This window comes from Streptacidiphilus pinicola, from assembly GCF_003258295.1.
Classification (GTDB): domain Bacteria; phylum Actinomycetota; class Actinomycetes; order Streptomycetales; family Streptomycetaceae; genus Streptacidiphilus; species Streptacidiphilus pinicola.
The window spans coordinates 1-56,988 of record NZ_QKYN01000072.1 but is presented as its reverse complement, the minus strand read 5'-3'; the positions used below and the strand labels follow the sequence as shown (position 1 = coordinate 56,988).

The 56,988-nt window shown below is 73.0% G+C and carries 49 protein-coding genes, 1 tRNA gene and 1 riboswitch (1 of these 51 only partly in view); of the genes, 28 read left to right on the top strand and 22 right to left on the bottom strand.

What is annotated here, in order from left to right; all coding sequences use genetic code 11:
* Positions 1-18: transfer RNA gene (locus tag DN069_RS18820), tRNA-Pro, on the bottom strand (it extends 56 nt beyond the left edge of the window).
* Between the two features lie 230 nt (positions 19-248).
* Between DN069_RS18820 and DN069_RS18815 the strand changes: the two genes are divergently transcribed.
* Entirely contained in the window at positions 249-2,333 is a 2,085-nt protein-coding gene (locus DN069_RS18815; RefSeq protein ID WP_243639417.1) for a transglycosylase domain-containing protein, read from the top strand.
* Between the two features lie 36 nt (positions 2,334-2,369).
* Here the strand turns inward: DN069_RS18815 and DN069_RS18810 are convergent, their stop codons facing one another.
* The 3 genes from DN069_RS18810 to DN069_RS18800 form a co-directional block, all read right to left on the bottom strand.
* Positions 2,370-3,647, bottom strand: coding sequence for a polysaccharide deacetylase family protein (locus tag DN069_RS18810; protein ID WP_243639415.1), 1,278 nt, complete (start codon positions 3,645-3,647; stop codon positions 2,370-2,372).
* A gap of 92 nt (positions 3,648-3,739) precedes the next feature.
* On the bottom strand, positions 3,740-4,501 hold the full coding sequence (locus DN069_RS18805) for a TIGR03943 family putative permease subunit (RefSeq protein WP_243639413.1): 762 nt from the start codon (positions 4,499-4,501) through the stop codon (positions 3,740-3,742).
* Positions 4,489-5,856 (bottom strand): permease, encoded by a 1,368-nt coding sequence (locus DN069_RS18800; protein WP_424556302.1) that lies wholly within the window; start codon positions 5,854-5,856, stop codon positions 4,489-4,491. Before DN069_RS18800 ends, DN069_RS18805 begins: the two co-directional genes overlap by 13 nt.
* A 156-nt stretch (positions 5,857-6,012) precedes the next feature.
* Here DN069_RS18800 and DN069_RS18795 point away from each other — a divergent pair, with 156 nt between their 5' ends.
* Positions 6,013-7,026, top strand: coding sequence for a LysR family transcriptional regulator (locus DN069_RS18795; protein WP_111502251.1), 1,014 nt, complete (start codon positions 6,013-6,015; stop codon positions 7,024-7,026).
* A gap of 78 nt (positions 7,027-7,104) precedes the next feature.
* Here the strand turns inward: DN069_RS18795 and DN069_RS18790 are convergent, their stop codons facing one another.
* Complete coding sequence (locus DN069_RS18790) at positions 7,105-8,064, bottom strand: metallophosphoesterase (RefSeq protein WP_111502249.1); 960 nt, start codon at positions 8,062-8,064, stop codon at positions 7,105-7,107.
* Between the two features lie 93 nt (positions 8,065-8,157).
* On the opposite strand from DN069_RS18790, the gene DN069_RS18785 reads away from it, so the two are divergent.
* Positions 8,158-8,625: a GatB/YqeY domain-containing protein gene (locus DN069_RS18785; RefSeq protein ID WP_111502247.1), complete on the top strand. Its 468-nt coding sequence runs from the start codon at positions 8,158-8,160 to the stop codon at positions 8,623-8,625.
* A gap of 138 nt (positions 8,626-8,763) precedes the next feature.
* On the opposite strand, the gene DN069_RS18780 is transcribed toward DN069_RS18785, so the two are convergent.
* Positions 8,764-11,040 (bottom strand): transglycosylase domain-containing protein, encoded by a 2,277-nt coding sequence (locus DN069_RS18780; protein ID WP_111502245.1) that lies wholly within the window; start codon positions 11,038-11,040, stop codon positions 8,764-8,766.
* Between the two features lie 387 nt (positions 11,041-11,427).
* Here DN069_RS18780 and DN069_RS18770 point away from each other — a divergent pair, with 387 nt between their 5' ends.
* A complete protein-coding gene (locus DN069_RS18770; protein ID WP_111502243.1) occupies positions 11,428-11,757 on the top strand; it encodes a WhiB family transcriptional regulator in 330 nt (109 codons plus the stop codon).
* A 70-nt stretch (positions 11,758-11,827) separates the two neighbouring features.
* On the opposite strand, the gene bagB is transcribed toward DN069_RS18770, so the two are convergent.
* Positions 11,828-12,991, bottom strand: a complete 1,164-nt coding sequence (bagB, locus tag DN069_RS18765) for an ATPase BagB (protein WP_111502241.1) — start codon at positions 12,989-12,991, stop codon at positions 11,828-11,830.
* Positions 12,988-14,031, bottom strand: a complete 1,044-nt coding sequence (bagA, locus tag DN069_RS18760) for an ATPase BagA (RefSeq protein WP_111502239.1) — start codon at positions 14,029-14,031, stop codon at positions 12,988-12,990. Before bagA ends, bagB begins: the two co-directional genes overlap by 4 nt.
* 97 nt (positions 14,032-14,128) lie before the next feature.
* Between bagA and sp36 the strand changes: the two genes are divergently transcribed.
* From sp36 to DN069_RS18740, 4 genes are all read left to right on the top strand, one after another.
* Complete coding sequence (gene sp36, locus DN069_RS18755) at positions 14,129-14,287, top strand: Sp36 family protein (protein ID WP_003991873.1); 159 nt, start codon at positions 14,129-14,131, stop codon at positions 14,285-14,287.
* A gap of 2 nt (positions 14,288-14,289) precedes the next feature.
* Positions 14,290-14,754, top strand: coding sequence for a RidA family protein (locus DN069_RS18750; protein ID WP_111502237.1), 465 nt, complete (start codon positions 14,290-14,292; stop codon positions 14,752-14,754).
* Positions 14,755-14,826: 72 nt separating this feature from the next.
* Entirely contained in the window at positions 14,827-15,678 is an 852-nt protein-coding gene (locus DN069_RS18745; RefSeq protein ID WP_111502235.1) for an NUDIX hydrolase, read from the top strand.
* Positions 15,675-16,454 (top strand): MBL fold metallo-hydrolase, encoded by a 780-nt coding sequence (locus tag DN069_RS18740; protein ID WP_424556301.1) that lies wholly within the window; start codon positions 15,675-15,677, stop codon positions 16,452-16,454. Before DN069_RS18745 ends, DN069_RS18740 begins: the two co-directional genes overlap by 4 nt.
* Before the next feature lie 34 nt (positions 16,455-16,488).
* Here DN069_RS18740 and DN069_RS18735 read toward each other — a convergent pair whose 3' ends face one another.
* The 6 genes from DN069_RS18735 to pdxR all read right to left on the bottom strand — a co-directional run bounded on the left by DN069_RS18735 (position 16,489) and on the right by pdxR (position 23,324).
* Positions 16,489-17,163 carry a Crp/Fnr family transcriptional regulator gene (locus DN069_RS18735; RefSeq protein WP_111502233.1) on the bottom strand — a complete coding sequence of 225 codons (675 nt, stop codon included), beginning with the start codon at positions 17,161-17,163 and terminating at the stop codon, positions 16,489-16,491.
* Positions 17,164-17,328: 165 nt separating this feature from the next.
* Complete coding sequence (locus DN069_RS18730; RefSeq protein ID WP_111502231.1) at positions 17,329-18,960, bottom strand: LCP family protein; 1,632 nt, start codon at positions 18,958-18,960, stop codon at positions 17,329-17,331.
* Positions 18,953-19,546 carry a DUF6542 domain-containing protein gene (locus DN069_RS18725; RefSeq protein ID WP_111502229.1) on the bottom strand — a complete coding sequence of 198 codons (594 nt, stop codon included), beginning with the start codon at positions 19,544-19,546 and terminating at the stop codon, positions 18,953-18,955. Before DN069_RS18725 ends, DN069_RS18730 begins: the two co-directional genes overlap by 8 nt.
* Positions 19,547-19,750: 204 nt before the next feature.
* Positions 19,751-20,389 (bottom strand): NUDIX domain-containing protein, encoded by a 639-nt coding sequence (locus DN069_RS18720; protein ID WP_111502227.1) that lies wholly within the window; start codon positions 20,387-20,389, stop codon positions 19,751-19,753.
* Positions 20,390-20,507: 118 nt separating this feature from the next.
* Complete coding sequence (locus tag DN069_RS18715; protein WP_207892193.1) at positions 20,508-21,803, bottom strand: hypothetical protein; 1,296 nt, start codon at positions 21,801-21,803, stop codon at positions 20,508-20,510.
* Between the two features lie 111 nt (positions 21,804-21,914).
* Complete coding sequence (gene pdxR / locus DN069_RS18710) at positions 21,915-23,324, bottom strand: MocR-like pyridoxine biosynthesis transcription factor PdxR (RefSeq protein ID WP_111502225.1); 1,410 nt, start codon at positions 23,322-23,324, stop codon at positions 21,915-21,917.
* Between the two features lie 47 nt (positions 23,325-23,371).
* On the opposite strand from pdxR, the gene DN069_RS18705 reads away from it, so the two are divergent.
* A complete protein-coding gene (locus tag DN069_RS18705) occupies positions 23,372-23,869 on the top strand; it encodes a carboxymuconolactone decarboxylase family protein (protein ID WP_111502223.1) in 498 nt (165 codons plus the stop codon).
* A gap of 60 nt (positions 23,870-23,929) precedes the next feature.
* Here DN069_RS18705 and DN069_RS18700 read toward each other — a convergent pair whose 3' ends face one another.
* Complete coding sequence (locus DN069_RS18700; RefSeq protein WP_111502221.1) at positions 23,930-25,606, bottom strand: NRAMP family divalent metal transporter; 1,677 nt, start codon at positions 25,604-25,606, stop codon at positions 23,930-23,932.
* A 230-nt stretch (positions 25,607-25,836) separates the two neighbouring features.
* Positions 25,837-26,005, bottom strand: a riboswitch (M-box (ykoK) riboswitch).
* Positions 26,006-26,157: 152 nt separating this feature from the next.
* On the bottom strand, positions 26,158-26,745 hold the full coding sequence (locus DN069_RS18695; RefSeq protein WP_111502219.1) for an HhH-GPD-type base excision DNA repair protein: 588 nt from the start codon (positions 26,743-26,745) through the stop codon (positions 26,158-26,160).
* 225 nt (positions 26,746-26,970) lie between these two features.
* Between DN069_RS18695 and DN069_RS18690 the strand changes: the two genes are divergently transcribed.
* From DN069_RS18690 to DN069_RS18675, 4 genes are read left to right on the top strand one after another with little or no spacing between them, the layout of a single operon-like run.
* Complete coding sequence (locus tag DN069_RS18690) at positions 26,971-27,957, top strand: metal ABC transporter solute-binding protein, Zn/Mn family (protein WP_111502217.1); 987 nt, start codon at positions 26,971-26,973, stop codon at positions 27,955-27,957.
* A gap of 8 nt (positions 27,958-27,965) precedes the next feature.
* On the top strand, positions 27,966-28,850 hold the full coding sequence (locus tag DN069_RS18685; protein WP_111502215.1) for a metal ABC transporter ATP-binding protein: 885 nt from the start codon (positions 27,966-27,968) through the stop codon (positions 28,848-28,850).
* Positions 28,851-28,856: 6 nt separating this feature from the next.
* Positions 28,857-29,786: a metal ABC transporter permease gene (locus DN069_RS18680; RefSeq protein WP_243639412.1), complete on the top strand. Its 930-nt coding sequence runs from the start codon at positions 28,857-28,859 to the stop codon at positions 29,784-29,786.
* On the top strand, positions 29,783-30,670 hold the full coding sequence (locus tag DN069_RS18675; RefSeq protein ID WP_111502213.1) for a metal ABC transporter permease: 888 nt from the start codon (positions 29,783-29,785) through the stop codon (positions 30,668-30,670). The genes DN069_RS18680 and DN069_RS18675 overlap by 4 nt, the downstream gene beginning before the upstream one ends.
* A 37-nt stretch (positions 30,671-30,707) precedes the next feature.
* Here the strand turns inward: DN069_RS18675 and DN069_RS18670 are convergent, their stop codons facing one another.
* The 4 genes from DN069_RS18670 to DN069_RS18655 form a co-directional block, all read right to left on the bottom strand.
* Complete coding sequence (locus DN069_RS18670) at positions 30,708-31,919, bottom strand: ATP-grasp domain-containing protein (protein WP_111502211.1); 1,212 nt, start codon at positions 31,917-31,919, stop codon at positions 30,708-30,710.
* Positions 31,920-31,985: 66 nt separating this feature from the next.
* Positions 31,986-33,353, bottom strand: coding sequence for an ATP-grasp domain-containing protein (locus DN069_RS18665; RefSeq protein ID WP_111502209.1), 1,368 nt, complete (start codon positions 33,351-33,353; stop codon positions 31,986-31,988).
* Entirely contained in the window at positions 33,337-35,220 is a 1,884-nt protein-coding gene (locus DN069_RS18660) for a hypothetical protein (protein WP_111502207.1), read from the bottom strand. The genes DN069_RS18665 and DN069_RS18660 overlap by 17 nt, the downstream gene beginning before the upstream one ends.
* Entirely contained in the window at positions 35,217-38,609 is a 3,393-nt protein-coding gene (locus DN069_RS18655) for an AMP-binding protein (protein ID WP_111502205.1), read from the bottom strand. The genes DN069_RS18660 and DN069_RS18655 overlap by 4 nt, the downstream gene beginning before the upstream one ends.
* 218 nt (positions 38,610-38,827) lie before the next feature.
* Between DN069_RS18655 and DN069_RS18650 the strand changes: the two genes are divergently transcribed.
* The 15 genes from DN069_RS18650 to DN069_RS18585 all read left to right on the top strand — a co-directional run bounded on the left by DN069_RS18650 (position 38,828) and on the right by DN069_RS18585 (position 55,319).
* Positions 38,828-39,100: an MbtH family protein gene (locus DN069_RS18650; RefSeq protein ID WP_111502203.1), complete on the top strand. Its 273-nt coding sequence runs from the start codon at positions 38,828-38,830 to the stop codon at positions 39,098-39,100.
* Positions 39,097-43,314, top strand: coding sequence for a non-ribosomal peptide synthetase (locus tag DN069_RS18645; RefSeq protein WP_111502201.1), 4,218 nt, complete (start codon positions 39,097-39,099; stop codon positions 43,312-43,314). Before DN069_RS18650 ends, DN069_RS18645 begins: the two co-directional genes overlap by 4 nt.
* Before the next feature lie 2 nt (positions 43,315-43,316).
* Positions 43,317-43,646 carry a hypothetical protein gene (locus DN069_RS40100; protein ID WP_111502199.1) on the top strand — a complete coding sequence of 110 codons (330 nt, stop codon included), beginning with the start codon at positions 43,317-43,319 and terminating at the stop codon, positions 43,644-43,646.
* A gap of 2 nt (positions 43,647-43,648) precedes the next feature.
* The gene (locus DN069_RS18635) at positions 43,649-44,809 is read left to right on the top strand and encodes a M20/M25/M40 family metallo-hydrolase (protein ID WP_111502197.1); all 1,161 of its coding nucleotides are present in this window, start codon (positions 43,649-43,651) and stop codon (positions 44,807-44,809) included.
* On the top strand, positions 44,806-45,423 hold the full coding sequence (gene yczE, locus DN069_RS18630) for a membrane protein YczE (RefSeq protein ID WP_111502195.1): 618 nt from the start codon (positions 44,806-44,808) through the stop codon (positions 45,421-45,423). The genes DN069_RS18635 and yczE overlap by 4 nt, the downstream gene beginning before the upstream one ends.
* 178 nt (positions 45,424-45,601) lie before the next feature.
* Positions 45,602-45,769: a hypothetical protein gene (locus tag DN069_RS40095; protein ID WP_165845540.1), complete on the top strand. Its 168-nt coding sequence runs from the start codon at positions 45,602-45,604 to the stop codon at positions 45,767-45,769.
* A 62-nt stretch (positions 45,770-45,831) separates the two neighbouring features.
* Positions 45,832-47,076, top strand: a complete 1,245-nt coding sequence (gene alc / locus DN069_RS18625) for an allantoicase (protein ID WP_111502193.1) — start codon at positions 45,832-45,834, stop codon at positions 47,074-47,076.
* Positions 47,077-47,255: 179 nt separating this feature from the next.
* Positions 47,256-48,263 carry a hypothetical protein gene (locus tag DN069_RS18620; RefSeq protein WP_133259962.1) on the top strand — a complete coding sequence of 336 codons (1,008 nt, stop codon included), beginning with the start codon at positions 47,256-47,258 and terminating at the stop codon, positions 48,261-48,263.
* Positions 48,264-48,391: 128 nt separating this feature from the next.
* The gene (locus DN069_RS18615; RefSeq protein ID WP_111502189.1) at positions 48,392-49,465 is read left to right on the top strand and encodes an ABC transporter ATP-binding protein; all 1,074 of its coding nucleotides are present in this window, start codon (positions 48,392-48,394) and stop codon (positions 49,463-49,465) included.
* Complete coding sequence (locus DN069_RS18610) at positions 49,462-50,331, top strand: ABC transporter permease (protein ID WP_111502187.1); 870 nt, start codon at positions 49,462-49,464, stop codon at positions 50,329-50,331. Before DN069_RS18615 ends, DN069_RS18610 begins: the two co-directional genes overlap by 4 nt.
* A 26-nt stretch (positions 50,332-50,357) precedes the next feature.
* Entirely contained in the window at positions 50,358-51,149 is a 792-nt protein-coding gene (locus DN069_RS18605) for an ABC transporter permease (RefSeq protein WP_111502185.1), read from the top strand.
* A gap of 103 nt (positions 51,150-51,252) precedes the next feature.
* Positions 51,253-52,125, top strand: a complete 873-nt coding sequence (nth, locus tag DN069_RS18600) for an endonuclease III (RefSeq protein WP_111502183.1) — start codon at positions 51,253-51,255, stop codon at positions 52,123-52,125.
* A complete protein-coding gene (locus tag DN069_RS18595; protein ID WP_111502181.1) occupies positions 52,122-52,916 on the top strand; it encodes an NUDIX hydrolase in 795 nt (264 codons plus the stop codon). The genes nth and DN069_RS18595 overlap by 4 nt, the downstream gene beginning before the upstream one ends.
* Before the next feature lie 326 nt (positions 52,917-53,242).
* Positions 53,243-54,421, top strand: coding sequence for a MarP family serine protease (locus DN069_RS18590; RefSeq protein ID WP_111502179.1), 1,179 nt, complete (start codon positions 53,243-53,245; stop codon positions 54,419-54,421).
* Positions 54,422-54,620: 199 nt separating this feature from the next.
* Positions 54,621-55,319 carry a metal-dependent hydrolase gene (locus DN069_RS18585; protein WP_111502177.1) on the top strand — a complete coding sequence of 233 codons (699 nt, stop codon included), beginning with the start codon at positions 54,621-54,623 and terminating at the stop codon, positions 55,317-55,319.
* Positions 55,320-55,681: 362 nt separating this feature from the next.
* Here DN069_RS18585 and DN069_RS18580 read toward each other — a convergent pair whose 3' ends face one another.
* Both DN069_RS18580 and DN069_RS18575 read right to left on the bottom strand, forming a co-directional pair.
* On the bottom strand, positions 55,682-56,617 hold the full coding sequence (locus DN069_RS18580) for an alpha/beta fold hydrolase (protein WP_111502175.1): 936 nt from the start codon (positions 56,615-56,617) through the stop codon (positions 55,682-55,684).
* A gap of 143 nt (positions 56,618-56,760) precedes the next feature.
* On the bottom strand, positions 56,761-56,988 hold a 228-nt coding region (locus DN069_RS18575), incomplete at its 5' end, for a phage holin family protein (protein WP_133259961.1).

The following is a 56,988-nucleotide window of genomic DNA, read 5'->3' as shown; positions in this document are numbered from 1 at the left end:
AAGCTGCGCCACACCCCGGTGCAACGAGCATTACTGTAGCGGACCACCTGCCCAGGCACGAAATCCGATTCCGCAGGCCCCCGCCCCGCACGGGCCCGGAAGCCCTTACCTGGCGCCTACCCACCGGTTCGCAGGCAACCGTTCATGGTGAAGGTCACGTCCATGAGACGTGAGGGGCGCGTGCACAGGTCCGGGGGTTAATGTGCCCGGGTCGGGGCGGGGCGCCCTTGGACGTAGGGGTGGTGCACGTGCGGGTGTGGATCGAGCGGACAGCGGAGTGGGCGCGGTCGGCCGGACGTCGGCTGGAGCCGCTCGGACGGCGGTTGGGTCCGCTCGGGCGCCGGCTCGGGCCGGTGGGACGGTGGCTGCTGCGGGTCGGCCGACGGCTGGCATGGGAGTACCCGCGCCCCGGCCGGGTCGGCTGGCGGCGCTGGATGCCGTCCTGGCGGCAGTGGCTCGGTGGTGCCGCGTACCTGATCATCGCGCTGGTGGCGACCACCGGGATCGCCTTCGCGATGACGGACATCCCGAAGAACCTCAACACCTTCGCCACCCAGCAGGTCAACGTCTACTACTGGGCCGACGGCACCGAGATGGCCCGCACCGGGCCGGTGGACCGCCAGGCCGTGCCGCTGGGGCAGATACCCAAGCCCGTCCAGTGGGACATCCTCGCCGCCGAGAACGAGACCTTCTACTCCGACGACGGCGTCTCCCCGCGCGGCATGATGCGCGCGGTCTACGAGATGATCAAGGGTGGCGACACCCAGGGCGGCTCGACGATCACCCAACAGTACGTAAAGAACGTCTACCTCAACCAGCAGCAGACGGTGACCCGCAAGCTCACCGAGGCGTTCATCGCGATCAAGCTGGACTCCAAGCTCAGCAAGGACCAGATCCTCGACGGCTACCTGAACACCAGCTGGTTCGGCCGCGGCACCTACGGGATCGAGCGCGCCGCCCGCGCCTACTACGGCGTGGACGTCTCCCAACTCAACGTCAGCCAGGGCGCCTTCCTGGCCAGCCTGCTCAAGGGCGCCGGGATGTACGACCCGGCGATCAGCCCCGACAACCAGCAGCGGGCCGTCACCCGGTGGAAGTGGATCCTGGACCGGATGGTGGTGATCCACCAGCTGACCCCGGCGCAGCGGGCCCAGTACACGACCTTCCCCGAGCCTATCCAGCCCCGGCTGCAGGGCGGCCTGACCGGCCAGACCGGCTACCTCGTCGACCTGGCCACCCAGTACGTCACCGCGCACTCCTCCGTGGACCCGCGGCTGTTCGACCTCGGCGGCTACCAGATCTACACGACCTTCCAGAAGCGGCGGGTCACCGCGCTGGCGGCGTCGGTCAAGGCGGCGTCGAAGGGGCTCGACCCGGCGAAGCGGCCCGCGGACAAGGACGTCTCCTTCGGCGCGGCCACCGTCGCCGCCGACGGCCGGATCCTCGCCGTCTACGGCGGCCCGGACTACGTGAAACAGGGCTTCGACGACGCCAACACCGCGACGGTGCCCGTCGGTACGGCGTTCACGCCGCTCGTCTACGCCGCGGGCCTGACCGACGGCGTCCAGCTCCAGCCAGGCGGGTCGCGAACGCCGGTCAGCGGCACCTCGGTCTACGACGGCGACAACAAGATGCCGGTGCAGACGCCGGAGGGCCCGTACTGGAACAAGGACGGCCAGCTCGTCAAGATCAACAACGACGGCGGCCGCTCCTTCGGCAAGGTCACGCTGCACCAGGCCGTGGTCGACTCGATCAACGGTCCGATGGCGCAGCTCGGCATGGACGTCGGCCTCACCCAACTGCGCGGCACCGTGGAGAAGTTCGGTCTGCTGCCGGCCAGCATGGGCGAGCCGGTCCCGGTCTTCCCGCTGGGCAACTCCACGCCCAGCGCGATCCGCATGGCCGATGCCTACGGCGCGTTCCCCGGCGAGGGCCGCCACGTCGAGCCGTACTCGGTCTCCCGGCTGCTGTTCAGCGGGCACGACGTCGGCGTCGACCGGCCGCAGCCGGTGCAGGTGATGACCGCCGACGTGGCGCACGAGGTGGACTCCGCCCTCACCGAGTCCGTCGCCTCCGGCGCGGCCCAGGGCGCCAGGCTCCCCGGCGTCGAGGTGGCCGGCAAGGCGGGCACGATGCTGGACGCGACCTCCGGCTGGTTCATCGGCTACACCGGACAGTCCGTCACCGCGGTCACCATGTTCCACGCCGACCCGAACAACGGCCTGATGCTCCCGCTCACCGGCGTCATGGGCGCCCCGGCCGCCCAGCCCACCAGCACCGTCCCGACCCGGATCTTCGCCCGCTACACGCGCGCCACGGCGAGCCTGGGCTGAGCCCGAACGCCGGCGGGGCCTACTGGCGTTCGGGGCCTACGGGTTGTGGGCCTCGTCGGCGGCGGTGATGAAGGTGGACCAGTCCGGAGCCTCGCCCGGGTCCAGGGAGCGGAGCTTGGTCAGCACGGCCGGGCTCTGCGCGTCGAGCCAGTCGGCCATCTCCTTGAAGGAGACGCAGCGGACCTCGGGCTTGGTGCAGACCGTCTTGATGACCTGGTCGATCGACTTCATGTAGATGCCGCCGTTCCAGTCCTCGAAGTGGTTGCCGATGAAGAGCGGCGCACGGCTGCCGTAGTAGGCGCGGTTGAAGCCGTTGAGGTAGCCCTGCACCGTCGTCTGCTGCCAGCCGGCGAACTTGCTCGGGTCGCCCTGCGGGTTGCTGTTGGACTGGTTGGCGAGGAAGTTGAAGTCCATGGAGAGGACCTGGAAGTTCTTGTTCGGGTAGGGGATCAGCTCCAGCGGGAAGTTCCAGATGCCGTCGATCTTGTGCGGCCAGGCCTGGAAGTCGCCCGGGGAGCTGGCGTCGTAGCGCCAGCCCAGCTGCTTCTCCGCCGGTATCAGCGTCTTCTGGCCCTCCAGGCACGGCGCGCGTCCGCCGACCAGCTCCTTGCTGTAGTCGAAGGGCAGCGCGGGGATGTCGGTGAAGCCGGTGTCCGTCTTCCAGTTCTCGACGAACGAGTAGGCCTGCTTGGTCTCGTCCAGCCATTCCTGGGTGGACCAGTCGCCGCCGCCGCCCGGGCCGCAGAAGTGGCCGTTGAAGTGCGTGCCGATCTCGTCGCCGTCCTGCCAGGCCAGGCTCAGCTGCTCCAGGGTCGACCGGACGTGGGCCTCGGTCGGGAAGTCGATGGCGGCCGTGCCGACGCCGTGCCCGTGCGGCGGACGGTAGAGGAACCGCTTCGAGCTCGGCACCAGGTAGATGCCGGTCAGGAAGAAGGTCATCTGCGCGTTGTACTGCTCGCCCAGCTCGCGGTAGTGGGAGAAGAGCTTGGAGTCGTTCTCCAGCGCGCCGTCCCAGGAGATCACCACGAACTGCGGCGGCCGCTGCCCGGGTTGGAGCGGGGTCGCGACCGGCTGCTTGGGCTGCGGACCGGTGTAGGAGGTCGAGCCGTCGCCGATGAGATGCGTCTTGCCGTCCCAGGGCTTCCCGTTCTCGCCGGGTATGCCGCCGGGCGAGGCGGCCTGGACGCTCAGGTCTGCCGCGGAGGCGCTCCCGGAGCCGCTGCCGCGGTCGGCGAACACCGGCACCGTCGCCACCGCCAGCGAGACCCCGCCGACGAGCAGGGCGGCACGCAGCCGGTTCCCCCTCGGCACCATCCGAGCTTGCATTCTTGCCCCCACGCTAGGTCGTACGGCTCAACGGTGTATCACAGTCGTATGTGAGGGCGATCCGACCGCTCATGGTTCCGTTACTCGTACGGATCGGCGGGGGTCGGCACGCCGATGAGCGAGGTGGCCGTCAGTACCGGGATGTCGTCGTCGTGACCCGTCCGGCCGTCCGGCTGCCAGGTGCCGGTGACCTCGACCCAGGTGCCGCGGCTCGGCACCGTGGCCAGGCCGCGCACGTCCACGCGGTAGGTGACCGCGTCGGCGGCGCAGCAGGTGATGGTCAGTCGGGTCAGGTACCAGCCGCCGCCGGGCTTCGGCATCGCGAAGCCGGTCAGCCGCACGTGGCGGCCGCGCAGCGAGCCCTGCGGGTCCCAGACGGCGCGGACGACGAAGTCCGCGATCGGCAGCGTCAGCGGATCGCCCGCCGCGAGCGCCGGGAAGCCGGCGCTCGCCGGCTTGGCGACGGTGGCCGCGGTGTGCTGCGCGGTGTAGTCCCCGAGCGCGGGCGGCGCGGCCAGGAACACGGCGGCGAGCGGGCACAGCAGCAGCCAGGCCGCCCGCAGATGGCGGTGCGCGTGCCCGTCGGACCCGCTGCCCTCCGCGGCGCCGTCCTGGTGCGGGACGGCCGCCGCCGGGGCGGGGGAGAGCAGCGTGCGCGCCAGCAGGAACGCCCGGACCAGGCCCAGCGCCAGCAGCACCACGCCCGCCGTGATCAGCCACGGATGCATGCTCCGTCGCACGTACCGCAGGTAGCCGTCGCCGAAGAGGGACAGGTGCAGCAGCGCCGCGCCCGTCAGCACCAGCAGGATCGCCCTCGCCTCACGCAGCATCAGAGCAGCCACCCTCCGACGAGACCGGCGCAGACCACCGCGACGACGAAGGTCGCCGCGGAGAAGCGCCAGGCGAAGGCCCGGCCGAAGGTGCCGGCCTGCAGGCTGATCAGCTTGACGTCGACCATCGGGCCCACGACGAGGAAGGCCAGCCGGGCCGTCGGGGAGACGGCGGTCAGCGAGGCCGCGACGAAGGCGTCCGCCTCCGAGCAGATCGCCAGCACCACCGCGAGCAGGCCGAGCACCAGCAGGTTCAGCACCGGCACCGTGCCGACGCCCACCAGCAGCGAGCGCGGCACCAGCACGTTCAGCGTCGCCGCCATCAGTCCGCCGACGACCAGGAAGCCGGCCGACTGCAGGAAGTCGTGCTCGAGCGCGGCCAGGAACGAGCGCACCCGGCCGCCCTCGTGGTGCTCGTGGGAGCGCAGCTGCGGACGCAGCCACTCGGGCCGGCCGAAACCGATCCAGAGCCAGCCCATCACCACCGAGGCCAGCAGCGACGCGAGCAGGCGGCCCCAGACCATCTGCGGCTGGCCGGGGAACGCGACCGCGGTCGCGGTCAGCACGACCGGGTTGATCGCGGGCGCGGACAGCAGGAACGCCAGCGACGCGGCCGGCGCGACGCCGCCCGCCATCAGCCGGCTGGCGACCGGGATCGACGCGCACTCACATCCGGGCAGCAGCGCCCCGGCCGCGCCCGCGATCGGCACGGCCAGCGACGCCTTGCGCGGCAGCAGCCGCTCCAGCAGCGAGGGCGGCACCAGCGCCGCGACCGCCGCCGAGACGACCGTGCCGAGCACGACGAACGGGAGCGCCTGCACACAGATCGCCACGAAGACGGTCTCCCAGGCCTGCAGGCCGGCGGAGCCGATCTGGCCCGAGGTCAGGAAGCGCAGCGCGAGCAGCAGGAAGAGGCCGACGAGCAGCAGCTCGAGCGAGCCGATCCGCCCGCGCAGTCGCTCGGCCAGCGCCTTGGCCGGGCCGAGCCGGTCCATCCACGCGGGAGCCGCGGTGGCCGCGGCGGCGGGCGCCTCGGTGGGCGCGCCGACCGACGACTCGCTGGAGTCGTCGGCGTAGATCGAGGGCTCGGTGAGCTCCGGGGCGGATGCCGCCGGCTCGGCGGACTCCCACGCGTAGGGCACGTCCGCGTGGCCCCGCGCCGTCTGCTCGAACCAGGGGAAGTCGGAGCCGGGGGCGTCCGCGGACGGCGCCGAGAGCCGGGGCTGTTCCGGGATCAGCGCGGGCTGCGGCCCGTGCGCGCGTGATCGCGACGTGCTCGAACCGTTGGCCGCGCTGCCGTTCGATGATCGAGAGCCGTTCGGGTGCAGTCGTATCGGACTACCCGATTTTCGCCCATGTGTTCCCACCTGCGTGATGATGTCATGGGGATGACCAGCCGCGTCACTGTTCTCTCGAACCTCGGACACATCTGTGGCCATGCTGTGCCTTGTTCAACGCGTGTTCGCAAGAACGTCCGACACCTTCATGCCGTACCGGCATGACCGAGCTCCTAAGATGGACCCATGTCCGAGCTGCGCCGCCTGCGGTATTTCCTGGCCGTCGCCGAGGAACGGAACTTCACCCGTGCCGCGGAGCGGCTGCACATCGCGCAGCCCGCGCTGAGCCGGCAGGTGCGTGAGCTGGAACGGGAGCTCGGCGTCGAGCTGCTCCTGCGCACCACGCACAAGGTCGAGCCGACCGAGGCCGGCCGGATGCTGCTGGAGCGCGGGCCCGCGCTGCTGGAGGCGGCCGACAGCCTGTGGCACGGCGTCCGCGCGTTCGCCGACGGCCGGATGGGCAGCGTCTCCCTGGGCTACGGCATGAGCGCCGGCTACGAGACCGCGCCGCAGCTGCTGCTCGCGATGGGCGAGGAGGCTCCCGGCATCGAGGTCTCCGCCCGGGTGATGGCCTTCGCCGACATCATCGACTCCGTCGCCGCCGGCACGCTGGACGTCGGCCTGGTCCGTTCCGCGCAGCCGGAGGCGCTGCCGGACGACGTGGAGCTGACGCTGCTGCGGCGCGAACGCCAGGGCGTCGTGATCAGCAGCGAGCACCCGCTGGCCGCGGCGGGCGCCGACTCCGTCGACCCCGCCGCGCTGGACGGTCTCAAGCTGCTGCTGCACCCGCGCACCCACAACCCGGGCCACTACGACGAGATCATGGAGATCTGCGCCCGCGCCGGCGCCCGGCCCGAGGTGCTCTACCGAGGCCTCGACTTCGACGCCTCCTACACCCCTGTCGCCTCCGGCGCGGCGGTGACCATGGTCGGCTACTCCGGCCGGATCGGCCTGCCCAGCGGACTGCTCTGGCTCCCGGTCACACCCGCCGCGTACATCGAGGTCCACCTCGTCACCCGCCGCGAGAACCGCTCGCCCGCCGTCGCGCGGCTGCTGCGCGTCGCGGAGCAGACCTCCCGTCAGCACGGCTGGCTGACCGGCGCGCTGGAGGAGCCCTCCGCGACCGGCGTCAAGGACCGCCGCACGCTCGGCCTGGAGGCCGCCGACATCGGTGCGATCGACGGCGCCTACGAGGTCTGACGCCGGTCCCGCCGGGCGCGGCCGCGCCCGGCGGGAGCGAACGACCGCTCAGCCCGCGTCGAGGAAGGTGCCCGGCAGTCAGTCGCGGGCCCGCGGACGCAGCGTCAGCAGCGTGGCCTCCGGCGGGCAGGCGAAGCGGACGGGGGTGTAGCGGTTGGTGCCGCAGCCCGCGGAGACGTGCAGGAAGCTGCGACGCCCCCCGGCGGTGTGCGTGGACAGGCCCTTCACCCGCTGCCGGTCGATGTCGCAGTTGGTGACCAGCGCGCCGTAGAAGGGGACGCACAGCTGTCCGCCGTGCGTGTGCCCCGCCAGGATCAGCGGGTAGTTGTCCGCGGTGAACGCGTCCAGCACCCGCAGGTAGGGCGCGTGGACCACGCCGAAGGAGACGTCCGCGTCGGTGGAGGGGCCACCGGCCACCTCGGCGTAGCGGTCCCGCCGGATGTGCGGGTCGTCCAGACCTGTCAGCTCCAGCTCCACGTCGTTGACCTTCAGCGCGCCGCGCCGGTTGGTCAGGTCCACCCAGCCCGCCGCGTCGAAGCCGTCGCGCAGCTCCGTCCACGGGTTGTGGATCGCCCCGACGATGCCGCGCCGCGCGGAGCCGTCGGCGTTGTTCATGCCGTGGTTGCCGCTGAGCATCGCCGACAGGTAGCGGGTCGGGTTCTTCGGCTGCGGGCCGTAGTAGTCGTTGGAGCCGAAGACGTACGCACCGGGGAAGTCCAGCAGCGGGCCCAGCGCGTCCAGCGTCTGCGGCACGGCCTCCGGGTCGGAGAGGTTGTCGCCGGTGTTGATCACCAGGTCCGGCCGCAGTGCGGCCAGGCCGCCCAGCCACATCTGCTTCTTGCGCTGCCCGTTCACCATGTGGATGTCCGACACCTGCAGCACGCGCATGGGCTTGGCGCCCGGCGGCAGCACGGGGATCTCCACCCGCCGCAGCCGGAACGAGCGCACCTCGTACCCGGCGGCGTAGCCGACGCAGGCCGCGCCGATCGCGGCGGTGACTCCAAGGGCCTTCAGCGAAGCGGAGTATCGGGTGCGCATCCGTCCATGGTGGCAGACGCCGCGCCGCGCCCCGCACGACGGGTGTCCTGTTAATCCCGGCATCGGCCTGGGCGGAGGTGTCAGACTTGCGCCATGACCACCAAGCTCAAGCAGCAGTTGCAGGAGGACCTCACCGCCGCGATCCGGGCCCGTGACGATCTCCGTTCCGGCACGATCCGGCTGACCCTCGCCGCCATCACCAAGGAGGAGGTGGCCGGCAAGACCGCGCGCGAGCTCAGCGACGACGAGGTGCTGCAGGTCATCACCCGCGAGGCGAAGAAGCGGCGTGAGGCCGCGGAGGCTTTCGAGCTGGGCGGTCGCACCGAGTCGGCCGCGCGCGAGCGCGCGGAGGGCGAGGTCCTCGCCGAGTACCTGCCCAAGCAGCTGAGCGACGAGGAACTCGTCGCCATCGTCACGGCCGCGGTCGCCGAGGCCGCCGCGTCGGGCGCCGAGGGCCCCCGCGCCATGGGCGCGGTCATGAAGCTCGTCAACCCCAAGGTCAAGGGCCTCGCCGAAGGCGGCCGCGTCGCCGCGGTGGTCAAGCAGGCCCTCAACGGCTGACGTCAGGGGCGCGGGGAACTGCGCGAGCAACCACCCTGTGCGGATGGCCCTGCTCGCTGAGCGACTCACCACACACGGTGGCTTGTCGCGCAGTTCCCCGCGCCCCTGAATAGTGCAACTGCTCCGTAGGCGGAAGCGTCAGTGCCCGAAGGGGTTGCCCGTGCCGCCGCCGGCGATGCCGACGAAGCCGGTGTTGCCCAGGATGGTGTTGCCGCCGGTCGTGGTGGTGCCGCCACCGTTCTTGCCGCCGTGCTTGCCGTTGCCGTTCCCATTGCCGTTACCGTTGCCGCCCGTCGTGCCCTTGCCGTCGTTGGACGGGTTCGGCGAGGCCGGCAGCGGGAGCAGCGTGAAGTTGCTCGGCGGGACGTTGGCCAGCGCGCCGTCCATCGCCTGGAGCCAGATCGGGCCGGCCAGCGTGCTACCGAACGCGGTGTTGTACGGGACCGCGTTGCCGCCGATCAGCTGGCCGTCGTCCAGCGGCTCCAGCTTCGCCGTGTCGGAGACGACCGTCGCGGCCGCGATCTCCGGCGTGTAGCCGATGAACCAGACGCTGGCGCTCTTGTCGGTGGTGCCGGTCTTGCCCGCGCTGGGGCGCCCGTCCTTGAAGGCGTCGACCGCGCCGGTACCGTCCTGGACCACGCCCGCCAGCATCGAGTTGACCGCGTCGGCGCTGCCCTGCTGCATCACCTGCTGGCAGCCCGCCTGCGGCACCGCCAGCTGCTTGTGGTCGGCCGTGGTCACCGAGGTGAGCGCGGTCGGGGTGCAGTAGAGGCCGCGCGCGGCGAACGCCGCGTACGCCGCGGCCATCTGCAGCGGGGCGACGTCGTTGGTGCCGAGCGTCATCGACTGGACCACGGAGAGCGGGTCGAGCTGGCCGGGGACCTTGTACTCCGAGGCCTGCGTCTTGATGCCGAGCTTGTTCGCCATCGTGGCGACGTTGCACAGGCCCGCCGCCTGCTCCAGCGAGACGAAGTAGGTGTTGACCGACAGCGCCATGGCCTTGGCCATGTTGTAGGGGCCGACCAGGTTGTGGCTGTCGTTGTGGTCGTTCGGGACCGGGGACAGCGTGCTGCCGCTGCAGTCCTGCATCGCCGGGTAGTCGTCGGAGTAGGGCGACGGGTAGGTGGTGTCCATGCCCAGGCCCTGGTCGAGCGCCGCCGCGGCGGTGATCGGCTTGAAGGTCGAACCGGTCTGGAACCCGAAGCCGCCGCCCATGGTCGCGTCGACGTTGTAGTTGATCGTGGTGATGTCGGCCTGCGGGCCCACGCCGTACGGACGGCTCTGGCCCATGGCGAGGATCTTGCCGGTGCCCGGCTGGACCATCGACATCGCGGTCGCGGCCTTGTCGCCCGCGTAGACGTGCGAGGTCACCGACTTGTACAGGGACGCCTGCGCCGTCGGGTCCAGCGTGGTGTGGATCTGCAGACCGCCCTGGTCCCACAGCGCCTGCCGGTCCGCCTTGGTCGCGCCGAAGGACGGGTCCTTGAGGATCACGTGCTCGACGTAGTCGCAGAAGAAGGCCTCACCGTTGTGGTTGGCGGTGATGCAGCCCTCCTGGGCCTTGTGCGGGTTGAGCCCCAGCGGCGTCGCCTTCGCGGCGGTGGCCTGCGCCTGGGTGATCGAGCCGTACTCGGCCATCTTGTCGAGCACGGTGTTGCGGCGCTTGAGCGCGACGTCCGGGTAGACCAGCGGGTCGTAGTAGGTGGGCGACTGGACCATGCCGGCCAGCAGCGCCGCCTGCTGCACCTTCAGGTCCGCGGCGTGCACGCCGAAGTACCGCTCCGCGGCGGCCTCGATGCCGTAGGCCTGCTCGCCGAAGAAGGTGATGTTGAGGTAGTTGGTCAGGATCTGGTCCTTGGTCAAGGTCTCCTCGACCTTGATCGCGTACTTCAGCTCCTGGATCTTGCGGCCGACCGTCTGCCGCTGGGCCTCCAGCACCTGGGCCTGGTCGTTGCCCGCCTTCTCGACGAAGACGTTCTTCACGTACTGCTGGGTCAGCGTCGACCCGCCCTGGACGCCGCCGCCACCGCTGTTGTTGGTCAGCGCGCGCAGCATGCCGCGCAGGTCGATGGCGCCGTGCTGGTAGAAGCGGTTGTCCTCGATGTCGACCAGCGCCTGGCGCATCACGGGCGCGATCTGGCTCTCGGTGACGACCGTGCGGTCGCGCGAGTACACCTTGGCGATGACGTTGTTCTGGTCGTCGTAGATGTACGAGGCCTGGGACAGCGGCGGCTGGGTGAAGTCGGCCGGGAGGTTGTTGAAGTCGTTGGCAGCGGACTTCGCCCCGAGCCCGAGCGCCCCCACGGCGGGCAGCGCGAGCCCTGCCACGAGGCCGCCCGCCAGCACGCTCGCGCCGAGAAGCCGGGCGCCGAGCGAGATCTGCTGGAGGGGGGACACCTTGCGCTTCGCTGCCATGGGAGCACCTTACGCGGCGTTCTTGGGACACGCGGGCAGGTGTTCGCCTAGTCTTGTCACAAGCGTGCACCAACTTGCTGTGCGCTCTCTTGATTCACTCTTGTGGGTGATGAGAGATGACCGAATCGTGGGGGATTGCCTGGCATATGCCAGGCGAATGCCCAGGCGGGAACGGTGAGGCGGGCCCCCGAAGCCCAGACAGCCCGCCGACCTGCGATCACTCCAACGGGTGATCTCGCGAGCACGCATAGTCCAAATGGGCCATAAGGATTGGGCCCCAGGGGGCTGTTGCAACGCGCACTTCTTCCGTAACGTCCTCAACTGGCAACGGCATATTCGCCGTTGCCGCCGTGGGGGAGCCTCGATTCGGGAGAGGACGGCGCCAGCATGAGCTGGGTTGAGGACTGGAGTGCGCAGGCCGCCTGCCGCACCAGCGATCCGGACGAACTGTTCGTCCAGGGGGCGGCACAGAACCGCGCCAAGGCGGTGTGCACCGGATGCCCGGTGCGGACCGAGTGCTTGGCGGATGCTCTGGACAACCGTGTCGAGTTCGGTGTCTGGGGAGGCATGACCGAGCGCGAGCGCAGAGCGCTGCTGCGCCGTCGGCCGACGGTCGTCTCGTGGCGCCGTCTCCTCGAGACCGCGCGCAGCGAGTACGAGCAGGCGTACACCGGCACGGTGGACGTCGACCACCTGGACTTCGCCGAAGCCGGCTGAGGCGTGTAGCTGCACTGTCCAGGGGCGCGCGGCGGAGCCGCACGGTGGCACAGCCTCGCGCCCCTGACGGTTACTCGCGTGCCAGCAGCTCGCCGACCGCCCGCAGGCCCTCCAGGTCGTGGACGTCGCCGGCGAGGGCGGAGACCTCGGTCACGCGGACGTCCGGGTAGACGGAGGCGAAGCGGTCGCGCATGCGGCGTTCCCTCGCGATGATCCGCATGCGTTCCGCGTGGAGGCGCAGCAGTCCCGCTGCGAGCTGTTCCGCGTCGCCCGGTGGGGCCTCGTCGAGGGACTCCGCCGCCGCCCGGGCGCGCTCCGCGCTGAGCTGGGGTGCGCCCGTGCCGTGGACGCGGTTGAGGACCAGCCCGGCCAAGGGCATCCGATCGGCCTCCAGCCGGTCGACGAAGTACGCCGCCTCCCGCAGGGCGTCCCGCTCCGGCGCGGCGACGACGAGGAACGCGGTGCCCTGGGCCTGCAGCAACGCGTACGTCCGGTCCGCGCGCTCGCGGAAGCCGCCGAACATCGAGTCCATCGCCGCGACGAAGGTGGAGACGTCCTGCAGCACCGTCGCGCCCAGCACCTTGCTCAGCACGCCGGTGAACATCGTCATGCCGACGTTCAGCATCTTCATCGCGCTGCGCCCGCCCACCTTCGCGGGAGCGGTCAGCACCTTGATGAGCCGTCCGTCCAGGAAGGACCCCAGCCGGTTCGGCGCGTCCAGGAAGTCCAGCGCCGAGCGGCTCGGCGGGGTGTCGACGACGATCAGGTCCCACGTCCCCGTGGCATGCAGCTGGCCCAGCTTCTCCATCGCCATGTACTCCTGCGTGCCGGCGAAGCCGGAGGAGAGGGACTGGTAGAAGGGGTTCTCCATGATCTGCCGGGCGCGTTCGGCGTCGGCCGCGGCGAGCACGACCTCGTCGAAGGTCCGCTTCATGTCGAGCATCATGGCCTGCAGCTCGCCCGGCCCCGAGACGCCCTTGACGACCCGTGGGGTGTTGTCGAGCTCGGTGAGGCCCATCGACTGGGCCAGCCGCCGGGCCGGGTCGATCGTCAGCACGACGACCTTGCGGCCGCGTTCGGCCGCCCGCAGGCCCAGCGCCGCCGCGGTCGTGGTCTTGCCGACGCCGCCACTGCCGCAGCAGACGATGATCCGGGTGCCCGGATCGTCCAGCAGCGCGTCCACGTCCAGCTGACGCGTGGTCAACGCCTGGGAGGAATCGGAAGAAGAGGTCACGCCGCCCCCTGGGTCCGCAGTTCGGCGGCCAGCCGGTAGAGGCCGCCGAGGTCGACGCCGCCCGACAGCTGCGGCAGTTCGTAGGTGGGCAGCCGCAGGCCCTGGATGTCAGCTCGTTGGGCGCGCTCCAGTTCGACGCGCGCGGCGTGTTCGCGGCCCTCCGCGAGCAGCGGGCCGACGAGCTTGCGGACCGCCGGGCCGGGGCCGCCGCCGTTCGCGGCGGTACGGCGTCCGCCGAGGCCCGCCTCGGTCAGCGCGAGCGCCAGCTCCTCCTCGTGGCCGTCCTCGGCCGCCAGCAGCGCGGCCTGGTCCAGTACGGGCGGGCGGACCATGTTCACGAAGACGCCGCCCACCGGCAGCTTGGCCGCGTGCAGGTCGGAGACCCCGTCCACGGTCTCCTGCACCGGCATCTCCTCCAGCAGGGTGACCAGGTGCACGGCCGTCTCCGGGGACTGGATCACCCGCATGACCGCCTGCGACTGGTTGTGGATCGGCCCGACCCGGGCCAGGCCCGCCACCTCGGTGTTGATGTTGAGGAACCGGGTCACCCGGCCCGTCGGCGGGGCGTCCATCACCACCGCGTCATAGACACGGCGCCCGTCCGGGCGACGTCGGCGCACCGCCTCGCAGGCCTTGCCGGTCAGCAGCACGTCCCGCAGGCCGGGCGCGATGGTCGTGGCGAAGTCGATGAAGCCGAGCTTGCGCAGCGCCTTGCCCGCGCGGCCCAACTTGTAGAACATCTCCAGGTACTCCAGCAGCGCCTGCTCGATGTCGATGGCCAGCGCGAACACCTCGCCGTGGCCGCGCCCGCCGGCCACCTTGCGCTCCTCGTAGGGCAGCGCGGCGATCCCGAAGAGTTCCGCGATGCCCTGGCGCTCCTCCACCTCGATCAGCAGGGTCCGCCGGCCCTCCTTGGCCAGCGCCAGCGCGAGCGCCGCCGCGACGGTGGTCTTGCCGGTACCCCCCTTGCCGGTGACGACGTGGAGCCGGACGCCCTCCCAGTCCGGACCGGTCGGACCTGCGGGTGGAGCTGCGGGCATGAGCCGTGCCTCCCTGGCGATCGCGCGTCACCTCAATGCTGCCGTCCGGTCGAGCGTAACCAATGGGCATCCGGTGGACGGGCTAGAGTCCAGTGTCATGACCAAGTGGGAATACGCGACCGTGCCGCTGCTGGTGCACGCGACGAAGCAGATCCTGGACACCTGGGGCGAGGACGGCTGGGAGCTCGTCCAGGTCGTGCCGGGCCCGAACAACCCCGAGCAGCTGGTGGCGTACCTGAAGCGGGAGAAGCAGTGACCATGAGCAAGGTTGAGAGCCGCCTGGCCGAGCTGGGCCTGACGCTGCCCGAGGTCGTCCCCCCGCTGGCCGCCTACGTCCCGGCCGTGCAGATCGGTGACTTCGTCTACACCTCGGGCCAGCTCCCGATGGTCGCCGGCAAGCTCGGCCTGACCGGCAAGGTCGGCGCCGAGGTCACCGCCGAGGAGGCCAAGGAGCAGGCGAGGATCTGCGCGATCAACGCGCTGGCGGCCGTCAAGTCCGTCATCGGTGACCTGGACCGCATCGAGCGCGTCGTCAAGGTCGTCGGCTTCGTCGCGTCCGCCCCCGACTTCACCGGCCAGCCGGGCGTCGTCAACGGGGCCAGCGAGTTCCTGGGCGAGGTCCTGGGCGACGCGGGCGTGCACGCCCGCAGCGCGGTCGGCGTCGCGGTGCTGCCGCTGGACGCGCCGGTCGAGGTCGAGATCCAGGTCAAGGTCCGGGCCTGACACCTGCCACTGAGGCCTGTCCCACAACGGGGCCCTGTGTGATTTTGCAGGCCTGCGCCGTACGATCCGGCCATGAGTGATCGACTCCCTCCGAGCTGGGCGGACCGGATCGCGGCGCAGGCCCGCGGCGAGCTGACCCCCGTCACGCCACGCCGTGCGGCCACGGTGGTGCTGCTGCGGGCCCACGGCGAGGCCGTGGAGGCCTACCTGCTGCGTCGCCGTACCTCGATGGCCTTCGCAGGGGGCGCCTACGCCTACCCCGGCGGCGCGGTCGACCCGCGTGACAGCGCGCCCGGCCTCGGCTGGGCCGGTCCGGACCCCGAGGCGTGGGGCGAGCGGCTCGGCGTCTCCGCCGACGAGGCCCGCGCCGTCGTCTGCGGGGCGGTCCGGGAGACCTTCGAGGAGTCCGGTGTCCTGCTGGCCGGCCCCGACGCGGCCTCCGTCGTCGCCGACGTCTCCGGCGAGGAGTGGCGCGCGGCGCGCGCCGCGCTCGAGGCCCACGAGCTCTCCTTCGGCGAGTTCCTCGCCTCGCGCGGCCTGGTGCTGCGCAGCGACCTGCTCGGCGCGTGGTCCCGCTGGATCACCCCCGAGTTCGAGGAGCGCCGCTACGACACCTGGTTCTTCGTCGCGACCGTCCCCGACGGCCAGCGCACGGCGGAGGTCCCGGGCGAGGCCGACCGCGTCCTGTGGATCTCCCCGGAGGAGGCCGCGGCGCACCACGCGGCAGGCGAGTTCTTCATGCTCCCGCCGACGATCGCCACGCTGCGCGAGCTCACCGCCTTCACCACGCCGGACGCGGCGCTGGCCGCGGCGAAGGCGCGGCCGATCGACCCGGTCCTGGCCCGCGCCGCGATCGCGGACGACGGCGAGGTCGTGGTCACCTGGCCCGGCTACCCGGGCCTGGCCCTGCGGGGGCACCTGTGAGCACCGTCGTGACCGAGCGGTCGACGCTGGTCCTGGCCCCCAACCCGTCCCCGATGACGCTGGAGGGCACCAACACCTGGATCCTCGCCGAGCCCGGCTCGACCGAGGCCGTCGTCATCGATCCCGGCCCCCTCCACGAGGGCCACCTCGCCGCGGTCCTCGCCCAGGTCGAGTCGCAGGGCCGTCGCGTCGCGGCGACGCTCCTGACCCACGGCCACGCGGACCACGCGGAGGGCGCGGCGCGGTTCGCCGCGCTCAGCGGCAGCGGGGTCCGGGCGCTGGATCCCGCGCTGCGGCTGGGCTCCGAGGGTCTGGCGGACGGGGACGTCCTGGAGGTCGGCGGCCTCGAACTCCGCGTCGTCGGGACCCCGGGCCACACCTCGGACTCCCTCTGTTTCGCGCTTCCCGCGGAGGGTTCCCTCCTGACCGGCGACACCGTCCTCGGCCGCGGCACCACCGTCGTCGCCCACCCGGACGGCCGCCTCGGCGATTACCTCGCCTCCCTCAAGCGTCTGCGGGCTTTGGCGGAGGCCCGGGAGGCCCGCGTGATCCTTCCCGGCCACGGCCCCGTCCTGGAGGACGCGCTCGGCGCGGTGGAGTTCTACCTCGCCCACCGCGAGTCCCGCCTCGCGCAGGTGGCTGCGGCGGTCGAGGCCGGCCACACGTCACCGTCGGAGGTCGTCGCCCACGTCTACGCGGACGTGGACCGCTCGCTCTGGCCCGCGGCGGAGTGGTCGGTCAGAGCTCAGCTCGAATACCTGCGGGAGAACCGTTAGGGGCGCGGGGCTCTGCCCCGCGCCCCCAGGTTGCTTACCGTGACCGGCGTGCGAGGCGTTCCACGTCGAGGAGGATCACCGCGCGCGCTTCGAGGCGGAGCCAACCCCGCTGCGCGAAGTCGGCAAGCGCCTTGTTGACCGTCTCGCGCGACGCGCCGACCAGCTGGGCCAGCTCCTCCTGGGTGAGGTCGTGCACCACGTGGATGCCCTCGTCGGAGGGGACGCCGAAGCGGCGGGACAGGTCCAGCAGGGCCTTGGCGACGCGGCCGGGGACGTCGGAGAAGACCAGGTCCGACATGACGTCGTTGGTACGACGCAAGCGGCGCGCGATCGCGCGCAGCAGCGCGATGGCGACCTCGGGGCGGGTCGCGAGCCACGGCTGCAGGTCGCCGTGGCCGAGGCCGAGCAGCTTGACCTCGGTCAGTGCCGAGGCGGTCGCGGTGCGCGGGCCCGGGTCGAAGAGCGACAGCTCACCGATCATCTCGCTCGGCCCCACCACCGCGAGCATGTTCTCGCGGCCGTCGGCCGAGGCGCGGTGCAGCTTCAGCTTGCCCTCGACGATGACGTAGAGCCGGTCGCCGGGGTCGCCCTCGTGGAACAGCGACTCACCGCGGCTCAGGGTCGTCTCCGACATGGAGGCGCGCAGCTCGGCGGCCTGCTCGTCGTCCAGAGCGGTGAAGAGCGGTGCCCGCCGCAGAACGTCGTCCACTCGGTCCTCCTAGTCGGCCGTGCAGGCTTGAGGTTCGGTCCCCATCATGCCCGACCGGGAAACAGTGCGATCAATCACAACAAGTGTGTCTTACGTGTTTCCCGTTCTCCTAGCCGGGTGCCGTTGCTGAGACGGAATCGTCCACGAAACGGGACCGAATCCGGATCAGTCCACACAGGGAATGCCCTGGCCCATCTCCACGGACGAGCCCTGGAACGGGATGCTGGCCGTGCCGTCCGAGGACGAACCGGCCCCGGAACCGGCGCCCGAACCCGCCCCGGAGCCGGAGCCAGCGCCGCCTCCGGCGTTCGCGCCGGACGCCGCGTCCGCGCCGAGGAGGACCTCGACGTGGCCCGCGGCCACGTTCCCGGACGAGGTCGGCGCCGCCGACACGCCGAGCTTCGCGGCGACCTGCTTGGCGGCCTGGGCCGCGTCCTTGCCGGGGCCGTAGCGGACGACGGTGTGCGCGCGGGCGCCGGCGTTGCCGGTGCGGCCCGCGGTCCAGCCCGCGTCGACCAGGTCCTTCTGCTTCTGTGCGGCGAGCCCGGTGGCGCCGGAGCCGTTCAGCACGTCGACCGTCGCGGGGGCCACCGGCCCCGCCGGCTGCGCCGCGGCGGCCGGCGCGGACGAGGCGGGCGCGGAGCCCGGGGGCGTCGCGGCCGGGCTCGGGTCGACGGCGACGAGCCGCCGCATGATGCGCTGGATCTGCTGCTCGTCGACGAGGTTGACCGATTCGCCGTTGCGGGTGGCGAAGCCCTGGATCGGCAGGGTGTTGAAGACCACGTTCCCGCCGGTCAGGTTGGGCACCTGCTGGGCGAAGTCGAGCACGTTCCACTGCGAGTCCAGCACGACGTCCTTCTTCACCACGTCGAACAGGCCCTGCATCTTGCCCAGGTCGTTGAAGAGGCCCTCCTGCTTCAGCTTGTACATCACCGAGGAGATGAAGGCCTGCTGGCGGTGGGTCCGGTCGAGGTCGCCGTTGGTGAGGTTGTGGCGCTGGCGGACGAAGGAGAGCGCGCCGGCGGCGTCCAGGGTGTTGTAGCCGGCGTGGAAGTTCGCGCCGGAGCCCTGGCCGGTCATGGCCGGGTCCCTGGTGGCGTGCTTGAGGCAGACCGTGATCGGCTGGACCACCTTGGCGATGTCGTAGAAGCCGAGCAGGTTGACCTCGGCGAAGTGGTCGATGCGGACGCCGAGGAACTGCTGGACGGTGGCCAGGGTCGCCTCGCGGCCGGCCTCGCGGCTCTGCTGCTCCAGCGCGGCGCCGGTCAGGCCCTGGGCCTTGAGCTGGGGCTCGATCGCCGCCTTGGCCAGGCCGTAGGCCTCCTTGATCTTGTGGTGGCCCTGGGAGGAGCCGTCGCCGTTGAGCGTCTCGACGTAGTCGTCGCGCGGGACGGAGAAGGCCTGCACCTTGCCGCCGTTGGCGGGGATGTGCAGCAGGATCAGCGTGTTGGTGTTGTAACCGCCGATGTCGCTGGAGCCGGCGTGCAGGTCCTGCTCGACGAACTGCCGGGGCAGGTCGTTGCCGTTCATGTCCTTGCGGCTGTCCAGTCCGATCAGCAGCAGGTTGATCGAGTTGTCGAGCTTGGGCGGCGCGTGGCGCTGCGTGATGCCGAGCGCGTCGGAGGTGTTCAGACCGTCCGTCAGCGAGTGGTAGGTGAACCAGGAGACGCCGCTGCCCAGCAGTACCACCGCGGAGGCGGTGGCCACGGCCGCGCGCCCGGCGCGGACCAGCGGCGTCGCGGGGCGACGGCCCACGGAGGGACGCCCGTGCGGGCGGTTCTGGGAGCGGTCAGTCATGGTGGCTCCTTCGCGGGACGGGAACCTGGGCGCCGCGCCCGGCCGCGCGGGCGGCGGAACGGCGGAGCAGGGCCCGTCGCAGCGCCGGTGCCACGAACGCGGCCAGCAGGGCGAAGAACATGGTCGGGAACAGGTCGACCGACCACTTCAGCAGGCCGGTGCCGAGCTTGTTGCCGGTGAAGTCCGAGCCGTGCAGCAGCAGCTGGTCGAGCAGCGCCACCGCGGCGACGACCAGCGGCGGGCTCGGCAGCACCCACCACAGCCCGCGGCGGGTCGACAGCAGCGCGGCCCACGCGGAGGCCAGCACCGAGCAGACCAGGAAGAAGCCGCCGAGTGGCGCGCCGGACACCTCGTCGACCAGTGCGCCGAGGACCGGGAGCGCCAGCAGCACCCAGCCGGCCTGCGGTCGGGCGAGCCGACCGGGCAGCAGCGCGCCGCGCCGTGAGGCGGGGCCGCCGCCGTGAGAGTGACCGTGGCCGCCCGCGGCGGATCCCTGGCCGTGACCACGGGGGCCGCGCTGGGTCGGCGGCTGGGCCGCACGCTCGGAGGACCTCGCCGCCGGGCGCTGCGTCGACTGCCCAGTCATACCTCTCCTCTCACGCGGCTTTCCGCACCAAGGCTCTGCGTGCTGTTGTCCTGCCCCCCCTGCCCCGCGTGTCCGACGGCATAGCCCATAAACCCACAAGCTCGGGCTTACCAGGTGTAACAGACGCACAGGGGACATTCATGGTTCCGCGCGGAAGACGCGGTGTCACTTGCGCACCGCAGCACGCCGGATCACGAGGTGCCCTCACGCGCCGGGCGTGCGCTCCCCTGCGCTTGCGCGTCTCTCACGTGACTCCACGGCCAGCGCAACGAGCTCGGCCCACCAGCGGTCACGGCCGCGGGTCAGCAACTCCATGGCCTCCGCGGCGGGGGCGACGCGCACCTCGACGACGGGCTCGCCGTCCTCCGGGTTGGTCGGCGCGGAGTCCACGACCACCTCGCCCCAGCCCCACAACCAGGCCTTCTCCGGGTGTGGCTGCCACGGCCGGTAGGGCACGGGGTTGTCGGTGACGCAGCGGTGCGCCCCGATCCACACCGGTGCGTCGAGCAGGCGCGCGCCCGCCTCCTCGCGCAGCTCCCGGACCAGGCAGTCGTCGACGCTCTCGTCCCGCTCCCGGGTGCCGCCGGGCAGGAACCAGTGGTCCCGCTCGTCGCGGCAGACCACCACGCCGTGACCCTCGGCGCCGGGCAGCGGGGCGAAGCCGACCAGGTGCACGTTGGTGACGAGCCGGTCCGCCGGCATCAGCGGGGAGAACTGTGCGTCGTAGCCGCCCCAGGCCCAGAACTGCGGTGCGTGCAGGGCGGGGAATCGCCGCGCCAGGGCGGCCAGCTCGGCGGGTTCCGGTGCTGCCGGGTCGTCAGAACGCTCGGTCGTCCAGGTCATTGAGTGAGCCTAGCGGCTCCACTGGCCCGTTCGGGGGAGCGCGCGAGGGGCACCGGCTTGACGCCCCGCCGCGGAAACGTCACGGCGGGTGAGCGGACCGGAGGTGGGGCGCCGGGCGCTACCAGGCCTGGACGAGCTCCGGTCCGGAGGTCTGGGCCGCGCCCCGGTCGGCCGCCGTGGTCGCCTGCCGCGGCCGGGGGATCACGTTCGCGGGAACCGGCGTGCCCTGCTGCGCCTTGCGCTGCCGCTTCAGCCGCTTCTTCAGCCGCTTCTTGCCGGGAGTCGGCCACAGCAGCACGTACACCGTCGACAGGGCCACGAAGGAGAGCCGCACCAGGCCGCGCGTCGCGTCGTCCGGGATGAGGAGCGTGCCGCCGTAGAGCGAGAGCAGCGCGATCCAGCTCCACCACGGCACCAGGCGCCGCTGGCCCACCGCGTCCCACAGCAGCGTGCCCAGCAGGACGGACGCGCTGTAGTAGGTGTAGGTGCTGGGGTCGAGCAGGATGCGCGCGTTCGCGCCGAGCAGGATCACGGCGGGCCAGCGGCCGCGCCACACGGCGAGCGCCCCGAGCGCCCCGCCGAGCGCGAACTGGGCCGGGCGGTCCCACGGCGGGGTGCCCGCGCTGTGGACGCCCAGCCAGCGCAGCGAGGACGCGGGCTGGTTGGGGATCGCGAACTGGGCCGCCGAGACCGAGCCGAGGTTGCCGAGGTAGAACGGCAGCCAGGCACCCGCGACCACGGTGCAGAAGAGCAGGAACGGCCCGCGCCGCCTGCCGCTCGGCAGTGCCAGCAGCAGTACCGCGAACGGCACCGCCGTCGGCTTGGCGTCCACCGCCAGAGCCAGCCAGAACGCCACCGTCCAGGAGCCGCCGCGGGAGAGCGAGTGGACGGCCACGGTGGTGAAGAAGAGCGCCAGCACGTCGTCCAGGTGCGCGAAGCGGACGGAGACCTCGATCCACATCGGGATGAAGGCCAGCCCGGCGACGAGGATGCGCTGCTGCAGGCGACGGTGGTTGGTGCCGGTGCCGAGGTAGTAGAGCGCGGCGGTGCGGCCGACCAGGATCAGCATCACCAGGCCGAGCACGGACATCGTGGCCTCGGCCAGCAGCTGACCGGTCGTCGGCGTGAAGGGCTGGAAGATCCTGGCCGCCGCCAGGCTCACCGGGCCGATCTGCAGTTCGGGGTGGTTCGCGTAGAGTGACAGCCCGCCGCCGGCCTCGCTGCCGAAGAGCAGTTGCTCGCCCTCGCGCAGGTAGTGCCAGGACACCCCGCCACGCGGGACGACCAGGACGAACCAGAGCGCCGTCCATGCGACAAGGAGCGCGTGGTGCCTGCGGACAGGCAGCCACGACGCGATGCGTCCGGTATCCGCCCGGTAGTCGGAGAGCGTCGTCTCCTCGCCGGTTCGGCTCACGTTCGTCCTTTTCACCCGGTTTTTTCCGTCGGTCCCCCGTGGGCGCGGCCATCCTAGGCGGTGAATGAAAGAAATATGAACGCACCGGTCCACCAAGAGTCTTACCGGGGGTCAGTCGACCCCCCCGTCGCCGATCTCCGCACCTAGCAAGGCCGACAGCTCCGCGACCGCCGCCGGGAAGGCGCCGTCCCGCGGCGTCCCGTAGCCGAGGACCAGACCGCTGCGGCGGGTGGCCGAAGGGTCGTGCCAGTGCTCGCCGAGCGTGCCGAAGGCCAGCCCCCGGGCCGCCGCCTGACGCAGCAGCCGCGACTCCGCGGGCGCCCCCGGCGGGAGGCCCAGCAGCAGGTGCTGGCCGGCCGCCACGCCCTCCAGCGAGTGGCCCTCGAGGGCGGTCAGCAGCAGGTCGCGGCGACGGCGGTAGCGGGCGCGGCTGGCCCGGACGTGGCGGTCGTACTCGCGCGAGGTGAGGAACTCGGCCAGCGTCAGCTGACCCAGGGCCTCCGTCTGGAAGTCGGTCAGGCGCTTGGCCCGCATGACGGGTTCGACCAGCCGCCCGGGCAGCACCATCCAGGCCAGCCGGACGCCCGGAGCCAGCGTCTTCGACGCCGTGCCGACGTAGACCACGCTGTCCGGGGCCGTGCCCTGCAGCGCGCCGACCGGCTGGCGGTCGTAGCGGAACTCGCCGTCGTAGTCGTCCTCGACGACCACGGCGGACGCCGCCCGCGCCCAGGAGACGAGGGCGCGGCGCCGGTCCGGCTGCAAGGTGACGCCGGTCGGGTACTGGTGGGCCGGGGTGACCACGGCCGCCGCGACGCCGCCCGCCGGGAGCCCCGCGGGGTCGGCGCCCTCCGCGTCGACCGGCAGCGGGACCACCTCGCGACCGGCGAAGCGCACCGCCTCGCGGTGGAACGGCAGCCCGGGGTCCTCCAGGGCGAACGCGCCCTCGGGGAGCACGCGGGCGAGGAGAGTGAGTGCCTGGACATAGCCGGCGGTGACGACGATCCGGCCGGGAGCGGCGTCCACCCCGCGCGCCCGGCCGAGGTAGTCGGCCAGCGCGGCCCGCAGCTCGGGGCGGCCGCGGGTGTCGCCGTACGCGAACGCGGCGGGTGGGGCGTCGCCGAGCGCCCGCCGGGAGGCGCGCAGCCACGCCGCGACCGGGAAGGAGCCGACGTCGGGCGTCCCGGGCCGCAGATCGTGCCGGGGTGGCCGGGGCGCGCCGCGTTTGGCCTGCCGTTCGGCGCGCGCCACGTCCGCGACGCGGGTGCCCGAGCCGTGACGGGCGATCAGGTAGCCCTCGGCGACCAGCTGGTCGTAGGCCGCGCTGACCGTCCCCCGGGAGAGGCCGAGCTCGCTCGCGAGCGCGCGCGTCGCGGGCAGCTGGGACCCGGCGGCGAGCCGCCCGCGCCGGATCGCCTCGCGCAGCGACCGCTCCAGCGCGGCCCGGACACCCTCGCCCGAGGCCCGCCCGGCGGTGAGGTCGAGGTGGAGGTCGACGCCGAAAGTGGACCAGTCATCGGTCATGGAAATGGACCTTATCGTGGGTCCACTCAAGGGCCAGACTCATAGGCATGACGACGACAGCGAACACCAAGACCGTGAACACCAAGACCGAGAACCCCCGGATCAACGTCCGTATCGCCGCGGACAAGCTGGCGCCCGCCGCGATGCGCGCCATGGTCGCCCTCGACAAGGCGACCGCCGGCAGCGACCTGGAGGCGGGCCTGAAGGAGCTGGTCCGGGCCCGGGCCTCGCAGATCAACGGCTGTGCCTACTGCGTCGACACCCACACCGCCGACGCCCTGGCCGGCGGCGAGGACCAGCGGCGGCTCCTGCTGCTCCCGGTCTGGCAGGAGACGGGCCTGTTCACCCGCCGCGAGCGCGCCGCGCTCGCGCTCACCGAGGCCGTCACCCGCCTCTCCGACGGCCCGGTCCGCGAGGACGTCTGGGCGGCCGCGGCCGAGGAGTTCGAGGAGACCGAACTGGCCGAGCTGGTCTGGCTGATCACCACCATCAACGCCTGGAACCGGGTCAGCGTCGCCGCGCAGGCCTGGCCCGTGAACGAGTGAGGAACGAGACAGGCCCGGACCGCCGCGGGGGGACGGTCCGGGCCTGGGGGTGACCTGGCGTCAGTGGCCGCCGAGGGCGACCTCGACGATCTTGACGATGACGAGGATCATCGCGATCAGCAGGTAGCCGCGCAGGGCGCTCATGCCGATCTTGCGGCCGGTGGCCATGGCGGGCCGGGTGAGCGTCTCCAGCGGGGGCATGCGCCAGTTGTCCCGGCCGGTGCGGTCGATGGGGTCTTCCTTGGTGGCGGTGCGGCGCTTGGTGAAGGCGTAGCCGGCGGCCAGGACGCCGGCGACGCCGCAGCCGGCCATGATGTCGACGATCGCGCCCGCGGTGATGTCCGGGAACAGCACCGAGGCGGTCAGGATGATCGACAGCGTGACCAGGATGCCGACGACGGCGGCGGTGAAGGCGTTGGTGCGCGGGCCGTTCACCCACGGGCCCAGCACCTGCTTGTCGTTGCAGAGCAGCAGCAGGAACACGGTCGCGGAGGGCAACAGCACGCCGGCGAGGGTCTGCACGCCCTCGGTCAGCAGGCCCAGCGGGGAGCCCGGGATCAGCACGACGGTCGCGGCGAGGCCCACGACGCCGGCGTAGACGGCGTAGAACCCCTTGGCGCCCTTGATGCCGCGGTGCAGCGAGTGCTTGATGCCGAAGACGTCGCCGATCGCGTAGGCCGTGGAGAGCGAGACCGCGAACGCGCCGATGATCGAGGCGTCCAGCAGCGCGACCGCGAACAGCACTCCGGCGACCTTGCCCGCGTGGGCGGCGATGCCCGAGGCCAGGCCGGCCGCGTCGGTGAAGTTGCCGAAGTCCTTGGTGCCGGCGAACGCGGCGGCGGTCGCGCCCATGAGTGCCGCGGCTCCGACGACCACGACGACGATGCCGAGCCACAGGTCGGCCTTCTCGTACTTCATGAAGCGCGGGGTGATCCGCTTGTCGATCACGTAGCTCTGCTGGAAGAACAGCTGCCAGGGCGCCACGGTGGTGCCGACGATGCCGATGATGAGCAGCATCACGGTGGCGAGCTGGCCCTGGCCGCCCGGCATGTTCGGCACGACGAAGTCGTGGGCCATCTGCGAGGTCTTCGGGTGGACCATGAAGTACAGCGGGACCAGCAGCAACGACCCCGCACACAGCGCGATCGCGATCCGCTCGAAACGCTGGAACGAGCCGGTGAACGCCGAGGCGATGATGATCGCGGCGGCGAGGACCACGGACAGCGTCTTCGGAAGACCCAGGTAGCCGGCCGCCAGGGTGATGCCGATGAACTCCGTGACCAGCGTCAGCGCGTTCAGGATGAACAGGTCGATGACGGAGAACGCGCCCCAGAACTTGCCGAAGCGCTCCAGGATCAGCCGGGCGTGCCCGACGCCGGTGACGGCGCCCAGGCGCAGCACCATCTCCTGGTTGACGTACAGGACCGGGACCAGCAGGAGCAGCGTCCACAGCAGGTGGGTGCCGTAGTTCTGGCCGGCCTGGCCGTAGGTGGCGAACGCGCCGGCGTCGTTGTCGCCGACCATGACGATCAGGCCGGGGCCGACGATCGCCAGGAGCGTCTTGAGCTTCGCGGACAGGCCGCGGCGCTCGTCATGGTCGTCGAGCTTGATGGTGCCGAGCGCGCCGCGGATGTCGCCGACGTGCGCGTCGTCCAGCACCGCCGAGCGGACGTTCGGGTCGATGGTGGTGGTTATGGTGAATCCCTCCCGGTGGCCCTGAGGCCTGGTGGAGGGCATGCAGCATCCATCCGCCCTGCGAGCACCAGCGCGCGCAGGAGGATCAAGGATCAGCAGGTGGTTACCGCATGCCGGAAGAAGACGAGGTCAAGCGGATGGGGGGCCGTTTGTGGCCCGAACTAGGACTGCAGTCCATCTGCTACTCGCCTCCCTCCGGTCATGACGCACGCATCGCGCGGTACGTCGCAGCGGCAGGGGGCACACCGAGCCCGGATCGACAGAACAGACCCGGTACACCCCAACTCGTCAGAGCTTTGGCACTCCACGGCGTAGCACTCACGTGCAGCCACTTGGCCTCAACCCTTAGGTCGGGAGGAGGTGTCCTGATCCGGAGCGTCTCTCGACGGTTGGGATCAGTGGCCTGTGTCCGTGGAGACGCCTCACCGAACGAGGTGTCTCTTTCTAAGAACCCATACAGGTTCTCCCCGATGTGAGGGCGGTGTCAAATTCATACGGTCGGGTCGGTCGGGTCGGACGCGACGGTCTCCGGCCGCGTCGAGCCGGGCGAGTTCGTCCACGGAGAGGGCCGGCGGCTGAGTGTCGGGGGTGGGTCAGCCCGCCTTGGCGGCCTTCGCCGCCGCCTTCATCTCCTGCTTGTGGGCGCGGACCTTCTCCAGCGAGGCCGGGCCGGTGATGTCGGCGATCGAGCGGAAGCTGTCCTTCTCGCCGTAGGCCCCGGCCGCCTCGCGCCAGCCCTTCGGCTGGACGCCGAACTGCTTGCCCAGCAGGGCGAGGAAGATCTTCGCCTTCTGCTCGCCGAAGCCGGGCAGGTCGACCAGCCGGTCCAGCAGTTCCGTGCCGCTGGTCGCGTCCCGCCACAGCGCCTCGGCGTCGCCGTCGTAGTGGGCGTCGAGGTAGGCGCAGAGCTGCTGGATGCGTTTGGCCATCGAGCCCGGGTAGCGGTGGATCGCCGGCTTCTCGGCGCAGAGCGCGGCGAAGGACTCGGGGTCGTGGTCGGCGATCCGGTGCGCGTCCAGGTCGTCCCCGCCGAGGCGGGTGAGCAGGGTGTACGGGCCGGTGAAGGCCCACTCCATCGGCACCTGCTGGTCCAGCAGCATGCCGATCAGCGCGGCCAGCGGACTGCGGCTGAGCAGGGCGTCCGCGTCCGGGTTCTGGGCGAGGTGGAGGTCGGTCGCCATGGCGGTCTCCTCTCGGTGCCGGGCCCGGCACGGTACGGGGTCCGGCCCACCAGGCCCATTTTCCGTGCACGCCCCCGCGTGCGCCCGGCGAAACGCCGCGCGCGCCGTAGGTCAAGATTCGGTAATGATTTTCATCTCACACCCGTTTGGGCTAGGGATGAAAACCGTTTCCATTTAACGTGGAGGAGTCAGCCCGACCGCGACTGCCCCCGGGGGTCCAGAACCATGCGCTCGTCCGTCCCGTCCCGTCCGTTCTCCCGCCGCCTGTCCCGCGTGGCGTTCGGTGGTGCGGCGCTCGCCCTGGTGGCGACGGTCAGCGCGTGTGCGACCACGGCACCCGCCGGCTCCGGGGCGGCCACCGCGTCCGGTGTGGCCGCGGGCGGTGGCGGCGGCAAGGTGATCCAGGTGGTCGCGGCGGAGAACTTCTGGGGTTCGATCGCGACCCAGCTGGGCGGCGACCGGGTCAAGGTCACCAGCGTCATCAGCAACCCCGACACCGACCCGCACTCCTACGAGCCGACCGCCGCCGACGCCCGCACCGTGACCGGCGCGCAGTACGTGATCGTGAACGGCATCGGCTACGACGCGTGGGCGGACAAGCTGCTGTCGACCAACCCGGGCACCGGCCGCAGTGAGCTCAAGGTCGGCGACCTGGTCGGCGTCCGGCCGGGCGGCAACCCGCACCGCTGGTACTCGCCCGAGAACGTCCGCCAGGTCATCGAGAAGATCACGGCGGACTACAAGCGGATCGACCCGGCCGACGCCGCCTACTTCGACCAGCAGAAGCAGACCTTCGAGACGCAGACCCTCGCGCCCTACAACCGGCTGATCAGTGACATCAAGGCGAAGTACGCGGGCACCACGATCGGCGCCTCGGAGTCGATCGTGACCCCGCTCGCCGAGGGCCTGGGGCTGAAGATGCTGACACCGGAGAGCTTCCTGGACGCGATGAGCGAGGGCACCGACCCGACCGCCGCCGACAAGGCGCTGATCGACCAGCAGATCAAGAGCAAGCAGATCAAGATCTACGTCTACAACAGCCAGAACTCCACCCCCGACGTGGTCGCCCAGGCCAAGCTGGCCAAGTCCGAGGGCATCCCGGTCACCACCGTGACCGAGACCCTCGCCCCCGCCAACGCCACCTTCCAGCAGTGGCAGACCACCCAGCTCCAGGGCATCGAGAACGCCCTGCACCAGGCCACCGGGAAGTGAGGACGTCCATGAACCCCGTCGTCGCCAAGGCCGCGGAGAGCGAGACCGGTTCCGGCGTCGCGCTCGACGTCACGCCCACGTCCGAGCCGGTGCTGTGCCTGTGCGGCGCGGCGGCGCGCGTCGGCGGTCGCACGCTCTGGTCCGGCGTCGATCTCGAGGTCCAGGCCGGGGAGTTCGTCGCCGTGCTCGGCCCGAACGGCGTCGGCAAGTCGACGCTGGTCAAGGTGCTGCTCGGGATCGTGCCCGCCGCCGAGGGCGAGATACGCGTGCTCGGTCGGCGCCCCGGCGAGGCCGGCAGCCGCGTCGGCTACCTGCCGCAGCGCCGCAGCTTCGACCCCGACCTGCGCATCCGCGGCGTCGACGTGGTCCGGATGGGCCTCGACGGCGACCGCTGGGGCGTGCCGCTGCCGTGGGCCCGCAACCGCCGGGCGCAGCAGCGGCGCGTGGACGAGGTGATCGAGCTGGTCGGCGCGAGCGCCTACGCGCACCGTCCGATCGGCCAGTGCTCCGGCGGCGAGCAGCAGCGGCTGCTCATCGCGCAGGCGCTCGTGCGCCGACCCGAGGTGCTGCTGCTGGACGAGCCGTTGGACAGCCTGGACCTGCCCAACCAGAGCGCCGTCGCCGCGCTGATCGGCCGCATCTGCCACGAGGAGAACGTCGCGGTCGTCATGGTGGCCCACGACGTCAACCCGATCCTGCACCACCTCGACCGGGTCGTGTACATCGCGGAGGGCGGCGCGGTCTGCGGCCCGCCGAGCGAGGTCGTCAACTCCGAGACGCTGACCCGCCTCTACCGCACCCCGGTGGAGGTGCTCTCCACGCAGGACGGCCGCCTCGTGGTGGTCGGCCAGCCCGAGGCGCCGGCCGTGCACACGAACCGGCACGCGGGGTGAGCTGAGGTGCCCTCTCCCGTCTTCTCCTGGAACCTGCTCTACGACTTCCAGTTGATGTGGTCGTACCCGTTCATGGTCAACGCCTTCCGCGCGGGCGCGATCGTCGCCGTCGTCGCGGGCGCCGTCGGCTGGTTCATGGTGCTGCGCCAGCAGACCTTCGCCGGGCACACCCTCTCCGTCGTCGCCTTCCCGGGCGCCGCGCTGGCGACGCTGGCCGGATTCAGCCTGAGCCTGGGCTACTTCGGCTTCTGCGTCGCCGCCGCGCTGGTGCTCGCCGCCATGCGCCGCGGCCGTGAGCCCGGCGGCTCGGAGGAGTCCGCCGCCACCGGGGTCGTCCAGGCCTTCCTGCTGGCCTGCGGCTACCTGTTCATGGCCCTCTACAAGGGCCTGTTGGAGGGTCCGCAGGCGCTGCTCTTCGGCAGCTTCACGGGGATCACCACCGGGCAGGTCACCACGCTCGCGCTGGCCGGGCTCGCGGTGCTGCTGGTGCTGGCGGCCGTCGGGCGGCCGCTGCTCTTCGCCTCCGTCGACCCGCAGGTCGCCGCAGCGCGCGGGGTCCCGGTGCGGGGGCTGTCGATCGCCTTCCTGGTGCTGCTCGGCGTCGCCACCGCCGAGGCCGCGCAGATCACCGGCGCGCTGCTGGTCTTCGCGCTGATGGTGCTCCCGGCCGCGACGGCCCAGGTGCTGACGGCCCGTCCGGGGCTGAGCCTGCTGCTGACCGCCGTGCTCGGCTTCACCGTCACCTGGGCGGGCCTGGTCGCCGGTTTCTACTGGAACTACCCGCTCGGATTCTTCGTGACCTCCTTCGCCTTCGGGCTCTTCCTGCTCGCCCACGGCGCGCGGTTCGCCGCGCGGGCGGTGGAGCGCCACCGCGCCGCGTCGGGCGCTGGCCCATCGAGTTCTGGCCCGGCGGCGCTGGCCGGGGGTGCGGCATGAGCGCCTTCCTCGCCTCCTCGGGCGCGGCGTCCGCCTGGTCGCAGCCCTTCTTCCACCACGCGCTGCTGGCGGGCACGTTCATCGCGCTGGCGGCGGGCCTGGTCGGGTACTTCCTGGTGCTGCGGGCGCAGGTGTTCACCGGCGACGCGCTCAGCCACGTCGCCTTCACCGGCGCGATGGCCGCGCTCGCCGGCGGCTACGACCTGCGGCTCGGCCTGTTCGTCTCCTGCGTCCTGGTCGCCCTGCTGCTGGCCGGGGTCGGCCGGCGCGGCAAGGCGGACGACGTCGTCATCGGCAGTGCCTTCGCCTGGGTGCTGGGCCTCGGGTCGTTCTTCCTGACCCTCTACACCACCTCCGCCAGCGGCAGCGGCAACGGCGGTGCGGGCACCTCGGTGCTCTTCGGCTCCATCTTCGGCCTCGACGGCGGCGCGGTGCTGGTCGCGGTGCTGATCGCGCTCGCGGTCTCCGTCGCGGTGCTGCTGATCGCCCGTCCGCTGCTCTTCGCCACCCTCGACGAGAACGTCGCCGCGGCGCGCGGCGTCCCGGTCCGGGCGCTCGGCCTCGGGTTCCTCGTCCTGGTGGGCGTCACCGCGGGTGAGGCGACACAGGCCGTCGGCTCGCTGCTGCTGCTCGGCCTGCTCGCCGCCCCGGCGGGAACCGCCATCCGCCTCACCGACCGCCCGTTCCGCGGCCTCGCCCTGGCGGCCGGACTCGCCGTCGCCGAGATGTGGGTGGGCCTGGCCGTCTCGGCCTGGATCCCGCAGTGCCCGCCGAGCTTCGCCATCATGGCCGCGGCGACCGCGGCCTACGCGGCGACGTGGCTGGTCCCGCACCGGCCCCGGCGCGGCCGTGGCGCCGAGACCCTGGTCGTCGCGCGGGGCTGAGGGCCGCCGCCGCAACCCGGACGGGCTCGCAGGTGGCTCAGACCTGGGCGGGTACGGCCGGCTCCAGCGTGCAGCGGTAGCGGTCGAGGGTGGCGCGGATCGCCGCCTCCACGGCGGCCGGGGAGTCGGCGCGGTAGCGGAACCGGCCGAGGATCTCGTCGTAGCCGCCGTGGCCGGTGAAGACATGGCCGGGCTCCGGCAGTTCCTCCGCGTAGAGGCCGGGAACGACCCCCACCAGGGACGGCCGCTCGACCAGCCGCTGACCTACGGGCTCCGGCAGCATCAGGAACCCGCCGTGCGCGCCTTCGGAGGTCTCGCCGGCGGGCAGGGTGCGCGGCTGCTCGCTCAACTCCAGCCGGACCCAGTCGCCGACGAGGTCCACGCCGTACACGTCACGGCAGACGAAGGGGATCTCGCCGCCGCCCACCCGCGCGCCGACCTCCAGGAAGACCGGGCCGTCGGCGTGCTCGATCACCTCCAGATGGAACGCGCCGGTGCGCAGGCCCAGCGCCGCCAGGCTGCGCAGCGCGAAGTCGAGCATCGTCTCCGCCGCCGGGCCCTGCTGGACGACGGAGCCGAGCGGGGTGCCGAGGCCGAAGTCGAAGCAGGTGTTGAGGTAGCGGGAGGCCAGCCCGAAGCGCAGCTCCCCGTCCGCCAGCAGGCCGTCGACGTGCCAGATCGGCCCCTCGACGAACTCCTCCGCCTCGTAGCCGGTCAGGTCGCGCCCGGCCAGCTCGTGCCGGGCGTCCTGGCCCGGCCGGAGCAGCACGCAGCCCGAAGAGGCGGCGCCGGTACGGGGCTTGAGCATCACCGGGCCGCCACCGTGTGCGGCCGCGAAGGCCGCGGCGTCCTCGGCGCTGCCGATGGCGCGGAATTGCGGCACCCGCAGACCGGCGGCGGCCACGGCCTGCTTCATCACGGTCTTGTCGCGGAAACGCAGCACCGCCTCGGTGTCGGCGCCCGGCACGCCGAGCTGCTCCCGCACCCTGGCGGCCGTCAGCAGGTCGAACTCGGACAGGGCGAGGACCACGTCCGTCCCACCGAGCGCCAGGTGGCAGCGGAGTGCGGCGGCGGTCACCTCGCCCACGTCGGACGGGTCGGCGACCACCTCGGCGTGGGCCGTGGCCGCGGGCAGCAGCGGGCGGTGGCCGGCGACGGTCACATAGGCCACCTGGTGCGCCTGGTGGTCGAGGTAGCTGCCGTAGTCGGCGAAGTCGTCGCTCCACCGGTTGATGACGAGGACGCGCATGAGGCTCGGCCTTTCGCTCGGGCGAGGAGTACGGGGGTGTCGGGGGAGGGGGCGGATGGATGCGGGTCAGCCCGCGATCGCGGGCTCCCGGGCGCCGGCCAGGGGCACGGCCGTCGGCGGCACGACGGTGCGCCGTCCACCGGTCGGCTCGACTGACGCCTGCAGCACGGTGCGGAGGTCGGCGAGGAGGGCCTCCAGGGCGCGGCGGTCGTCCGCCACCAGCACGGCGTGGCCGAACCGCTGCCGGAAGTCGGTCGCGGGGCCGACCTCCGTGCCCGGCTCGCAGTCGACGGTGAGCTCCCAGCAGGCCGCGCGACCCGTGACCAGCGCCGCGAGCCGGGCCCGCAGCGCCTCGGGGTCGGCGACCACCCCGGGGCGGGACACGGTGAAGTAGACCGACGCGGCGACCCGTCCGGCCACGGCCTCGGCGGCCTGGGCGGCGGTCTGCTCCGGCAGCCCGGCCAGACAGCGGACGGCCGCCTCCGGCAGGCTCCAGCCGTGCACCGCGCTCACCAGGCGGTGGATCCGGTCCCCGCCCAGGCGGGCGGCGACCTCCATCACCACGGGCCCGCTCGGGGTGAGCCTGGCCTCCAGGTGGAACACGCCGGTGCGCAGCCCGAGCGCCCGGACGGCGCGCTCGGCGGTCCCGGTGAGGGCCAGGCGCGCCACGGGGGCGGGGTCCGCGTCGACGATGTGCCCGACCTCGACGAAGTAGGGCTCGGGCCCGAGCAGCTTCTCGGTGACCGCGGCCACCGTCACCCGGCCGTCGGCGGCGACCCAGCCCTCGACGCTGAACTCCGGTCCGGAGACGTAGGACTCGACCAGCAGGCGGGTGCCCACCGGCTGGCCCATGTCGTCGAGGGCGCCCTCGGCGGCGCAGCGGGCCAGGTGCAGGCGGAGGGCGTCGAGCGTGTCGACCCGGCGCACGCCGAGGCTGCCCGAACCGTCCACCGGCTTGACCACGGCGGGGAAGCCGACGGCGGCCGCCGCCCGCCGCAGCTCGGCCTCGGAGGTCTGCCCGACGGTGAGCGGCACGCCCGGCGCGACGGCCACGCCGCCGGCCGCCAGCCGCTCCTTCATCAGCGCCTTGTCGCGCAGCGCGGCGGCGTCGTCGGCGCTGAGCCCGGGCAGGCCGAGGCGCTCCGCGGCGGCGGCGGCCACCGGGACGGCGTACTCGAAGCCCGGCACCACCGCGACGACCCGCTCGCGCCGTGCCAACAGCCGGGCCTGTTCGGCGACCTGCTGTGCGGACCTGGTCTCCACGACCGTGTATCCGGTGCCGCCGGCCCGGACCGCGGGGGAGGCCTCCGCCGCCGGGCGGCGGTCGAAGACGTGCACCCGCAGCCCCAGGCGCTCGGCGGCGCCCAGCAGGTCCACCCCGGACGACTCCGGCTCGACGACCAGCACCGTCCCCCGCTCACCGGACCCGGACATCGGACACCTCACTCTCTCGGGCGGGGCGCCCGTCACTGGTCACGTGGTCGAACTCGTCGCCGGGCACGGCGCCGAAGTGGAAGCGCAGCACGGTGAGGGCGAGGCCCTGGACCGCGTACGCCTGGTGGTAGTAGGCCTGCGGCTCGGCGTCGGCGGCGACGGCGATCTCGAACCCGGTCCGTTTGTTCTCCCCGGCCGCCAGGCGGAGCCGCCGCACCGGCGGCTTGATGGTGGCCCGGACGTAACTGGGCACGACCAGACCGACGTTGACGATGCCGTCCTGAACCGCCGTCACCTCCACGGTGACCGGCAGCACCCCGCCCAGGGCCACCTTGTCGGCGGACTCGACCCGCAGCGCCGGCGCGCCGACGAAGCTGTTCTCGACGTCGCCGCAGCGCAGGCAGGTGGACTGGTAGGTCTCCGGGACCACCGGCAGCCGTCCCACACGCCGGTAGCGCCACACCGGCCGACCGCAGGCGCAGTCCAAGCCCGGCTCGGCGGCCGAGGCGCGGCTGCGCTCGCCGAAGTGGATCGGGAACTCCAGCAGCGGGTCGTCCGCGCCGCGCGCGATCTGCTGGGCCAGGGCCAGGTCGAGCGCCGCGACCTCGGCGTCGAGGCTCCGCCTCGCCTCGGCGCGCGTCCCGGCGGGCCGGGCCGCGCCACGCTGGGCGTCCCTGAGCAGGGTGCCGTGCAACCGCTCCAAGCGGGGCCGCAGCGCGTGGTCGCCGGGGAGCAGCCCGCTGTGCAGCAGGGCGGAGACGCGCCCGCCCAGCAGCGCCCACGGCTCCTCGGCCTCGTCCGGCTCGGCTGCTGACTGCCCGGCCGCTGAGTCCTCCGGTGCCTGGTCGCCGGCGGTCCCGAGGCCGACCTGCAGGAAGGCCGGGTAGGGGTTGATGTCGGCGGCGGACGCGTCGAGCCGGCGCGCCACCGAGCCCGGCCCGCCGCGCAGCCAGGCCAGGTTCTCCGGGCGGTCGCCGTTGTTCGTGGTCAGGGCGGCCACCACGGTCTGCGCCGGGCCGTCCAGGGCGTTGAGCAGGATCTGGTACGCCGGGTCGTAGAGCGCCAGATCGCTGAGCGGCCCGCTCAGGCAGGTGTTCAGCACGATCTCGGCGGCGGGGATGCGGTGCGCCGGCACGAGCTTGTCCTCCGGCTTGTAGCAGCCGAGCCCGTAGGCGCACTGCGGCCCAAGGGCGCCGGGGGCGCGCTCGACGGCGGGACTGCGCCCGCAGAGCGTGAACTGACCGAGGTTCAGGTTGTCGTCGCGGCCGTGGCCGTTGAAGAGCAGCCGGCCCCAGCGCCCGGAGAGGATCAGGTCCTGGACGTCGCGCTGCGCGATGTCCTCCGGCCCGAGCCAGACCGCGTCGCCGGGGACGCGCGGCCGGCTGTCGTTGTCGGTGAACACCCCCGTCGGGGCCCCGGCCGGAGCCTGGCCGTACTGCTTGGCCGTGGTCCAGCTGAGCGAGTGGACGTCACGGCCCGTCAGCACGGAGACGTCGCGGCCGTCGCGGTGCGCGGACTCGAGCACCCGCCGCACCCGGTCCGAGCTCAGCGCCGCGTACGTGCCCACCAGCAGCACGGAGCCGGGCCCGTCCGGCGGTCCGTCCGGTCCTGCGGACCAGTGCGCGGCCAGCGGTTCGGCGAGCCGGCGCACGGCCTCGGGCACCTCGCCGAAGAGATGGCCGCGCGCGGCCTGCGGCGGGACGCGCAGCGCGGCGTAGACCTCCTCGGCCAGGGCCAGACCGGCCGTCAGGTCGGCCCGCGGGCCGACCCAGACGGGCACGGCGCCGCCGTCGCGACGGAACGCCTCGACGGCCGCGGCGAACGCGTCCTCCGCCTCGACGGAGCGGAACAGTCGTGCTTCGGTCACCGGTCACTCCCCACGGTGTCGGCGGAGGCCGCGGAGGCCTGTTGGGCGAGGGTGTCGCGGACGGCGTCCCTGACGTCCTCAGGTCCGGCGGCGGTCCAGCCCTCGGGCAGCGGCGTCCCGGCGGGCCAGAGCGAGCGGTGGCCGAGCGGGTCGGTGACCGGCAGGTAGAGGGAGTCCGGGGCGTCGAAGGGGTCACGCAGGACGACGTCGGGCAGCTCGTCCAGGGCGGCGCCGAGGCGGCCCACCCGGCCGGTGCGGACCATCCGCGCCCCCGGTCCGCCGTGCGGGTCGGGCACCAGTTGCGCCGCGGCCGCGTCACAGGAGGCGGCGCCGAGACCGTCCCCGGCCAGGTAGAGCGAGCCGGGCACCCCCGGCGGTACGGGCTGCAGCGCGGCGTCGAGCACGCGCACCGTCTGGTTCCACAGCGGCGTCGCACCGTCCACCAGCGTCAACCGGACGCCCTGGTACCAGCGGTGCTCCAGCAGCGTGCGGCCCGGGGCGGAGGCACCCGCGCCGTGGGCGGTGACGAGGGCGAGCGCCGGCAGGTCCACTCCGCTGCCGAGGACGTGGTTCACCACGGCCGCGGGGGCGGCGAGTTCGACGGCCCCGGTGGCCGCCAGCCAGCGCGCCGTGTCGGCGGCCGTGTCACCGGCCTCGGGTTCGGGCTGCGGGCGCAGGTGGAGGGCCGCGCCCGAGGCGAGTGCGTCGATCACGTCGAGGAAGCCGTGGTCGACGGTGCCCTCCGGCAGCAGCGCACGGGCGCCACCGGCGGTCCCGGGCACCGTCGCCGACCGCCAGGCGGTCAGCACGCGCAGGCTCTCGGCGTCCAGGGTGACCGGGTCGGCGTCGACGGCGGTGACCAGCAGCGGGTCGGTGGCCCGCGGGGACCGGGTGCCGGGGGTACCGGTCGCCGCCTGCCCTGCGGTCGGCTCCGTCCCGGGCGCGTCGACGCCCGGGGCAGGCCCTAGCACCGGGACGTCCGGCCACGGCGCCTCGGGTGCGTCGGTCACCACCGCGACGGGCCGCGGACCGGCCACGCTCGCGCCGTTCGGCGGGCAGCAGACGGCGCCGCTCCGGGCGACGGCGGCGTAGGCGACCACCAGGTCGGCCGAGACGGGCAGCCGCACCGCCACCACCTGCCCCGGCGCAGCCCCGGCCGCGCGCAGGCGTTGCGCCAACGCAGCGGATCGGGTGTCGAGTTCGAGGTGGGTCAGCACCGTCGAGCCGACGGTGAGGGCGGGCTCGTGCGGGGTCAGCAGCGCCTGCATGCCCAGCAGCGCCGCCACCGGTGTCCGCGGCACGGTGCGGGTCGCGCCGACCAGCGCCACCGGCTCGTCGGGCAGGCGGAGCCCGAGGGTGTCGAGGGGGCGCTGCGGCTCGGCCGCCGCGGCTGCCAGCAGCCGGACCAGCCGGGCGGCGAAGGCCGGATCGGCCCCGTACACCTGGCCGTTGACACCGGCCGGGGCGCCGCCCTCGGTCCACTCCTCGGTCAGCTCGACGCCGAGGCCGGCCTCGTCGGTCCGGGCCTCCCGGGCCTCCCGGGCGTCCGCGTCGACGTCGAGATCGACGTCGAAGCCGAGGCGGACGACGACGGGGGCGGTGGCCGCGAGGGGTCGGGCGTAGGCGTCCAGATGGGCCGTGCGGACGCGGGCGAGCAGGTCAGTGAAGTCGCGCTCGGCCTCGACGGTCAGCAGCACCGGCGGGCCGGCGGGGACCGCGAGACCCACCGGGACCGACCGGTGCCCGGTCGTCCGGGCCAGCAGCGCCACCAGGGCCGCGTGCAGGGCCATGCGCACGGTGACGCCGTGGTCCCGGGCCAGCCCGGCCAGCGCGCGATGGGTCCGGGCGTCCACCCTGAGCGGGACGGGACCGGTGGCGTCGGTGGCCGGGGTCGGGAGCGGTGTGAAGGGCGGCAGCTCCCGCTCGTCCCGGCTCCCCGTGGGCGCGGCGGCAGCCCGGGCCCGGGCCTGGACCAGGTCGGCGAGCTGACGGACGGTCGGCGCGTCGTACACGCTGCGCATGCCGAGCGAGACGTCCAGCACGGCTCGGATCCGGCCGACCAGCCTGGCCGAGGCCAGCGAGTGGCCGCCGAGCTCGAAGAAGCTCCGGTCCAGCGGGACCGACGGCCGGGGCAGGGCGAGTACCTCGGCGAAGAGCTCGCGGACCACCTCGTCGTACGGGCTGCGGGGCAGGACGGGCCCGGACTCGGCCACGCTCCCGGCGTCGGACGCCGGAGCGGCGGCAGCGGCGGCCGGAGCGGTGGCGTGGGCCCGGTCCAGCGCGGCCGGGACGTTGGCATAGCGGGAGGGGTCCTCGAAGGAGGGCGGCTCGGTGGGCAGGTAGAGGCCGCCCACCACCGCCTCGGGGTCCCGCCACAGCACCAGGTCGAAGCAGTCGTGGTCGGCGCCGGTGAGCGTGAACGCCGCCTGGTATCCGGCCTGTTCGGCACGGGCGCACAGCTCGTCCGGCTCGATCCCGCCGTCCGTGCCCGCCTCGGTGTGCAGCCTGCGGTTGGGCACGGCCCGCAGCCGCAGCGGCGTGCCGTCGCTCGCCTGCTCCCAGTCCACCGGGCCGCCGGACCAGTCGACGACGCGGGCCGCGCCCGCGTCCAGGGTCGGCTCGGCGGTGCGCAGCACGACGTCGTAGCGGTGCCGGGTCAGCTCGTTGTGGAAGGGACCGGACTTGAGCCGGACGTCGACGCAGGCGATCTCGGGGAGCAGCTCGGGCAGCGCGGTGAAGTACTCGGGGGCGAGGGCCAGTTCCGGCTCCCGCTCGGCCAGCAGCGCGGCTGCGGCCGGGAGTTCGGTATCGGGCAGGCCGCGTCCGGCGGCGATCGCGCGGTGCAGGCGGGGCAGCAGCCCGAGATCGCGCACGTCGCCGACGAAGACCGAGCCGCCCGGGGCGAGCAGCAGCACCGCCTGGGTCAGCACGTCGGTCAGGTAGTCGACGCCGGGGAAGTACTGGATCACCGAGTTGATCACGACGGTGTCGAAGTGGCCTGCGGGCAGGTGGTGCAGCCGGTCGGCCGGGGCCGCCTCCAGGCGCACCCGCCCGGCGAGCTCCAGCGGGCCGGCGGCCAGCTGACCGCGCAGCGCCTGGACGACCGCCTCCGACACGTCGGTGCCCCAGTACTCCTCGCAGTCGGAGGCGAGCCGGGACATGAGCAGACCCGAGCCGACCCCGATCTCCAGCATCCGCCGGGGGCGCAGCGCGCGGACGGCCGCCACGGTGGCGTCGCGCCACTGGCGCATCTCCTCGAGCGGGATCGGCAGTCCGTCGTAGCTGCTGTCCCAGCCGGCGAAGTTCTCGCCGAATTCCGCCTCCGCCGCGTCCCGGTAGAGCTCCTGGTAGATCTCGTGCCAGCCGCTGACCTGGCGCCCGTCATCCATCGCAACATCCCCTGTCGTCAATTGCCCCGGCCATGTTTTCCACGCCCGGCCGGTACTGAACAGGCCTGTGGGCTGGCACAATCCGCCGTTGGCATCTGCGTGCCAGGAATCGCTGACACAGTTCTGCCAGAACGGTTCGTGCCACCGTCCCCTTGCTGACAGCACCCCTCGGGAGTGCCAAGAATTCCGGCGTCGAATGTCGGACTGAGAAATGGACGATGATGCACGAACAGACTGGGCCCGCCACGCACGCGGTGGTGGTCAACGAGGCGGAGCAGTACTCGGTCTGGCCGGCGGGCCGGCGTCCGCCGGCGGGTTGGCGGCAGGTGGGCGCGCCCGGCACCCGGGAGCACTGCCTGGGCGTCATCTCCCGTTCCTGGACCGACATGCGTCCGCTGTCGCTGCGCGAGGGCCGGGGCGACGTCGCGTCGGCCGGGACCGGAACAGGGACCGAGCAGGCCGTCCGTGTCGAGCAGGGGAGTGCCGCGTGAAGCCGCTCTCGCCCGCCCGGACCCAGCGCGCCTTCGAGGCGCTGGCCGGCGAAGGACGCCCGCACCACAACGTCTCCGCGGTCCGGCTGCCCGGGCGGCCGGTGCTCCCGGCGCTGGAGGCGTCCGTGGCCGAACTGGCCGCCCGCCACCCGGAGCTGCGCACCACGCTGCACCTCGGCGCGGAGCCGGCCCTGGTGACCGCCGACGAGCGGGCCGTCGAGCTCGTCCTCGCGGAACTGCCGGACGACATCGCCGCCTTCGCCGCGCGCGAGCGCGAGCGCGGGCAGGAGCAGGACGGGCAGCGCGACGACGAGCCGGCCCGGCCCCTCCGGATCACCGCGCTGACCACGGCCGACGCGGGCTGGTGGCTCGCGAGCACCTGGTCGGGCGTGCTGCTCGACGACGAGCTGCACCGCGGGATGATCAGCGAACTGCTCACCCGCTACCGGGTGCTGACGGCGGACGCCGATCCGGACCAGGCCGGCGCCACGGCGGGGACCGCCCCGCTGTCCGGCGCCGACACGGCGCAGGACGGCCTGCTCGCCACCGTCGGCTCGCTGCCGCCCGCGTTCGCCCTGCTGGCGGCCTGGGCCCGCCGTGACCACGACGCCGGCCTCCGGCACAGCACCACCGTCGACCTCGGCGACGTGGCGGCGGGCCTGCGCGCCCTCGCCGCGCAGGCGGACGTCCGCCTCGCGAGCGTGCTGCACGCCGTCCACCTGCGGGTGCTCAGCACGCTGACGCCCGAGACCTCGTTCACCACCGGTATCGACCTCGGCGGCTCCGCCGGCCTGGCCAGGGCGCTGGCCGTCGACGCCGAGGGACACGTGACGCTGCCGGACTGGACTGCCCTGGTCCGCGCCGTCGACGGCCTGACCGCCTCCGGCCAGGTCTGCCCGCCCGGCCTGGCCGGCTCCGCCGAGTGGACCCCGGTCGACGTCGTCTTCCGCCACCGGGCCGAGGACGACGCCGACGACGTCGCGGAAGGCGTCGCCGCCGACGCGGCGGACCGCTTCGACCTGGTCGCGGACGGCTTCGGACTCGCCGTCACCGCGATCGGGGCCACCACGCTGCGGCTGAGCGCCGCCGACCGCGCCGCGGACCGGGCCGCCCTGGAGCGCCTGGCCGGGCTGTACCGCGCGGTCGCCGCGGCCATGGCGCACGACCCGGCGGGCCGGGCCGACGCCGACCTGCTGCCCGCGCCCGAGCGCGAGCTGGTGGTCGACACCTGGAACGACACCCGGGCCGGCTACCGCGACGACCTCTGCGTGCACCAGCTCTTCGAGCAGCAGGTGCGGCGGACGCCCGACCACGTCGCCGTGGTGGACGCCGAGGGCGGCACCGTCAGCTACCGCGCCCTCAACGAGCGCGCCAACCAGCTGGCACACCACCTGCGCGACCTCGGGGTGGGCACCGAGACCTTCGTCGGGATCTGTGTCGAGCACTCGGTGGAGATGCTGGTCGGCCTGCTCGGCATCCTCAAGGCCGGCGGCGCGTACGTGCCGCTCGACGCCGAGCACCCGGCCGACCGGCTCGCCTGCATCGTCGAGGACACCGCGGCGCCGGTCGTGGTGACCGTCTCCGGGCTCGTCGACGTGCTGCCGCCGGGCGAGGCCCTCGCCGTCCAGCTCGACCGCGACGCCGAGCTGCTCGCCACCCGCCCCACCACCGACCCCATCCCGCTGACCGGGCCGCACAACCTCATCTACGCCATGTTCACCTCGGGCTCCACGGGCCGCCCGAAGGGCGTGCTGGTCACCCACCGCGGCGTGGTCAACTACCTGGACTGGGCCGTCGAGGGCTACGGCCTCCCGGTCGGCAGCCAGGGCGCGCCGATGCTCGGCTCGATCGCCTTCGACCTGTCCGTGCCCAACTTCTTCCTGCCGCTGATCGGCGGCAAGGACGTCACCCTGCTGCCCACCGACCGGGCCCTGGACGCGCTCGCCGAACGGCTGCGCGAGCCGGGCGACTTCAGCCTGCTGAAGATCACCCCGGCCCATCTGGACGTGCTGCGCTCGCAGCTGCCCGAGCCGGACTCCGTCCACTCGGTGCACACCTTCGTGGTCGGCGCCGACGAGGTGAAGCCGGAGACGGTGATGGCCTGGCGCCGGGTCGCCCCCGGGGCGCGGATCATCAACGAGTACGGTCCGACCGAGACCGTGGTGGGCTGCTCCGTCTACGAGGCGGGCCCGGACTTCGACCCCAGTGCGCCGGTTCCGATCGGGCACCCGATCGCCAACACCCAGATGTACGTGCTCGACCGCTTCCTCAACCCGGCCCCGATCGGCGCGGTGGGCGAGCTGTTCATCGGCGGCGACGGCGTCACCCGCGGCTACCTGCACCGCCCCGGGCTGACGGCGGAGAAGTTCGTCCCGGACCCGTTCCACCCGGTCCCCGGCTCCCGCATGTACCGCACCGGCGACCTGGCCAGGTTCCGTCCCGACGGCGACATCGACTTCCTCGGCCGGATCGACCACCAGGTCAAGGTGCGCGGCTACCGCATCGAGCTCGGCGAGATCGAGGCGCGCCTGCTGCTGCACCCGCGGGTCAGCGAGGCCGTCGTCGCGGCCCGCACCGACGCGCACGGCGACCGGTATCTGGCCGCCTACGTCGTCGGCACCGACGAGGACGGCCCGGGTGCCGCCGAGCTGCGGCCGTTCCTTGCCGAGGCACTGCCCGGCTACATGGTCCCGGCCGAGTACGTCCTGCTGCCGGCACTGCCGCTCAGCACGGCGGGCAAGGTGGACCGCCGGCTGCTGCCCGACCCGGCCGCGGACCGCTCCGGTGCGGAGCTCACCGCCCCCGGCACGCCCGTCGAGGAGACGCTGGCGCAGGCCTGGGCCGAGGCGCTCGGGGTGCCCGCGGTGGGCGTGGACCAGGAGGGCCTGCCCGCGCGGGCCGGGCTGGCCGGCACGCTGCGGATGGTCGAGCTGGCCCGCCGCTCCGGCCTGCGCGTGCCGCTCGGCGCCGCCTTCCGCCACGGCAGCGTCGCCGACCTGGCCGCCGTGCTGGCCGCCGTGCTGCCGTCGGTGGGACTCGGCGACCTCGGAGCGAAGCGGCCGGGCGACGAGGCGGACGCGCCGGAGGCCGCCGCGCTGCCGCTGACCCCCGCTCAGCACGCCGTGCTCGCCGAGCCCGCCGCAGGCGGCTGCACCGGCGTCCTGGTCGAGGCCGCGGCCCCGCTGGACCCGGAGGCGCTGGCGGAGGCGCTGCGGGCGCTGGTCACCCGCCACCCGGCGCTGCGGCTGCGGCCCGACGCCGAGAGCGGCCTGCAGCACCCGGTCGCCGAGCGGGAGGCCTGGTCACTGACGGCCGTCGAGGTCGCGGCGGAGGAGGCCGTCAAGGCCGCCCGGGCCGAGACCGAGGCGCGCGGCACCTCGGGACCGCTGCTGCAGGCCGTCCTGCTCGGTCGGACCCGGCTGCTGCTCACGGCCCCGCGCCACACCGTCGACGAGCCCTCCTGGCCGCTGCTGCTGGCCGAACTCGGGCTGGCCGAGGGGCTGTCCGGACTGGCGCCGGCGGAACGCAGTTCGGCCGAAGGCTCGGTGGCCACCGGCGACTACCCGGGACAGGTGCGCGCGCTCGCCGAGCGCGCCTGCGGGGAGGAGATCGTCGGGCAGCTGCCGTCCTGGCTCGCCGACGCGGGTCCGGTGGTGCCGCTCCCGCCGGACGACGCGCGGCCGGCCGGTGTGCCGGTGCTCAGCCGCACGCTGACCCTGGACGGCGCGCCGTCCGACGCCGAACTGCTGGACGCGCTCACCCGCGCGCTCGGCGGCGCGGCCCGCGTGGAGGTCACCCGGCCCGGCCCGCTGGGCCACGTCGGCTGCCTCACCACTCGGTTCCCGGTCACGCTGACCACCACCGAGAGTGCCGCCGAGACGCTGGGCCGGCTGCCGGAGGGCGGCCGCGACCACGGACCGCTGCTCCACCTGCGCGGCGACCGCGTCTCCGCCGTGCTGGCCGCCCTGCCCGCGCCCACCGTGGCCTTCGACGCCTCGGCCCCGGCGGCGAGCCTTTGGGGGGCGGCGGAGCTCCTCGGCCCCGACACCGCCCGCCCGCCGGCCCGCCCGGTCGAGCTGGTCCGTCGCCCGCGCGCCGGGCGGACCGAGCTCATCTGGCGGATCGACGGGACCCGTTGGGCCGCGACGACCCTGGACGCACTCGTCGACCGGTTCCTCGCGGAGCTCGGCGTGAACGCCCAGCCCGTCCGGTGAGGATGGTCGCCATCGCCCTGGACCCCCCGTCGGGCGCGGCCGTCGCCGCGCCCGACGGGCTGGCCCAGGCGTTCCTGGACTGCAGTGCGCCCTCGGACGGCCTCGAGCACGTCCGGCTGCACAGCTCGGTGGCGGGCGCCTACGGGGTGCTGTTCCTCTCCTCGGAGCACCCCGAGCCGGCGCTCGTGCTGGGCCGCCGCGTGTGCCAGCGCGCCTTCGACTCCGTTGCCGGGCTGGGTGGTTGGAGCCTGGCCTGGTGTGCCGAGCTGCCGCTGCCGGTCATGCCACGGCTGACGCCCCACCCCGGTCCTCACCCTGAAGGGATCCAGTAGGAATGTCACTGAACATCAGCGCCGAGCGGCTGCTCGCCGACCTCACCCATCTCGCCCAGATCGGCTCCGGCGCCGACGGCGGCATCCACCGGGTGGCCGGCTCCGCCGCCGACTTCGCCGCCCGCGACTGGCTCGACAAGACCCTGCGCTGCGCCGGGCTGGACAGCCACCGCGACCCGGTCGGCAACGTCTTCGGCCGTGTCCCGGGCAGTTCGGGCCCGTGGCTGCTGATGGGCTCGCACGCCGACACCGTCCCCGGCGGTGGCCGACTGGACGGCGCCTACGGCGTGATCGCCGCCATCGAGGTGCTGCGCACCCTGCACGAGGCCGGGCACCCGGCCGCCGAGCAGATCGAGGTCGTGGCCTTCTGGGACGAGGAGGGCGTCACCGCCGGATCGGGCGGCGGGCTGGTCGGCTCCAGCGCGCTCTGCCGGCACCCGCACGTCGAGGAGCTCTCCGGCTACCTGGAGCTGCACATCGAGCAGGGCCCCCGGATGGACAGCCAGGGCATCGAACTCGCCGCCGTCACCGGCATCGTGGGCGTACGCCGGTACGAGGTCACGGTGCAGGGCGAGGAGAACCACGCCGGCACCACCCCGTTCAGCGCCCGCTCGGACGCGGGCCGGGTCGCCAGCCGCACCGCCGCCGCGCTGCAGGGCATCTGCCAGCGGATCAACGGCTCCGTCATCGGCAACGTCGGGGCGGTCAGTTTCGGACCCGGCGCGCCCAACGTGGTCCCCGGCTCGGCCCGCCTGGAGGCCGAGATCCGCGCCGGATCGGACGAGATCCTGGACCGGGTCGACCGCAGACTGCGCGAGGTGCTGGCCCGGATCGCCTCGGAGGAGGGCTGCACCGCGACCCTGACCGAGACCTCCGCCAAGCCGGCCGCGCACTTCGACGCCGACCTGGTCGACCTGGTCGACGCGGTCTGCCGCCGCCGCAGCGTCCGCACCGAACGGATGGTCAGCTACGCCGGCCACGACGCCAGCGTGCTCAGCACCCGCGTGCCCACCGCCATGCTCTTCGTCCCCAGCACCGGCGGCTTCAGCCACTCCGCCCGCGAGGACACCCCCGACCACCTGCTGGTCCTCGGCGCGCAGGCGCTGCTGGACAGCGCCCTCGCCGTCGTCGCCGGACGCGTGCCGCAGCAGTTGGCCGCATGAGCGCCGTGAGCACCCTGCTGCGCCCGGCCCCCTTCGCCCGGCGGATGGTCCACCTCATGGTGGGCCTCGTGCTGTACGGGGTGAGCACCGCCCTGCTGCTCCGCGCCGGCCTGGGCGTCGACCCGTGGACGGTGCTGCACCAGGGCCTGGCCCAGGTCACCGGCCTGACCGTCGGGACCGTGTCGATCGTGGTGAGCCTGCTGGTGCTCTGTCTGTGGCCGGTGCTGCGGCAACGCCCCGGGATCGGCACCCTGCTCGACGCCGTGGTGGTGGGCGCGGTCACCGACGCCACGCTGGCCGACTGCCCGCGGCCGCACGGCCTGTGGGCCCAGGTGCTGCTGCTGTCCGGGGCGATCCTGCTGAACGCGGTCGCCACCGCCTGCTACCTGGGCGCCGGACTCGGGGCCGGCCCCCGCGACGGGCTGATGACCGGTCTGGCCGAGCGGGGCCACTCGCTGCGGGCCACCCGCACCCTGATCGAGCTGTCCGCGCTCGGCATCGGCTGGCTGCTCGGCGGACCCGTCGGGATCGGCACGGTGGCCTACGCCGTCTCGATCGGACCGCTGGCCCAGGTGTTCATCCCGTGGCTGCGCCTGCGGGAACGGCCGAGCTGACACAGAACTGCCCCGCTGACACAGAACTGCCCCGCTGACACAGAACAGCCCGGCTGACACACAACTGCCAGAGCGGTTTGTGCCAGCCCGAGCCCCTGTCCGGGGGTTCGGCGCTCCGGCACGATCGGTCCCGTCGTCGCAGGCCGGCGACGCCTTCCGAGCTGAAACCGCTTCTCTCATGGAGATCCCGTTGTCCGTCAAGACCGTTCTCGCCGCCGTCCTGCTGAGCCTCTGCTGCCTCGCCGGCACCGCGGCCGCCACGCAGGGGACCTCCGAGCACGCGCAGGCCTCCGGGGTCTCCAGCACCGCCACCGCCAGCACGCCCGACGACCTGGGCTGGAGCTGACCGAGCGACACCCGCGTGCCGCACCCGACCGTCGACAGCACCACGAACCACACGAGGCCCTGATGCAGACCGCCCCGCCCGCCGCCCCGTTCGCCGTCCTCCCCGACCTCGCCTCCCGCCAGTCCGGCGGCAGCGTCGTCGGCGCGAACGACGAGCTCTTCGCCGAGCGCGAGAACCTGATCAACCCGGCCCCGGCCGAGTTCCGTCCCTACACCTTCGGTCCCAAGGGCCAGATCATGGACGGCTGGGAGACCCGCCGCCGCCGTGAGACCGGCTACGACTGGGCCGTGGTCCGGCTCGGCACCGCGGGCGTGATCCGCGGCGTGATCGTCGACACCGCCTTCTTCATCGGCAACTACCCGCCCTTCTGCTCGGTCGAGGCCGCCGCCGTCGAACCGCTCGGCGCGCAGCCCACCGCCGTCGAACTCGCGGAGGCCGACTGGCACGAGATCGTGCCCCGCTCCGCGCTCAAGGGCGACACCGCCAACCCCTTCGAGGTCGCCTCGGAGCTGCGCTTCACCCATGTGCGGCTGAACATCTTCCCCGACGGCGGTGTGGCCCGCCTGCGCGTGCACGGCGAGGCGCTGCCCGACCCGCGCTGGGCGCTCGACACCGACCGCGATCTCGCCGCGCTGGAGAACGGCGGCCGGGTGCTGGACTGCTCCAACCGCTTCTACTCCTCGCCCGACAACATCCTGCGTTCCGGCCCGGCCCGGGTGATGGGCGAGGGCTGGGAGACCAGCCGCCGCCGCGACGACGGCAACGACTGGGCGGTCGTCCAGCTCGCCGCGCAGGCCGAGATCGACCGCATCGAGATCGACACCACCTGCTTCGTCGGCAACGCGGCGGGCTCGGCCCGGGTCACCGGTTGCGACGCCACCGCGGCGGACCCGGAGCACCCCGATTCCTGGTTCGAACTGCTGCCGCGCACGCGCCTGGAGCCGGACACCGTGCACCGCTTCCGCCTCGACCGCACGGCCGTGCGCCGCCCGGTCAGCCGGGTGCGGCTGGACATCTTCCCCGACGGCGGCCTGGCCCGTTTCCGCGTCCACGGGTCTCCGACCGCCGCGGGGCGCGCCGCGATCTTCCGCACCTGGGCCGACCGGCTGCCCGAGACCGCCCTGCTGCAGCAGCTCACCGGCTTCGCCGGCGCCGAGGCCGACGCCGTGGCCCAGCTGGTCGCCGCCCGGCCCTTCGGCAGCGACGACAAGGCACTGACCGCCGCCGTCGCCCGACTGCTGGCGAGCGCCCCGCTCGCCGGGGACGAGCGCGCCGCTGCCGCCTGGCGTGCCCTCACCGGCGTCTGACCCGCACGCCCGACCTTTCGGCCCGACGTCCCGGCCCGCATTGTGATGCGAACGTACAGACGAGAGCCGCCCAATTCCGGCGGCACTCGATGGCATGCTCCAGATCCCTCATGGCCGCGCCCCACGGATACTAGGTGTGCGGATCATGACGGGGGGACGGAATGCTCAAGGTGCTCGGTTTGGACGACGAGGCGGAGCATGTCTACCGCCTGGTCCTGGAGCGTCCCGAGCTGGGGCTGGACGCGCTGGTCGCGGAGCTGTGCCGTCCGGAGACGGAGATCCGGTCGGTGCTGGACCGCCTGGCCGATCTCTCCCTGGTCGCGCGCTCCTGGGAGCTGGCCGAGGGCATCCGGCCGGTCAGCCCCGAGGTGGCGCTGAACGCGCTGATCGCCAGCCGTCACGCCGAGGTGATGCGTGCCCAGCGCGAGATCGCCGGGGCCGAGTTCGCCGTCCAGCAGCTGTTGACCAGCTATCGCGCGGCGCTGCCCGAGCAGTCCGACCCGCTCGCCTCCGAGCGGCTGACCGGCCTGGACGCGACCAGACTCCGGCTCCAGCAGTTGGCCGCCGAGATCCGGGTGGAGGCACTCGCCTTCGCGCCGGGCGGTCCGCAGCCGCCCGCCAACCGGGAGGCCAGCCGGCCGCTCTCGGAGGCCGTGCTGGAGCGCGGCGTCTCCGTCCGCACCATCTACCTCGACAGCGTCTGCAACGACAGCGACAGCCGCGCCCACGCCCAGTGGCTGGTCGACCAGGGCGCCAAGGTGCGCACCGTGCCCGCGCTGCCGATGCGCATGCAGATCCTGGACCGCACCTCGGCCCTGGTGCCGATCGACCCCGAGGACTCCGCCAAGGGGGCCGTCCTCATCAAGGAGCCCGGCGCCGTCGCCGGGCTCCACGAGTTGTTCGAGCGCGTCTGGCAGCAGGCCACCCCCTTCGGCGCCGCGTCGGAGGCAAGGAGCGAGCGGACGGAAGCCACCGCGCAGGAGAAGACGCTGCTCGGGCTGCTCTCGCTCGGCCTCACCGACGAGGCGGCCGCGCGCCGGCTCGGCGTCTCACTGCGCACCGAGCGGCGCATGATCACTGACCTGATGAACCGGCTCAACGCCGCCAGCCGCTTCCAGCTCGGCCAACAGGCCGCGGAGCAGGGCCTGCTGCCGCCCTGGGTCGGCGACCGCCAGGCCTCCGGCTGATCGGCGGGGCCCCTCGGACCGGGCACCTATGTGCCAACGCTCTTTGTGCCAGCAGACATTGCTGACCTGGGCCGATTCGGCTGGGCAGGATGGGGCGACACCCCGCCCCTTCTCTCCTGAGGACCGCCATGCCCGCTCAGTCCAGGCCCTCCGGCGCCGAGTTCGCCATCGAGGCCGAGGATCTGCACCGCACCTACCTCACCCGCACCGGCTGGCTGCGGCCGAAGACCACCGAGGTGACCGCCGTCCGCGGCGTCAGCTTCCAGGTCCGGCCGGGCGAGCTGTTCGGCCTGCTGGGCCCGAACGGCGCGGGCAAGAGCACCACCATCAAGATGCTCAACACGCTGCTGCTGCCGAGCTCGGGCACCGCCCGCATCCACGGCTACGACGTCGCCCGGGACACGCGGGAGGTGCGCCGTCGCATCGGCTACGTCTTCGGCGGCGACCGCGGCCTCTACGACCGGCTCTCGGCCCGCGACAACCTGCGCTACTTCGCCGAGCTGTACGGGGTCGAGCCGCGCGAGCAGAAGGCCAGGATCGCCGAGCTGCTGGACCGGGTCAGTCTGACCGGCCGGGAGAACGAGCGGGTCGAGGGCTACTCGCGCGGCATGCGCCAGCGCCTGCACATCGCCCGCGGCCTGCTGCACGACCCGGACGTGCTCTTCCTGGACGAGCCCTCCATCGGCGTCGACCCCGTCGCCGCCCGCGACCTGCGCAACACCGTCGCCGACCTGCGGGCCATGGGCACCACGGTGCTGCTCACCACCCACTACATGGCCGAGGCCGACCAGCTCTGCGACCGCATCGCGGTGATCGCCGGCGGCGCCATCCGCGCCTTCGGCACCCCCGGGGAGCTCAAGTCCCGCGTGGGCACCCGCGATGTGCTCGACATCGAGGCCTACGGCGTCACCGAGGCCGACCTCGCCCCGGTCCGCGCCCTGCGCGGGGTGCTCAGCGTCTCCGTGGAGGAGCAGGGCGCCCGCCAGACCGTGACGGTCCAGTCCGAGCGCGGCAGCAACCTGTCCCGCGAGGTGCTGGCCGCGCTCTCCGCCGCCCGGCTCGGCCGGGTGGTCAACCGCGAACCCACCCTCGAGGACGCCTACATCGCCATCGTCGAGGAGACCTCCGCCGCCGAGTCCGCGGAGTCCGCCGAGTCCGCCGAGTCCGCGGTCTCCGAGCAGCACGAGGAGGTGGCCGCATGAGCACCGCACTGCGACCGACACCGCGGCTGTCCGCGCCGTCTTCGCCGTCCTCGCCGTCCCGGCCGTCCCGGCTGCCGCGCCCTTACCGGGTGCTGCGGCTCATCGGCGTCGGGGTGCGCACCCACGTCGGCTACATGTCCCGCTCGCCGCTGGAGATCACCTTCGCCGTCCTGGTCCCGCTCGTCTACGCGACGCTCGCGGTCTACCTCTTCCGGGCCGGCGGCGACCAGGGGCGGATGCTCCAGGCGTCGGTGGGCGCGGGCCTGATGGGGATGTGGGCCTCCGTGCTCTTCGGCTCCGGCGGCGCGGTGCAGAACCAGCGCTGGCTCGGCACCCTGGAGACCCTGACCGCGGCGCCGACCCCGCTCGCCCTCACACTGCTTCCGGTCACCCTGGCCACCGCCGTGGTCGGCACCTACGCGATGGGGGCCACGCTGCTGTGGGGGGCCGTCCTGTTCGGCACGCCGCTGCACTTCGCGCACCTGCTGCTGTTCCTGGTGGCCGTTCCGGTCTGCGTGCTGGCCCTCGGCATGATGGGTCTGCTGCTGGCCTCCACCTTCGTGCTCATGCGCAACGCCAACGCCCTCGCCAACGCGCTCGACCACCCGATCTGGCTGCTCTCCGGGATGCTCGTGCCGATCACCGTGCTGCCCTCCTGGACACACCCGATCTCCTGGGTCCTGCCCACCACCTGGGGAGCCCGTGCCGTCCAGGCCGCCGCGCTGCCCGGTCATCCCACCGCCGAGGTGCTGCGCTGCCTGGCCCTCACCGTGGGCAGCGGCCTTGGCTACCTGCTGCTGGCCGTCGTCGCCCTGACCCACGTGGAACGGCGCGCCCGCAGGGCCGCCACCCTCGCCCTCGCCTGAACTCCAGTGACCTCAGGGAATCCTCGATGAAACCGCTCCGCTTCTTCGTGCTCGGCGGCACCATGGCCTACCGCGCGCTGTTCAACTGGACCACCCCGGCCCTGTTCGTCGGCACGCTGCTGGGGGCACCGCTGGTGCAGATGCTCTTCTTCGTCTTCCTCGGCCGCCAACTCGGGCTGGCCGACGACGAGTTCTACGTCATCGGCAACGCCGTCCTGGCCGCCTCCATCGCCTGCGTCTACGGGGGCGCGATGGCCGTGGCCAACGAGCGCCGCTACGGCACGCTGGGCGCGGTGCTGCTCAGCCCGCGCAGCCGCAACCTGCTCTGGCTGGGCCGCGCGCTCCCGTACATCGCCAACGGCCTGCTGGTCACCGGGGTCAACCTGGCCGCCGGGGACCTGCTGCTCGGGCTGCACCTCTCGCTCGCCGCGGTGGTGCGGATGCTGCCGCTGCTGCTGACCGCCACGGTGGGCTGCTCCGCGTTCGGGCTGCTGCTCGGCGCGGTCGGCCTGCGGCTGCGCGACGTCTTCCTCATCGCCAACGTGATGTTCGTGCTGATGCTGCTGCTCTCCGGGGCCAACGTGCCGCGTGCCTCCCTGCCCGGCTGGATGCGGATCGCCGGCGACCTGCTGCCGCTCACCCACGCGATCACCGGCCTCCGCGCCGCACTGGCCGGCGGCGCGTCCCTCTCCTCGTCCGTCGGCTCCTCCCTGGCCGCCGAGGCCGCCGTCGGCGGCTGCTACCTGCTGGCCGCGGTCTTCCTGCTGCACTGGTTCGAGCGCAGCAGCCGCCTCCGCGCCACCCTGGACGTGCTGTGAGGGATCCACGTGTTGTGGCGGGGCGACGTGCTGCGACGGGGCGACGTGCTGCGACGGGGTGGAAAGTGCGCCGGACGTCAGCCCGGCCTCGTAGGCTCTCGGTATGGCGAAGAGTGGCGTTTCCGTGACCGCTGGTGCTGCCGGTGGGCCCGGGTTCAAGAAGGCGGCGTTCCCCAAGACGCAGACGGCGAAGGTGCGGCAGGCGCGGAGGATCAACCGCGCGCTCGCGGAGGTCTACCCGTACGCGCACCCGGAGCTGGACTTCCAGAACCCGTTCCAGCTGCTGGTGGCGACGGTGCTGTCGGCGCAGACGACCGACCTGCGGGTGAACCAGACGACGCCCGCCTTGTTCGCGAAGTACCCGACCCCGACGGAGATGGCGGACGCGAATCCGGAGGAGCTGGAGGAGCTGATCCGCCCCACCGGCTTCTTCCGCAACAAGGCCAAGTCGCTGCTCGGCCTGTCCGCCGCGCTCCGTGACGAGTTCGGGGGAGAGGTGCCGGGCCGGCTGGAGGACCTGGTGACCCTGCCCGGGGTCGGCCGCAAGACGGCCAACGTCGTGCTCGGCAACGCCTTCGGCGTCCCCGGCATCACCGTGGACACCCACTTCGGCCGCCTGGCCAAGCGCTTCGGCTGGACCGAGTCCGACGACCCCGTCAAGGTCGAGCAGGAGGTCGGCGAGCTGGTCGAGAAGCGGGAGTGGACCATGCTCTCGCACCGCGTGGTCTTCCACGGCCGCCGCATCTGCCACGCCCGCAAGCCCGCCTGCGGGGCCTGCCCGATCGCGCGGCTCTGCCCCTCCTACGGCGAGGGCGAGACGGATCCGGTCAAGGCGGAGAAGCTGCTCAAGTACGAGAAGGGCGGCCAGCCCGGCCAGCGGCTCAGCCCACCCGCGGACTACCCCGGCGAGGCGGCCGCCCGAGCCGCCGCCCACGGCGGCCCGACGGCGGACAGCGCCGAGGGGGTGGACGCGTGAGCGCCTACGCGGCGGTGGGCGTGCAGCGCGAGGGCATCCCGGACTGGCTGGTGCCGGTGCGGGAGGCGGCCGAGACCGTGCAGCCGCGGCAGCTCAGCCGATTCCTGCCGCCCGCGCAGGGCGGCCGGCGCTCCGCGGTGCTGGTCCTCTTCGGTGAGGCGCCCGGCGACGAGGGCCCGGACCTGCTGCTCATCGAGCGGGCCCGTCGGCTGCGCTCGCACGCCGGCCAGCCCTCCTTCCCCGGCGGCGCCCTCGACCCGGAGGACGGCGACCCGCACGGCGAAGGCCGGATCCGCGCGGCGCTGCGCGAGGCCTGGGAGGAGACCGGCCTGGACCCGGACGGAGTCCAGGTCTTCGGCGTGCTGCCGGACCTCTACATCCCGGTCAGTGACTTCGTCGTCACGCCCGTGCTCGGCTGGTGGCACACGCCCACCCCGGTCGCGCCGGTGGACGAGGGCGAGGTGGCCGAGGTCTTCCGCGTCCCGGTGGCCCGCCTCGCCGACCCGGCCAACCGGGCCCGGCTGCGCCACCCCAGCGGCTTCCGCGGCCCGGCCTTCCACATCGACGGCCACGTGATCTGGGGCTTCACCGCGGGCGTCATCGACCGGCTGCTGCACCACGCGGGCTGGGAGCGGCCATGGGACGACGCCCGGGAGATCGAACTGGGAGACCCCTCGGTCTTCGCCTCCCGTGAGGAGCAGGAGCGGGCCCGCCGGCTGTTCACAGACGCGTCGGGCGGTGTGACGGACGACATGTCCGCCCGCGCCCGGGGCGAGGCCGATCCGGACTGAGGGCGGCCGGGATCGGGACTGACTCCCGGGCCGTTACACGGCCTGCGATCCGGCCCGGGTTCCGGACCGAGTTCGGGACCGAGTTCCGGACCGAGGGCGTACGGACGAGCCCCGGTGCGTCCGGCCGACACGGGCTCCGGGCTCACTTCGCACGGGCCCCGGGGCCGGTTTCGGACGGGCTCCGGGCCGCGCCCGTGCGCGGCCCGCGCCGGGCCTGAGCCAGGTCCGCGGCTCGCCCGCAGCGCCGGGGCTCGGCGTGTCACGAGTTGTCCACAGGGCAGGGGGAGGGCCTGCGCCCGTTCGGGCGGGCGTGGCAAGGTATCCGGGTGAACGTCCTCGATGTCCTGCTGATCCTGGCCGCCGTCGGTTTCGCTGTGAGCGGCTACCGGCAGGGCTTCGTGGTGGGCGCTCTCTCCGTCATCGGCTTCCTCGGCGGCGGCGTGATCGCGGTCCAGCTGCTGCCGCTGCTGCTGCGCCACCTCTCCCCGGGGATGGTCGCCTCGGTGATCGCCGTCGTGGTGGTCATCGTCTTCGCCGCCTTCGGGCAGGCCTTCACCACGCACTGGGCGTGGAAAGTGCGCGGCCGGATCGGCCGCAGCAAGGCCCGCGTCCCCGACGCGATCGGCGGCGCGCTCGTCAACGTCCTCGCCATGCTGCTGGTCGCCTGGCTGATCGGCTCCGCGCTCGCCGGCACCTCGCTTCCCACCGTCGCGCACCAGGTGCGCAGCTCCAAGGTGCTCGTCGGTGTCCAGGACATGCTCCCGGCGGGGGCGCCCGGCTGGTTCTCCGACTTCACCTCGACCCTGGCCCGCAACGGCTTCCCGCAGGTGTTCAACCCGTTCCAGAACGAGCCGATCACCAACGTCCCGGCCCCGGACCCGGCGCTGGTGAACGACCCGGCCGTGAAGGCCGCCCACCAGAGCATCGTGAAGGTCATCGGCACCGCCCCCTCGTGCAGCAAGGTGATCGAGGGCACCGGCTTCGTCTACGCCACCGACCGGGTCATGACCAACGCCCACGTGGTGGGCGGCGTCACCGACCCGACGGTGCGCCTGGGCAGCCGCACCTACCAGGCCCGCGTCGTCCTCTACGACTGGCAGCGCGACGTCGCGGTGCTGGACGTCCCCGGCCTGCACGCCCCGTCGCTCGCCTTCGCCGGCACGGCCGACACCGGTGCGGACGCGATCGTCGCCGGCTTCCCGGAGAACGGCCCGTTCAACGTCCAGGCCGCGCGCATCCGCGGACGCATCCAGGCCAACGGCCCGGACATCTACCACCGCGGCAACGTCAGCCGCGACGTGTACTCGATCCGCTCCACCGTCCGGCAGGGCAACTCCGGTGGCCCGCTGCTGACCACGGACGGCGAGGTCTACGGCGTGGTCTTCGCCAAGTCGCTCGACGACGCGCAGACCGGCTACGCCCTCACCGTGGACGAGGTGCGCGGAGACGCCCAGCGCGGCGCGAGCCTGACGGCGCCGGTGAACACGGACGCCTGCGCGCTGTAGCGGCAGGCCGCGTTCCCAACTTCCCTCCCGCGCCCGGCTCGGAACGCGGTGGCCGGGCACGGCACGGAGGGACGTGCCCGGCCGTGCGCCTCGTGCTGGTCAGGCGCATGATCGGATCGACTGTTCGGCGCGGTGCGGCTTCCTGGTACGGTCGGGCGCGAGCGTGAGATCTCGTCAGCAACCAGGAGGACGACCAGTCATGATGGGCCATTCGCACGCGGTGAGCGGGGCACTGCTCTTCGCGGCCACCTCGCCCTATCTGCCGCCCCTGGTGATGCACGCTCACCTCAAGCCGCAGGAGATCCTGATGGGCACGATCCTGTGCGCGGGCGCGGCCCTGCTGCCGGATCTGGACCACCACGACGGCACCATCGCCAACTTCCTGGGCCCGATCAGCAAGACGCTGTGCCGCTTCGTCGCCTGGATCTCGGGCGGTCACCGCCACGCCACGCACTCGCTGTTCTTCGTGGCGCTGATGACCGTCGGCACCTGGGCCGGAGTCACCTACCTGGGCCGCAACTTCACCCTGGGCATGACCTTCTTCCTGCTGGCCATGGCGATCCGGGCGCTGAACCTCTGCCCGCCCGGCCACGCGTTCAACGCCTGGGGCACGATCGTGGCGATGGCCGGGGTGGGCACCGCGATCATCGCCAAGTTCATTCCCTCGGCGCCGGGTTGGCTGCCCTACGCGGTCGGGCTCGGCTGCGTCGCGCACCTGCTGGGCGACTCCATCACCAAGATGGGCGCGCCGTGGCTGTGGCCGATCAAGACCCGCTACGAGATCGAGATCATCAAGAGCAGTGGCAACAAGCTGGAGACGGAGATCCTCGTCCCGCTGATGGGCGTCGGCACGATCGCCCTGCTCTGGTTCACCGCCCTGTCGCCGCACCAACTCTGACGCGCGCACTGGCTTTGGCGGGCACGCCTGCTCGGACGGGCCGGCGCCGGGACTGGACTCCCGGCGCCGGCCCGTTCAGCGTTGGCGCAGGCGTGAGGTGACCCAGCGGGCGCGGCGCCCGATCAGCCGTGGGAAGCCGACGTGGGCCGCGGGCTCCAACAACGCGGCCACCACCTTCGACGGGTTCTGTGAGCCCGAGGGCGGGCTCGACGGCGAGCGGCGACGGCTTCGGGGCGCGGAGGCGCGTTCGTGCATCCAGCTCATACTCGGAAGTTGCCCGCGCAAGCGCGTCGGTAATCCCGAGCACGAGTTCCAATTGGCCTATGCCAGAAGCGTATTCATCTGACTACGCACCGCACGGGTCAGTGCTGGTTCGCCTTCAGCCACTCCAGCAGCAGGCCGGAGAAGGTGTCCGGGTCCTCCTCGTGCGGGTAGTGGCCGATTCCGTCCAGTGGTCGCCAGTCGTAGGGCGCGTCCACGTAGGCGCCCGAACTGAGGGCTGTCTCCGGCAGCAGCACCGGGTCGTCCTCGCCGTGCACGTGCAGCGTCGGCACCCGCAGCTTGCGGTTCATGCGCCGGGAGAACTGGAAGCCGTCGGGACGTCCCATGGACCGCATCAGCCAGCGGTAGGGCTCGATCGAGCAGTGCCGGGTGTTCGACAGCATCATCGCCTGCCGGTACGTCAGCAGTTCCTTCTCGCTCGGCTGGTGCTCGGGGCCGGTCCACTCCCGCAGGAACTGCGCGACCAGCTCGGCGTTCCCGGCGGCGAGCTGCCGCTCGGGCATCCACGGGCGCTGAAAGCCGAGCAGGTGGTCCGCGGCGACGATCTGCCGCCGGTCCGTCAGCAACGAGCGTCGGTAGCTGCGCGGGTGCGCACTGGAGACGACGACCAGCCGCCGTACGACGGCGGGCCGCATCGCGGCGGCGGTCCAGGCGAGGAAGCCGCCCCAGTCGTGCCCGACCACGGTCGCGTCGGCGGAGCCGAGCGAGCGGATGACGCCGGTCAGATCCAGCGCCATGTTGGAGGGGTCGTAGCCGCGGGGGGTCCGGTCGCTCCCGCCGACGCCGCGCAGGTCCACGGCGACGGCGCGGTAGCCGGCCGCCGCCAGGGCGGTCAGCTGGTGCCGCCAGGTCCACCAGAACTGCGGCCAGCCGTGCACCAGCAGCACCAGGGGTCCCTCGCCGAGTTCGGCGATGTGGAAGCGGGCCCCGTTGGCGGCGAGGTCACGGTGCGTCCACGGACCGTCGATCCGGGGATCGAAGGCGTCGGCGCTGGAGGCGGCGGGGTCGAAGGCCATGGGAAGAGCGTGTCACACCGGAGCCCGGGGTGACGCCACGCGGCCCGGCGAGGCGCGTCAGCGCGCCGTCACGGCGGGCCGCAGCACCCCGTGGCACCTCGGCGCGGCCCGCGGCGGCGAGGTGCTCTCGGGGGCCTGTTGCGTCAGGGGGTGAGCGCCTTGTGGCCGTCGCCGGAGACCGAGGGGGCCGGGCGCGGCTTGGCGGACTTCAGCACGTCCGCCGTCGCCTTGGCGCCGGCAATGGTGCGCTCCGGCGGGGAGAGCTTCTTGAAGAAGCGGACCGCGATCAGCGCAGCGATGACGGCGATCACGACGTAGGCGCCGGCGACGATCAGGAACGACCAGGCCAGGCCCAGGCCGAGGTTGTGGAT

What these genes read in the sequence shown, in the direction of transcription:
- DN069_RS18720 (WP_111502227.1), bottom strand. Translation starts at nt 20,389, where the DNA reads ATGACCTGGACGACCGAGCGTTCTGACGACCCGGCAGCACCGGAACCC.
- DN069_RS18750 (WP_111502237.1), top strand. Translation starts at nt 14,290, where the DNA reads ATGAGCAAGGTTGAGAGCCGCCTGGCCGAGCTGGGCCTGACGCTGCCC.
- DN069_RS18615 (WP_111502189.1), top strand. Translation starts at nt 48,392, where the DNA reads ATGCCCGCTCAGTCCAGGCCCTCCGGCGCCGAGTTCGCCATCGAGGCC.
- DN069_RS40095 (WP_165845540.1), top strand. Translation starts at nt 45,602, where the DNA reads ATGGAGATCCCGTTGTCCGTCAAGACCGTTCTCGCCGCCGTCCTGCTG.
- DN069_RS18780 (WP_111502245.1), bottom strand. Translation starts at nt 11,040, where the DNA reads ATGGCAGCGAAGCGCAAGGTGTCCCCCCTCCAGCAGATCTCGCTCGGC.
- DN069_RS18700 (WP_111502221.1), bottom strand. Translation starts at nt 25,606, where the DNA reads ATGCCCTCCACCAGGCCTCAGGGCCACCGGGAGGGATTCACCATAACC.
- DN069_RS18670 (WP_111502211.1), bottom strand. Translation starts at nt 31,919, where the DNA reads ATGCGCGTCCTCGTCATCAACCGGTGGAGCGACGACTTCGCCGACTAC.
- DN069_RS18685 (WP_111502215.1), top strand. Translation starts at nt 27,966, where the DNA reads ATGAACCCCGTCGTCGCCAAGGCCGCGGAGAGCGAGACCGGTTCCGGC.
- DN069_RS18705 (WP_111502223.1), top strand. Translation starts at nt 23,372, where the DNA reads ATGACGACGACAGCGAACACCAAGACCGTGAACACCAAGACCGAGAAC.
- DN069_RS18745 (WP_111502235.1), top strand. Translation starts at nt 14,827, where the DNA reads ATGAGTGATCGACTCCCTCCGAGCTGGGCGGACCGGATCGCGGCGCAG.
- DN069_RS18695 (WP_111502219.1), bottom strand. Translation starts at nt 26,745, where the DNA reads ATGGCGACCGACCTCCACCTCGCCCAGAACCCGGACGCGGACGCCCTG.
- DN069_RS18770 (WP_111502243.1), top strand. Translation starts at nt 11,428, where the DNA reads ATGAGCTGGGTTGAGGACTGGAGTGCGCAGGCCGCCTGCCGCACCAGC.
- DN069_RS18580 (WP_111502175.1), bottom strand. Translation starts at nt 56,617, where the DNA reads ATGGCCTTCGACCCCGCCGCCTCCAGCGCCGACGCCTTCGATCCCCGG.
- DN069_RS18690 (WP_111502217.1), top strand. Translation starts at nt 26,971, where the DNA reads ATGCGCTCGTCCGTCCCGTCCCGTCCGTTCTCCCGCCGCCTGTCCCGC.
- pdxR (WP_111502225.1), bottom strand. Translation starts at nt 23,324, where the DNA reads ATGACCGATGACTGGTCCACTTTCGGCGTCGACCTCCACCTCGACCTC.
- DN069_RS18655 (WP_111502205.1), bottom strand. Translation starts at nt 38,609, where the DNA reads ATGGATGACGGGCGCCAGGTCAGCGGCTGGCACGAGATCTACCAGGAG.
- DN069_RS18605 (WP_111502185.1), top strand. Translation starts at nt 50,358, where the DNA reads ATGAAACCGCTCCGCTTCTTCGTGCTCGGCGGCACCATGGCCTACCGC.
- DN069_RS18650 (WP_111502203.1), top strand. Translation starts at nt 38,828, where the DNA reads ATGATGCACGAACAGACTGGGCCCGCCACGCACGCGGTGGTGGTCAAC.
- nth (WP_111502183.1), top strand. Translation starts at nt 51,253, where the DNA reads ATGGCGAAGAGTGGCGTTTCCGTGACCGCTGGTGCTGCCGGTGGGCCC.
- DN069_RS18790 (WP_111502249.1), bottom strand. Translation starts at nt 8,064, where the DNA reads ATGCGCACCCGATACTCCGCTTCGCTGAAGGCCCTTGGAGTCACCGCC.
- DN069_RS18795 (WP_111502251.1), top strand. Translation starts at nt 6,013, where the DNA reads ATGTCCGAGCTGCGCCGCCTGCGGTATTTCCTGGCCGTCGCCGAGGAA.
- DN069_RS18610 (WP_111502187.1), top strand. Translation starts at nt 49,462, where the DNA reads ATGAGCACCGCACTGCGACCGACACCGCGGCTGTCCGCGCCGTCTTCG.
- DN069_RS40100 (WP_111502199.1), top strand. Translation starts at nt 43,317, where the DNA reads ATGGTCGCCATCGCCCTGGACCCCCCGTCGGGCGCGGCCGTCGCCGCG.
- yczE (WP_111502195.1), top strand. Translation starts at nt 44,806, where the DNA reads ATGAGCGCCGTGAGCACCCTGCTGCGCCCGGCCCCCTTCGCCCGGCGG.
- DN069_RS18665 (WP_111502209.1), bottom strand. Translation starts at nt 33,353, where the DNA reads ATGTCCGGGTCCGGTGAGCGGGGGACGGTGCTGGTCGTCGAGCCGGAG.
- DN069_RS18675 (WP_111502213.1), top strand. Translation starts at nt 29,783, where the DNA reads ATGAGCGCCTTCCTCGCCTCCTCGGGCGCGGCGTCCGCCTGGTCGCAG.
- DN069_RS18810 (WP_243639415.1), bottom strand. Translation starts at nt 3,647, where the DNA reads ATGGTGCCGAGGGGGAACCGGCTGCGTGCCGCCCTGCTCGTCGGCGGG.
- alc (WP_111502193.1), top strand. Translation starts at nt 45,832, where the DNA reads ATGCAGACCGCCCCGCCCGCCGCCCCGTTCGCCGTCCTCCCCGACCTC.
- DN069_RS18635 (WP_111502197.1), top strand. Translation starts at nt 43,649, where the DNA reads ATGTCACTGAACATCAGCGCCGAGCGGCTGCTCGCCGACCTCACCCAT.
- DN069_RS18725 (WP_111502229.1), bottom strand. Translation starts at nt 19,546, where the DNA reads ATGACTGGGCAGTCGACGCAGCGCCCGGCGGCGAGGTCCTCCGAGCGT.
- DN069_RS18585 (WP_111502177.1), top strand. Translation starts at nt 54,621, where the DNA reads ATGATGGGCCATTCGCACGCGGTGAGCGGGGCACTGCTCTTCGCGGCC.
- sp36 (WP_003991873.1), top strand. Translation starts at nt 14,129, where the DNA reads ATGACCAAGTGGGAATACGCGACCGTGCCGCTGCTGGTGCACGCGACG.
- DN069_RS18785 (WP_111502247.1), top strand. Translation starts at nt 8,158, where the DNA reads ATGACCACCAAGCTCAAGCAGCAGTTGCAGGAGGACCTCACCGCCGCG.
- DN069_RS18730 (WP_111502231.1), bottom strand. Translation starts at nt 18,960, where the DNA reads ATGACTGACCGCTCCCAGAACCGCCCGCACGGGCGTCCCTCCGTGGGC.
- bagA (WP_111502239.1), bottom strand. Translation starts at nt 14,031, where the DNA reads ATGCCCGCAGCTCCACCCGCAGGTCCGACCGGTCCGGACTGGGAGGGC.